The sequence below is a fragment of the Zunongwangia endophytica genome, from assembly GCF_030409505.1.
Taxonomy (GTDB): domain Bacteria; phylum Bacteroidota; class Bacteroidia; order Flavobacteriales; family Flavobacteriaceae; genus Zunongwangia; species Zunongwangia endophytica.
This window is the reverse complement of sequence record NZ_JAUFPZ010000002.1, coordinates 634,386-692,056: the sequence shown is the minus strand read 5'-3', so window position 1 is coordinate 692,056 and position 57,671 is coordinate 634,386. Positions and strand designations below refer to the sequence as shown.

At 34.8% G+C, this 57,671-nt stretch carries 54 protein-coding genes and 1 riboswitch (2 of these 55 cut by a window edge); of the genes, 37 read left to right on the top strand and 17 right to left on the bottom strand.

The window, feature by feature from the left end; genetic code table 11:
* From QWY91_RS03175 to QWY91_RS03165, 3 genes are all read left to right on the top strand, one after another.
* Positions 1–578 carry the final stretch of a Xaa-Pro dipeptidyl-peptidase gene (locus tag QWY91_RS03175; RefSeq protein WP_290231631.1) on the top strand. It extends 1,252 nt beyond the left edge of the window, so 578 of the gene's 1,830 nt are visible here — the last part of the coding sequence; its start codon lies beyond the left edge, outside the window; its stop codon occupies positions 576–578.
* 216 nt (positions 579–794) lie between these two features.
* Positions 795–2,666 (top strand): mucoidy inhibitor MuiA family protein, encoded by a 1,872-nt coding sequence (locus QWY91_RS03170; RefSeq protein WP_290231629.1) that lies wholly within the window; start codon positions 795–797, stop codon positions 2,664–2,666.
* 232 nt (positions 2,667–2,898) lie between these two features.
* Positions 2,899–3,546, top strand: coding sequence for a helix-turn-helix domain-containing protein (locus tag QWY91_RS03165; protein WP_290231627.1), 648 nt, complete (start codon positions 2,899–2,901; stop codon positions 3,544–3,546).
* Between the two features lie 63 nt (positions 3,547–3,609).
* On the opposite strand, the gene QWY91_RS03160 is transcribed toward QWY91_RS03165, so the two are convergent.
* The 4 genes from QWY91_RS03160 to QWY91_RS03145 are packed head-to-tail and all read right to left on the bottom strand — an operon-like array spanning position 3,610 to position 5,746.
* Positions 3,610–4,236, bottom strand: a complete 627-nt coding sequence (locus QWY91_RS03160) for a GFO_1091 family lipoprotein (RefSeq protein WP_290231625.1) — start codon at positions 4,234–4,236, stop codon at positions 3,610–3,612.
* Between the two features lie 11 nt (positions 4,237–4,247).
* Positions 4,248–4,778 carry a GFO_1090 family protein gene (locus tag QWY91_RS03155; RefSeq protein ID WP_386270410.1) on the bottom strand — a complete coding sequence of 177 codons (531 nt, stop codon included), beginning with the start codon at positions 4,776–4,778 and terminating at the stop codon, positions 4,248–4,250.
* Positions 4,779–4,788: 10 nt separating this feature from the next.
* Positions 4,789–5,250 carry a PG0215 family putative anti-sigma factor gene (locus QWY91_RS03150; protein WP_290231621.1) on the bottom strand — a complete coding sequence of 154 codons (462 nt, stop codon included), beginning with the start codon at positions 5,248–5,250 and terminating at the stop codon, positions 4,789–4,791.
* Entirely contained in the window at positions 5,237–5,746 is a 510-nt protein-coding gene (locus tag QWY91_RS03145) for a GFO_1088 family ECF-type sigma factor (RefSeq protein WP_290231620.1), read from the bottom strand. The genes QWY91_RS03150 and QWY91_RS03145 overlap by 14 nt, the downstream gene beginning before the upstream one ends.
* Positions 5,747–5,872: 126 nt before the next feature.
* Between QWY91_RS03145 and QWY91_RS03140 the strand changes: the two genes are divergently transcribed.
* Positions 5,873–7,333, top strand: a complete 1,461-nt coding sequence (locus QWY91_RS03140; protein ID WP_290231618.1) for a GFO_1087 family putative carboxy terminal peptidase — start codon at positions 5,873–5,875, stop codon at positions 7,331–7,333.
* 172 nt (positions 7,334–7,505) lie between these two features.
* On the opposite strand, the gene QWY91_RS03135 is transcribed toward QWY91_RS03140, so the two are convergent.
* On the bottom strand, positions 7,506–8,576 hold the full coding sequence (locus QWY91_RS03135; RefSeq protein WP_290231616.1) for a YncE family protein: 1,071 nt from the start codon (positions 8,574–8,576) through the stop codon (positions 7,506–7,508).
* A 16-nt stretch (positions 8,577–8,592) separates the two neighbouring features.
* A complete protein-coding gene (locus tag QWY91_RS03130; protein ID WP_290231614.1) occupies positions 8,593–10,428 on the bottom strand; it encodes a TonB-dependent receptor plug domain-containing protein in 1,836 nt (611 codons plus the stop codon).
* Positions 10,429–10,460: 32 nt separating this feature from the next.
* A riboswitch (cobalamin riboswitch) is annotated at positions 10,461–10,703 on the bottom strand.
* 69 nt (positions 10,704–10,772) lie between these two features.
* Between QWY91_RS03130 and QWY91_RS03125 the strand changes: the two genes are divergently transcribed.
* From QWY91_RS03125 to QWY91_RS03090, 8 genes are all read left to right on the top strand, one after another.
* The gene (locus QWY91_RS03125; protein WP_290231612.1) at positions 10,773–11,912 is read left to right on the top strand and encodes an ABC transporter substrate-binding protein; all 1,140 of its coding nucleotides are present in this window, start codon (positions 10,773–10,775) and stop codon (positions 11,910–11,912) included.
* Positions 11,912–12,943 carry an iron chelate uptake ABC transporter family permease subunit gene (locus QWY91_RS03120; protein WP_290231611.1) on the top strand — a complete coding sequence of 344 codons (1,032 nt, stop codon included), beginning with the start codon at positions 11,912–11,914 and terminating at the stop codon, positions 12,941–12,943. Before QWY91_RS03125 ends, QWY91_RS03120 begins: the two co-directional genes overlap by 1 nt.
* Complete coding sequence (locus QWY91_RS03115) at positions 12,944–13,744, top strand: ABC transporter ATP-binding protein (RefSeq protein ID WP_290231609.1); 801 nt, start codon at positions 12,944–12,946, stop codon at positions 13,742–13,744.
* 186 nt (positions 13,745–13,930) lie between these two features.
* Positions 13,931–15,370, top strand: coding sequence for a DNA recombination protein RmuC (locus QWY91_RS03110; protein ID WP_290231607.1), 1,440 nt, complete (start codon positions 13,931–13,933; stop codon positions 15,368–15,370).
* Between the two features lie 132 nt (positions 15,371–15,502).
* Positions 15,503–15,871 (top strand): DUF8785 domain-containing protein, encoded by a 369-nt coding sequence (locus QWY91_RS03105; RefSeq protein WP_290231605.1) that lies wholly within the window; start codon positions 15,503–15,505, stop codon positions 15,869–15,871.
* The gene (locus QWY91_RS03100) at positions 15,868–16,419 is read left to right on the top strand and encodes an acyl-CoA thioesterase (protein ID WP_290231604.1); all 552 of its coding nucleotides are present in this window, start codon (positions 15,868–15,870) and stop codon (positions 16,417–16,419) included. The genes QWY91_RS03105 and QWY91_RS03100 overlap by 4 nt, the downstream gene beginning before the upstream one ends.
* A gap of 2 nt (positions 16,420–16,421) precedes the next feature.
* Entirely contained in the window at positions 16,422–17,384 is a 963-nt protein-coding gene (locus QWY91_RS03095; protein ID WP_290231602.1) for a bile acid:sodium symporter family protein, read from the top strand.
* Between the two features lie 68 nt (positions 17,385–17,452).
* Entirely contained in the window at positions 17,453–17,902 is a 450-nt protein-coding gene (locus QWY91_RS03090) for a hypothetical protein (protein ID WP_290231599.1), read from the top strand.
* A 7-nt stretch (positions 17,903–17,909) separates the two neighbouring features.
* Here QWY91_RS03090 and QWY91_RS03085 read toward each other — a convergent pair whose 3' ends face one another.
* The 3 genes from QWY91_RS03085 to rpmH form a co-directional block, all read right to left on the bottom strand.
* Positions 17,910–18,314, bottom strand: coding sequence for a DUF423 domain-containing protein (locus tag QWY91_RS03085; protein ID WP_290237054.1), 405 nt, complete (start codon positions 18,312–18,314; stop codon positions 17,910–17,912).
* A 123-nt stretch (positions 18,315–18,437) separates the two neighbouring features.
* Positions 18,438–21,290: a carbamoyl-phosphate synthase large subunit gene (carB, locus tag QWY91_RS03080; protein ID WP_290231597.1), complete on the bottom strand. Its 2,853-nt coding sequence runs from the start codon at positions 21,288–21,290 to the stop codon at positions 18,438–18,440.
* 103 nt (positions 21,291–21,393) lie between these two features.
* Entirely contained in the window at positions 21,394–21,552 is a 159-nt protein-coding gene (gene rpmH, locus QWY91_RS03075; protein WP_290231595.1) for a 50S ribosomal protein L34, read from the bottom strand.
* A 151-nt stretch (positions 21,553–21,703) separates the two neighbouring features.
* On the opposite strand from rpmH, the gene QWY91_RS03070 reads away from it, so the two are divergent.
* Entirely contained in the window at positions 21,704–22,219 is a 516-nt protein-coding gene (locus tag QWY91_RS03070; RefSeq protein ID WP_290231594.1) for a DUF2892 domain-containing protein, read from the top strand.
* 129 nt (positions 22,220–22,348) lie between these two features.
* Positions 22,349–23,083, top strand: a complete 735-nt coding sequence (locus QWY91_RS03065) for a peroxiredoxin family protein (protein ID WP_290231592.1) — start codon at positions 22,349–22,351, stop codon at positions 23,081–23,083.
* A gap of 103 nt (positions 23,084–23,186) precedes the next feature.
* Here the strand turns inward: QWY91_RS03065 and QWY91_RS03060 are convergent, their stop codons facing one another.
* Positions 23,187–24,152 carry a lytic transglycosylase domain-containing protein gene (locus tag QWY91_RS03060; RefSeq protein WP_290231591.1) on the bottom strand — a complete coding sequence of 322 codons (966 nt, stop codon included), beginning with the start codon at positions 24,150–24,152 and terminating at the stop codon, positions 23,187–23,189.
* 1 nt (position 24,153) lies between these two features.
* On the bottom strand, positions 24,154–24,867 hold the full coding sequence (locus tag QWY91_RS03055; RefSeq protein ID WP_290231589.1) for an alpha/beta hydrolase: 714 nt from the start codon (positions 24,865–24,867) through the stop codon (positions 24,154–24,156).
* A 194-nt stretch (positions 24,868–25,061) separates the two neighbouring features.
* Between QWY91_RS03055 and QWY91_RS03050 the strand changes: the two genes are divergently transcribed.
* A complete protein-coding gene (locus QWY91_RS03050) occupies positions 25,062–25,778 on the top strand; it encodes a pirin family protein (protein WP_290231587.1) in 717 nt (238 codons plus the stop codon).
* Positions 25,779–25,929: 151 nt separating this feature from the next.
* The gene (locus tag QWY91_RS03045) at positions 25,930–26,235 is read left to right on the top strand and encodes an N-acetyltransferase (RefSeq protein ID WP_290231585.1); all 306 of its coding nucleotides are present in this window, start codon (positions 25,930–25,932) and stop codon (positions 26,233–26,235) included.
* On the opposite strand, the gene mtaB is transcribed toward QWY91_RS03045, so the two are convergent.
* Positions 26,232–27,563: a tRNA (N(6)-L-threonylcarbamoyladenosine(37)-C(2))-methylthiotransferase MtaB gene (mtaB, locus tag QWY91_RS03040; RefSeq protein WP_290237053.1), complete on the bottom strand. Its 1,332-nt coding sequence runs from the start codon at positions 27,561–27,563 to the stop codon at positions 26,232–26,234. The two genes, QWY91_RS03045 and mtaB, sit on opposite strands and share 4 nt — an antisense overlap.
* 270 nt (positions 27,564–27,833) lie before the next feature.
* Between mtaB and QWY91_RS03035 the strand changes: the two genes are divergently transcribed.
* Together QWY91_RS03035 and QWY91_RS03030 are read left to right on the top strand one after the other, a co-directional pair.
* Positions 27,834–28,631, top strand: a complete 798-nt coding sequence (locus tag QWY91_RS03035) for a HipA family kinase (RefSeq protein WP_290231583.1) — start codon at positions 27,834–27,836, stop codon at positions 28,629–28,631.
* On the top strand, positions 28,609–28,992 hold the full coding sequence (locus QWY91_RS03030; protein ID WP_290231581.1) for a DUF3037 domain-containing protein: 384 nt from the start codon (positions 28,609–28,611) through the stop codon (positions 28,990–28,992). The genes QWY91_RS03035 and QWY91_RS03030 overlap by 23 nt, the downstream gene beginning before the upstream one ends.
* A gap of 633 nt (positions 28,993–29,625) precedes the next feature.
* On the opposite strand, the gene QWY91_RS03025 is transcribed toward QWY91_RS03030, so the two are convergent.
* Positions 29,626–30,798 (bottom strand): GlmU family protein, encoded by a 1,173-nt coding sequence (locus QWY91_RS03025; RefSeq protein WP_290231579.1) that lies wholly within the window; start codon positions 30,796–30,798, stop codon positions 29,626–29,628.
* A 145-nt stretch (positions 30,799–30,943) separates the two neighbouring features.
* Positions 30,944–31,198, bottom strand: coding sequence for a type B 50S ribosomal protein L31 (locus tag QWY91_RS03020; RefSeq protein WP_290231577.1), 255 nt, complete (start codon positions 31,196–31,198; stop codon positions 30,944–30,946).
* A gap of 147 nt (positions 31,199–31,345) precedes the next feature.
* On the opposite strand from QWY91_RS03020, the gene QWY91_RS03015 reads away from it, so the two are divergent.
* From QWY91_RS03015 to QWY91_RS02985, 7 genes are all read left to right on the top strand, one after another.
* Positions 31,346–31,864, top strand: coding sequence for a DUF4199 domain-containing protein (locus tag QWY91_RS03015; protein WP_290231575.1), 519 nt, complete (start codon positions 31,346–31,348; stop codon positions 31,862–31,864).
* A 13-nt stretch (positions 31,865–31,877) separates the two neighbouring features.
* Positions 31,878–32,837 (top strand): glycosyltransferase family 2 protein, encoded by a 960-nt coding sequence (locus QWY91_RS03010; protein ID WP_290231574.1) that lies wholly within the window; start codon positions 31,878–31,880, stop codon positions 32,835–32,837.
* 68 nt (positions 32,838–32,905) lie between these two features.
* Positions 32,906–34,636, top strand: coding sequence for a phospho-sugar mutase (locus tag QWY91_RS03005; RefSeq protein WP_290231572.1), 1,731 nt, complete (start codon positions 32,906–32,908; stop codon positions 34,634–34,636).
* Between the two features lie 15 nt (positions 34,637–34,651).
* Positions 34,652–36,481 (top strand): ABC transporter ATP-binding protein, encoded by a 1,830-nt coding sequence (locus QWY91_RS03000; protein ID WP_290231571.1) that lies wholly within the window; start codon positions 34,652–34,654, stop codon positions 36,479–36,481.
* A gap of 182 nt (positions 36,482–36,663) precedes the next feature.
* A complete protein-coding gene (locus tag QWY91_RS02995; RefSeq protein WP_290231569.1) occupies positions 36,664–37,209 on the top strand; it encodes an RNA polymerase sigma factor in 546 nt (181 codons plus the stop codon).
* A 31-nt stretch (positions 37,210–37,240) separates the two neighbouring features.
* Positions 37,241–37,771 carry a hypothetical protein gene (locus QWY91_RS02990; protein WP_290231567.1) on the top strand — a complete coding sequence of 177 codons (531 nt, stop codon included), beginning with the start codon at positions 37,241–37,243 and terminating at the stop codon, positions 37,769–37,771.
* Positions 37,772–37,776: 5 nt separating this feature from the next.
* Positions 37,777–38,223 (top strand): hypothetical protein, encoded by a 447-nt coding sequence (locus QWY91_RS02985; protein WP_290231565.1) that lies wholly within the window; start codon positions 37,777–37,779, stop codon positions 38,221–38,223.
* A gap of 338 nt (positions 38,224–38,561) precedes the next feature.
* Here the strand turns inward: QWY91_RS02985 and QWY91_RS02980 are convergent, their stop codons facing one another.
* Positions 38,562–39,023, bottom strand: a complete 462-nt coding sequence (locus tag QWY91_RS02980; RefSeq protein ID WP_290231562.1) for a VOC family protein — start codon at positions 39,021–39,023, stop codon at positions 38,562–38,564.
* 122 nt (positions 39,024–39,145) lie between these two features.
* On the opposite strand from QWY91_RS02980, the gene QWY91_RS02975 reads away from it, so the two are divergent.
* Positions 39,146–39,559, top strand: a complete 414-nt coding sequence (locus QWY91_RS02975) for a winged helix-turn-helix transcriptional regulator (protein WP_290231560.1) — start codon at positions 39,146–39,148, stop codon at positions 39,557–39,559.
* Positions 39,560–39,772: 213 nt separating this feature from the next.
* Here QWY91_RS02975 and QWY91_RS02970 read toward each other — a convergent pair whose 3' ends face one another.
* Positions 39,773–40,849, bottom strand: coding sequence for a WD40/YVTN/BNR-like repeat-containing protein (locus QWY91_RS02970; protein ID WP_290231558.1), 1,077 nt, complete (start codon positions 40,847–40,849; stop codon positions 39,773–39,775).
* A gap of 83 nt (positions 40,850–40,932) precedes the next feature.
* Between QWY91_RS02970 and QWY91_RS02965 the strand changes: the two genes are divergently transcribed.
* From QWY91_RS02965 to purL, 3 genes are all read left to right on the top strand, one after another.
* Complete coding sequence (locus QWY91_RS02965) at positions 40,933–42,147, top strand: RsmB/NOP family class I SAM-dependent RNA methyltransferase (RefSeq protein ID WP_290231556.1); 1,215 nt, start codon at positions 40,933–40,935, stop codon at positions 42,145–42,147.
* 255 nt (positions 42,148–42,402) lie between these two features.
* Positions 42,403–43,821: an endonuclease gene (locus QWY91_RS02960; RefSeq protein WP_290231554.1), complete on the top strand. Its 1,419-nt coding sequence runs from the start codon at positions 42,403–42,405 to the stop codon at positions 43,819–43,821.
* A gap of 169 nt (positions 43,822–43,990) precedes the next feature.
* Positions 43,991–47,656: a phosphoribosylformylglycinamidine synthase gene (gene purL, locus QWY91_RS02955; RefSeq protein WP_290231552.1), complete on the top strand. Its 3,666-nt coding sequence runs from the start codon at positions 43,991–43,993 to the stop codon at positions 47,654–47,656.
* 56 nt (positions 47,657–47,712) lie between these two features.
* Here purL and QWY91_RS02950 read toward each other — a convergent pair whose 3' ends face one another.
* A complete protein-coding gene (locus tag QWY91_RS02950) occupies positions 47,713–48,318 on the bottom strand; it encodes a DUF4136 domain-containing protein (RefSeq protein WP_290231550.1) in 606 nt (201 codons plus the stop codon).
* Between the two features lie 344 nt (positions 48,319–48,662).
* On the opposite strand from QWY91_RS02950, the gene QWY91_RS02945 reads away from it, so the two are divergent.
* The 8 genes from QWY91_RS02945 to QWY91_RS02910 all read left to right on the top strand — a co-directional run.
* Entirely contained in the window at positions 48,663–50,441 is a 1,779-nt protein-coding gene (locus tag QWY91_RS02945; RefSeq protein ID WP_290231549.1) for an AMP-dependent synthetase/ligase, read from the top strand.
* A 163-nt stretch (positions 50,442–50,604) separates the two neighbouring features.
* Positions 50,605–51,063, top strand: coding sequence for a MarR family winged helix-turn-helix transcriptional regulator (locus QWY91_RS02940; RefSeq protein WP_290231547.1), 459 nt, complete (start codon positions 50,605–50,607; stop codon positions 51,061–51,063).
* Positions 51,064–51,115: 52 nt separating this feature from the next.
* The gene (locus QWY91_RS02935) at positions 51,116–53,521 is read left to right on the top strand and encodes a 3-hydroxyacyl-CoA dehydrogenase/enoyl-CoA hydratase family protein (protein ID WP_290231545.1); all 2,406 of its coding nucleotides are present in this window, start codon (positions 51,116–51,118) and stop codon (positions 53,519–53,521) included.
* Between the two features lie 36 nt (positions 53,522–53,557).
* Complete coding sequence (locus QWY91_RS02930) at positions 53,558–53,911, top strand: four helix bundle protein (protein ID WP_290231543.1); 354 nt, start codon at positions 53,558–53,560, stop codon at positions 53,909–53,911.
* A 40-nt stretch (positions 53,912–53,951) separates the two neighbouring features.
* A complete protein-coding gene (locus QWY91_RS02925; RefSeq protein ID WP_290231541.1) occupies positions 53,952–55,139 on the top strand; it encodes an acetyl-CoA C-acyltransferase in 1,188 nt (395 codons plus the stop codon).
* A gap of 64 nt (positions 55,140–55,203) precedes the next feature.
* The gene (locus QWY91_RS02920; RefSeq protein ID WP_290231539.1) at positions 55,204–55,557 is read left to right on the top strand and encodes a four helix bundle protein; all 354 of its coding nucleotides are present in this window, start codon (positions 55,204–55,206) and stop codon (positions 55,555–55,557) included.
* A 58-nt stretch (positions 55,558–55,615) separates the two neighbouring features.
* Complete coding sequence (locus QWY91_RS02915) at positions 55,616–57,424, top strand: acyl-CoA dehydrogenase FadE (RefSeq protein WP_290231538.1); 1,809 nt, start codon at positions 55,616–55,618, stop codon at positions 57,422–57,424.
* Between the two features lie 103 nt (positions 57,425–57,527).
* Positions 57,528–57,671, top strand: partial view of a mechanosensitive ion channel family protein gene (locus QWY91_RS02910; protein ID WP_290231536.1) — the 5' end (the start) only. 1,626 nt of this gene lie beyond the right edge of the window; 144 of the gene's 1,770 nt are visible here — the first part of the coding sequence; the start codon lies at positions 57,528–57,530; its stop codon lies off the right edge, out of view.

Below are 57,671 nucleotides of genomic sequence, written 5' to 3'. Positions count from 1 at the left end.
TAACTTTGTACCTAACTAAAGGTGCTCCTAAAACTGGTGGTTTATCAATAGAGAAACATAAAAAACAAGGCAAAGAAACCTTAGTTGATAACTATTCTTTTTCTGGGGAAGCATTAGCGCAAGCTGAATATACCGATCATCGATTGCTTTTTGTGACACCTACGTTAAAAGAAGATCTTCATCTTTCAGGAATTTCAACTTTAAAAATAAAATTAGCGAGTAGTAAACCTGCAGCCAATCTCTCGGTTTGGATGCTTTCTTTACCATGGACAGAAGGTCGAAATTCTAAAATAACCGATAATATTATTACACGCGGTTGGGCAGATCCACAAAATTATAAATCGATTAGCGAAAGTGAACCTTTAAAACCAGGTAAATTCTACGAACTGAATTTCGATTTAATTCCAGACGATCAAATCATTCCAAAAGGACAGCAAATAGGTTTAATGATTTTTTCTAGCGATAAGAACTTTACGTTACACCCAGAACCAGGCACCGAACTTACTGTAGATTTAGACGGAACTTCGATTAGTATCCCTGTTGTTGGCGGTGAAGATGCAATCAAAAAGGCTATTTAATAACTATCAATATTATATAAAATCGGCTGGTATTTTCTAGCCGATTTTTTTTATGCTTTAAAATGAATAATCCGACGTTAAAAAACAGCACTTCAGCAGCATCAACTCGTTTAAAATATTTTAAGAAATTCTATTTTATCTTCAAGAGTTAGTATGATGTTTTTTTCATTATCTTTCTTTCAAATCTAATTTTGGACGAATAATCGGCTCTTAACTATGAGAAAAATAATTCTACTTTTAGCAGTTTTAACCACATCAGTATTTTGTGCACAAACAATTAATGAAAAAGAAATAGCAACAGAGGTTAGCGAAGTCACTGTATTTCTAGATGGTGCCCAGATCACCAGAAAAAAGAATGTTTCTGTAAATAGTGGAATTACAGTTTTAAAATTTACCGATTTATCGCCGTTTATCGATGGAAAAAGTCTTCAGGTAAAAGCCGAAGGAAACATAACAGTTCTCGCTGTAAATCATCAACAAGATTATTTAAATGAATTGGAAAAATCTTCAGAATTAAAAACTCTAGAAGCTAAACTTGAAGCGATCGTCCAAAAAATAGAAGTTGAAAGAACATATTTAACCGTAATTCAGGAAGAAATTGCCTTTCTGAAAGAAAACAAAAATGTAGTTGGAAAAAACGAACAGGTAAATGTTGCCAACCTGCAACAGACTGCAGATTTCTACGGAAAAAAGCTCACCGAGCTGATGCTGAATGAGCTTAAAAGAAAAAGAACTATTGAAGAACTTACGGTTGAAAGAACAAAACTTGAAAGACAGATTACAAGCATTAATAGTAAAAAAGATTATCCTAATGGCGAAATATTGGTAAAAATAGATGCAAAACAAAGCACTTCTTTTCCTGTCGAATTAAACTATATTGTAGGGAATGCAGGATGGTTTCCTTCTTACGATATTAGAGCTATAAATATTAATGAGCCCATTACACTTGCCTATAAAGCAAACATAAAACAAGACACCAAAATCGATTGGGATAACGTAAAGTTAAAATTTTCTTCAGCTAATCCATCTAATTCGGGCATGGCTCCTAAGTTACAAACCTATTATTTAGATTACAATACATTGCCTCCCTCCTATAATCTTAACAATAATACTGTAGAAGGCAAAGTTATTGATCCACAAGGTGAAGCGTTACCAGGAGTAAACGTAATAGTTGCGGGAACTACGATTGGTACCGTTACAGATTTTGATGGTCACTATTCGATCACGATTCCAGACCAGGAAAGTAATTTGGAGTTCTCTTTTGTGGGCTTTAAAAACCAGGTTCGACGAGCAAATCGAAATAAAATTGATGTGGTTTTACAAGAAGACACTAATGCTTTAGAAGAAGTTGTTGTTGTGGGATATGGCGGAAAAAATAAGAGCACTGCAGAAGCGCTTGTTGGAAGAGCCAATGGTGTTTCTATAGAATCAAGAGATAAAAAGAAAAGTTTACCCATACCAAGCGTTCAGACAGAAAATCAAACCACTGTAGATTTTGAAATCGAAACACCATATACCATCAAGTCTGATAATAAGAACTATGTGGTAGAAATGACGGCTTACGAGTTACCGGCTAAATATCAATATTACGCAGTTCCGAAGATAAAAAAAGAAGCATTTCTAATAGCTAATATTACTGATTGGGAAAAATATAATCTTCTGGAGGGAGAAGCGAATATCTTTTTTGAAGGCACTTATATTGGGAAATCACTAATGGATGTACGATATATAACCGATACTCTGGAGGTTTCACTGGGAACAGACAAGAAAGTTTCAGTTAAAAGAGAAAAAATAAACGATTATACCGAAAAGCAGTTTATAGGAAGCAAGAGAGAAAAGATCAAAGAATGGGAAATTTCAGTAAAAAATAACAAGAACGAATCTATAAATATGATTGTTTTAGACCAAATTCCTGTTTCTACTACTGAAGATATTTCAGTTGAAACCGAGCAATTATCAAATGCAAAACTGAATGAAGAAAATGGTGAAATTAAATGGGAATTTAATCTCGATCCATCCCAGGAAATAAAATTCAATCTGGAATATTCTGTGAAGTACTCTAAAAACCGAAATTTGATTTTGGAATAAGATATCACAAATGGCTTTATTTTTATTCAACCATCAGTATTTAAACTAAAAAAAAACGACGCTAAAACAACAAATATAAACTGTAAACTAATTAAGCATAAACTATTTGTCATAATGATTACGTAAGGTTGACAGTAAGTTGTCGTGAAAATGACCAGCGGTTTCGTGATTTTGACTGGTAAATTTTTATTCATGATCGAGTTAATTTTTAATCAATCAAAATCGAGCAATTATGGAAAATCAAAATTTATCAAGCCGTATTAAAAATTTCAGAATCCAAAAAGGCTTTTCTCAGGAAGCACTCGCTGAACATTCAGGATTAAGTATTCGTACTATTCAGCGTATGGAAAATAATGATAGTATGTCAAATGCAGATTCTCTTAAAAAAGTGGCTGAAGCTTTAAAAATTCCTATTGAAAAACTTTCTAAAAACACGAAGTCCCTTAGCGATTTGCAATACCTTAAAGCTTTAAATCTTTCGGCGCTATCTTCGCTGATTTTTGTTTTTTGGTTTGGCACTACATTACCGGTCGTTTTAATTTTGAGTTGTTTTATACCTTCTATCATGTGGGTTTGGAAGAAAGATCAGATCGAAGGAATCGATGCGCTTTCTAAAACAATTATTAATATTCAGCTTACCTGGACTATTTTTGCATTTTTGGCTTACTTTTTTATTAATAATATACTATTCAAAATATTATTATCTCCTCTAATGCAACTCTTGGAGTTTGATTCTTACGATTCAAGCCTGGATATCAATACTAATTACATTTGGGGTGGAATCATTCTTTTAAATGTATTTCTAATATTAATCAATACATTTAAAATTCACTCCAAAGAAAAATTAAGATCTTTTATAAAAATCAACTTTATTAAATAGCTAAAATAGAAAGAGGGAATGCAAGTGCATTCCCTCTTTCTTCAACTAAATTTAAACAGTAAACTAATTTTCTGTAGCTAATGTATCTACTTCTACATCGATCGAAATACCGGATTCTACTTTTGTTGAATCTTTCGTAATTTTTACATTATCAGAATGTTTCCCCATCATACTAGCCAGACCTTTTAATCCTTCCATATTTACATCTTCGGCATCCAGAGAGTTTACAAGATCAATGATTTTTTGTGGGTTCATATCCTTTCCTAAGATTCTTGCAACTCCCATTCCGCGTTCATTATCGTAACCAAATGCTACGATTTCATCTATTGCATCTTCTTCTCCTGTAAAGTATAGTGCTCCTTTTCTTTCGTTACTTCCGTATTTCATAAGCAATTGATATTGATCATTGCTAAGAATCTCTTCTAGCTCAGTCTTTTCAGTATCAAAAGTATCATTCTCGTCATTTAAAGGATAAGCAAGTACGTTGATCTTACGAACACTTTCTAAAGTTGCTCGTTGATCCTGGTCCAAATTATCGGCTTTTGCAAAAAGACTGGTAGGAATATCAATAGCGATAAACTTACTATCTTCCTGATTTTCTACGTAGTATTTTTGTAATGTTTTCTCGTTGTTACACGCCAACATTAAAAGACTTATAGCGATAAAACTGATGGTTTTGATGATTTTCATAATTTTTTGTTTTAGTTTTTAGACTTTGCGTTTTTCAATTGATCGGCACCGGGAACATTAAGATCGGAAGTTAATTTTGATAACTGAGTAATATCGATTTTACCAGTAATTCTTAAAATTACTGAAATTGGCTCTCCGTCTTCATCTCCGTCCATAAACATCAAAAGTTCTTTTACGATATCATCGTTCTTCCCATCTGATTTTGAATAGAATTTGATGTTTTTTCCAGATTCTTTAATCCGCATTAATTCGTCCAATGAGCCTGTACTAAGGTAGCTGTCAAAATCTTTCGACATTTGGTTGCGAATAGAAGTTGAATTTGATTTGTACAATCTTATTTCGCTAAGATTTTCGATCATATCCATATACTTTTTAGCTTCGGGATCACCTTTGCTTAAATCTACCTTAGATAACATCTTAAACATCTTGCTGGTCATTACCATTGCATCGACGTCTTTCATGTTTTCATACTTGGCAAAGTCTTGTGATTGCGCCAAAAACGGAGCCACCATTATGGCTATTATCATTATTACTTTTTTCATTTTTCTGGAGTTATTTGTTGCTGATTATTTTTTGTGTTGGATTACTGAACTCTTTTAAATATTTTAAATCTTCTTTACCTTCATTCATTAATTTTGAAATCATTTGTAGGGTTTGTTTTGTTTTTTGATACGTCATTTCTTCTTCAGTTAACTGCCCTAGATTTTCTGAGTCTAAGTCAGAATTTTGATTCTGAAAGAAAAATATGCTGAAAATTAAAGCGATCATTGCTGCTGCATACATCCAAGATTGTGGTTTCAATTTAGATTTTGGCTTTTTGGCTTTTAAGTTGGGAGTAACTTCTGAAGTTTCCTTTCTGCTCAATGCTGAAAAACTAAACATGATTTGATAAGGCTTATGGCGCTCTGCCACCTCTGCACTATCAAAATAATCCTGAAGCACTTTTTCTTCAACTAAGGTCGTTTCTGCTGCATCATACTTTTTTAAGAGTACGTCTATTCTATCCAATTCCATAGCTATGTTTTTTTATAAGACTTTCTTTTATTTTTTTTCTTGCGCGAGAAAGAGCTACTCTTACCGCTGTATTTTTCATTTTCATAATTTTACAAATCTCTTCAAACTCATATTGCTCGACATCTCTAAGCTGGAAGATTACTTGTTGTTGCTCAGGTAAGGTTTTCAAAATTTCATCGATCCATTGCATTTCATCTTTAAGTTCAAGTTGTCTTTGCCCAGAGATTTCTTTATTATCATAATTGGTATGTACTATCCTAAGATTATTGTTTTGCTTAAGCTTTAATTGATCATAACAATAATTCTTGGTGACCGTCATAGCAAACGCTTCTACATTCGCATAATCATTAATTTTATCGTGTTGGTTCCATAATTTAATGATAACATCCTGAGTTGCATCCTGGGCTGCCTCCTTTGATGTAAGCAATCTTAGGGCCAAACGATAAATTTTATCCTTAAAAGGGTTTATGATATTTAAAAAGTTTCGTTCTTTCATTGGGTTGATGGTTGGTTTTAACTACCCCTTCATACTTACGACGGACAACTATTTATTTTGTTACAAAAAAAATTTATTTACATTAATTTAAAGTATTTTAGTACTTTACCTACTTAAAAAACATATATGAAAATAAGAAGCTTATTTCTATCATCATTACTTTGTAGTATTTTATTTACCTCCTGTTCTGATGATATGGACGATAGTATAGATGACGATGTAGTTACAAATCCTGAAAATGTCGAAATAAGAGACTTTATTTATCGCGGGATGAATGAAATTTACCTTTACAAATCTGGTATACCCGAATTAGCAGATAATTATTTCGACAACAATGATGACTACGAAGATTACTTAAGAAGCATCGCAAGTCCAGAAGCACTATTTGATAGTCTTACAATTCCATTAGATAGATTTAGTTTTCTTACTGATGATTATATTGAGTTAGAAAATAGTTTTAGTGGCATTTCGCAAACTACAGGAGTTGATTATATATTGTATCGCTTTTCAAACTCCAATAATCTCTTTGGTGTCGTAAGATACATCATTCCCGGAAGTAATGCAGAAGGTACTGCCATAGCAAGAGGTGATCTTTTTACTGAAGTTAATGGAGAATCCTTAAATGTGGATAATTATACTTCTTTACTATCAAGCCCTTCGGTGACATTTACCATAGCAGAAATAAATGATAATGAAGTATCAAACACCGGAGAAGAAGTGACCATTGCTACTACCGAAATTACAGAAAATCCTATACTGATTCAGGATGTTCTAGAAGTAGATGGTAAGAAAATTGGCTATCTAATGTACAATAGTTTTGTTGCCGATTTTGATGCTGAACTTAATGATGCTTTTGCTTATTTTAAATCGGAGAATATTGACGACCTAGTTTTAGATTTAAGATACAATGGCGGTGGTCGCGTTAGCTCGGCGACTCGTTTAGCAAGTATGATCACAGGTTCTAATACCGGTGAAATTTTTGCAAAGCAACAATGGAACGACAGTTATCAGAATTACTTTTTAGCTACCAATCCAGATCGCCTGTTTGATTATTTTACAGATAATATTGATGATAATGTGGCCATCAATAAATTGAATTTAGCTAATCTCTATGTTATAGGAACTTCTAGCACAGCTTCTGCGAGCGAATTAGTAATTAACGGATTAAAACCATACATAAATGTTGTAACTATAGGCGCTAGAACTACTGGAAAATCGCAAGCTTCGGTAACTTTGTATGATTCAGAAGATTTTTCAAGACAAAATGCAAGTCCTAATCATACATATGCGATACAACCTTTAGTTTACGAATCTGTAAATGCAAATGATATTGTGGTTCCATATACTGGTATAGATCCAGATGTACAAATCGCTGAAGAACTAGATAATTTTGGTATTCTAGGCGATCCATCTGAGCCGCTTTTAGCCGCAGCCATTGCCAAGATTACTGGAAATTCACAAGCGCAATCTTTTGCAGCTAAAAAAATGAAAATAAATTATCAGGAATTTAAAGAGCGCGGTGCTTCAAAACCTGATTACAAAAGAATGTATATCGATAAAGTTCCGGGTATCAGAATCAACAATTAATTAGCTGATAGCTTTCCCTTATAATAATAAAAGCCCCGTAATGCGGGGCTTTTTCATAGGTATTAGAATCTCTTTTAGCTTTCACTATTAAGATTCCATTTAAAAACGAAAACTTTTTATTATAATTCTATACAGATTATTAAAGTTTTCTAAATATTGGGTACAAAAAAGGTTAATCGTTAAAATAGAAGCTGTTTGGCAATAACCCAACTGTAAATTCATACTTCTTATCTCCAGATAAAGTATATAATCTCACAACACCTGCTGAAACGTAATCTATTGCATCTCCAGTCCAGATCATATCGTCTTCTACATCAAATCCGTATAGTGTTGTTACTCCATCTAAACTAAACAAACTAGTCTCAGGCAAATCCGTTGCATCCTTTGCCATCGAATAAACGGCCCCGACCGCTGTAAAATAAATCGTATCATCTTCAATCACTAGATTTTGAGCACTTGTAATTTCTTCTGGGAAATTTATAGTTCTGATTTCTTCATTAGTAACCAAATCAAATACCTGAAGTTCAGTTTTTGATAAAGCATAAAGACGATTATCTTCAATTTCAAAAGAATTTAAACCCCCATTCGTAGTAAATGTATTGCTTATAGAATTAGTGGCTGGATCAAAAACATGAATTGAATTTCCATTACCAAAAGAAGATCCCTGTAGATAAATAAGTCCATTTTCTTCCTCAACTTCATCAAGATAAGTTCCTGCTATAATTGTTTCTTCTACTTCTAATGTCTCCAGATCGATTACCGCAATAAAATCATCATCTCCGGTATCAAAACCTGCAAGGTTAGAAACATAAGCTTTTCCATTATAAGCAACTCCATAGTAAGGAATATTTAAACCACTATCAACAACTCCCTTATATTCAAAAGTCTTACGATCTACTACAGTAATTAGATTGCTGCCGTTAGAAATAATGTAGGCTAAATCCTCATAAAAAAAAATGGACTGTAAATAACCACCTAACTCCTTATCAGAATTTACTGTTTCAAAAACATTATTTTCTACGGTAGTTAAGTCTTCATGTAAAAAAGATACAGATCCTGCAGCCATATTTCCTTCGTTTAAAACTATTACACCATCTTCATAAGGGAGAATTTCTGGTTCTTCAGGTTCTTCCACAGGCTCTTCATTACCATTACCGCTGTCGATAATAAAATCATCATCGCTGCTACAAGAGCTAAAAAATAAAGAACCAGCAATGGCTCCAAGTGCTAAAAATTTGTTCATTTTCATTGGTTAACTATTAAAATTTAAAATTTAGATATATATTAAAATTGATTCCCGGCATCCACCGGCTCTCTACATTTTGATATTCGGTATTAAAAATGTTATTTATTTTCCCGCCTAACTGCCAATTCTGCCTTTTATCAATCGCGTAAGAAAGTCCGAGGTTGGTTAAAAAATACCCCTCGAGTTCATCACTATGGTCAGATCTTGTAAAAACCTTTCCGTTATATAAAAACTGAAGCGATGGCGTAAATCGATTAATTTGGTAGGTTATGTTTCCATTCAACTTGTGAAATGGCACATACATCAACTGTCGATTATTTTCAGAATTTTCTGATACGTTATACGCATAATTCAGATTAGCATGCAACACTTGGTTTTTAGAAAGCTTTTTGTGCCAATTTACATAAGATTCGATACCATAAAGACGTACTTCATCTTCGTTGATAGGTCGCCAAACTCCGCCTTCTCCCGGCAACCAGCGTATCATGTCTTCTACCTGATTGTAGAAAAATGTTAATCCAAATTCGATATTTTTAATACTGAAAATATTGCCGATTTCTGCCTGGTCTGAAGTTTCTGGATGTAGATCTGGATTTCCGGAAGACGCCCAGTAAAGATCATTGTAGGTCGGAATCCTAAAGTTTCGAGATCCATTAAATTTTAAGGTGTAGAAATCGCTAATCTTATAATCAGCTCCAAAAGAATACAAAAGCGGACTATCATAATTATTAGTAGATTCTTTTCTTATACCTATTTCATACTGAATTTTTTCAGTCAACGCGTGTTTCATTAAAAATGCTGCTGAAAAAATGTTTCGCTCATTTTTTTCGATGCTGCTGCCTTCCCCTTCCGTATAAGTATTCTGAATCACGGCATTCAGCAATAAATCGTTAGAAACTTCATAGCCTAAATCGTATTTAGCAATATAAGATTGGGCATTTCCGAAGGTGAAATTTTCGCTCTTTATATTTCCGAAATACTTATATTTTTCTTCAATAAACGCCAATCGAGTAACCTGCGTAAATTTCGAGAATTCGCTATTCCATTGCAGCAAATTGCGATAAGAACGATCTATATATTTCGTTCGATTTTCTGAAGGACGAATTATTGAAAAATGACGTTCGCCATCATAGACCTCACTTACAAGCTTTAAACTATTTTTAGAATCAAAGCGATAGCCCAGCGCTACATTTGCTGAAGTATTGTAGAATTCTCCATTTAAGTTTTTGCCTCGATCATCGGGATACTCATAATCGTTATCGCTGCTATTTCTGGAAATCGCTAAATTGAGACTCCATTTTTCGCTGGCAAGCTTTAAATTATAACGAGCATCCAGCGTATTGAAACTTCCGTATCGTAATAATAGATGATTTTGCTGTTGTTTTTTGAAAGATAAGCTATTATTTAGATGAACACTTCCTCCAATGGCACCAGTACCATAAACCACGCTACCACCGCCACCTCTCACTGAAATTTGATCGTAAACACCCGTATTTACAGTATTAAAATCCAGCTGCCCATTAAATTGGGAGTTGATATTAATCCCATTCCAGATTACTGCGGTCTGTGATGCAGAAGTTCCTCTAAACGATGGCGAGGACACCATCCCTAATCCATTTTCTTTAAAATAAATAGGCGTATTAAAACTTAAAACCTCGGTAAGTAATGGCTGATTTCTGGTGAGCAGAGAATCAGAAAGCTTTGCTACATGCTGTCCTGTAGAAAACTTTTCGAGTTTTTCATCTGTAAGTAGCACCGTATCTAAAACTGTAACAGCTTTAGATTGAGCGAAAATTTTAGACGAAAATAGCCCTATGGCTACGATTAAAAATAGTAGTTGTTTCTTCATGCGCCAGCGACTTTTATCCCGAAAGTCAATCCGTTTTTTATTACTATTTGGCAGGTCTCCTGGCTAGCGTCTTTTAAATTACCTTCCCATCCAAAATAGACAGTGGTATTTGAAGTCTTTTACAAGCATTTCTTAACGAAACGAAGCTTTACAGTTGCGGGAACAGCTCAGGTTTTAAAGATTATTCACATTAAATTTTAGAAAAACTAATGCTAACTTTATCCTGATTCCCTTTTAATCGACATTGCTGCCGAACCAAAATTTCGCTGCGAAAATAATCATTTCTTAAAGGAAAGCAGCTTAATTTCTAAATAATATTACTTTTGAAGTCAAACTACAACCTCGTGAAAAAAATTGGAATCCTATTTATTTTTCTTTTAAGCCTTTCTTGCAAGGAAACCGAAAAGTCAAAAAAACCATACAAAAACCAAGATGGACAGGAAATTAAGATAGATTATGCTAACGGATTTACGATTACGAATTATAATGATTATAAAATTATCGAAGTGAATTCGCCTTGGCCAGAAGCTGAAAAAACTTTCAAATATTTATTAGCTGAAAGCAATGCGCGCCTTCCTGAAGATTTAGCGTATGATCAAAAAGTAACTATTCCTGTTGAAAAAATTGTGGTAACCTCTACTACTCACATTCCGGGATTAGAGGCTTTGGATAAAATTGAAACTTTAAAAGGTTTCCCAGGTTTAGATTATATCTCTTCTAAAGAAACTAGAAAATTAATAAATTCAGGAGCTATTAAAGAGGTTGGAAAAAACGAAAGTTTGAATACTGAAGTTTTAATCGACCTTCAACCAGATGTTGTAATCGGGTTTGCTATTAACGCTGATAATAAAAGTTTTAGCACTATTCAAAAAACAGGAATCCCTGTGATTTATAATGGTGAATGGACAGAATCTTCTGCCCTTGGAAAAGCGGAATGGATTAAGTTCTTTGGAGCTCTTTATAACAAATCTAAAGCGGCAGATTCAATTTTCAATAAAATAGAAAGTGATTATAATTCAGCTAAAGAATTAGCCAAAACAGTAGAAACCCAGCCAACCGTACTTAGCGGCGCCATGTATAAAGATCAATGGTATGTTCCTTATGGCAATAGCTGGCAGGCGCAAATGATTAAGGATGCAAACGCAAAATACCTTTGGGCAGATACTAATGGGTCTGGCAGTTTATCACTTTCTTTCGAATCGGTCTTAGACAAAGCTCAAAATGCCGATTATTGGATAAGCGCTGGCCAGTTTACGTCTTATACTGGCATGCTGGAACAATCTGAACATTACTCGCAATTTAAAGCCGTTCAGGATAAAAAACTATATTCGGTGAGCATGAGTAAAGGAGAGACAGGCGGAGTTATTTTTTATGAACTTGGCCCCAACCGTCCAGACCTTATTTTAAAAGACCTTATTGCTATATTTCATCCTGAACTTTTAGAAAACTACGAACCTACATTTTTTAAAGCGCTAAACGATTAATGCAACAAACAGGAAAATATGCTTCAATATTAGCCATTTTGAGTCTGCTTTTAATCGGACTTTTACTGCTGAATATTAGTTTAGGATCTGTAAGCATTCCTTTAAAAGATATTTTCTCCTCCTTTTTTAATGCTGAAGTTTCCAAAGAAACGTATCGTTATATCATCTTAGATTATCGACTTCCCAAAGCATTTACCGCAATTATTGCAGGTTCTGGCTTAGCCATTAGCGGTTTATTAATGCAAACCATGTTTAGAAATCCACTTGCTGGCCCTTATGTTTTGGGTTTGAGTAGCGGTGCAAGTTTGGGTGTTGCGATTGTTATTATGGGAGCAAGCTTAATTGGTAGTAACTTTTTATTGCTAGCGCTCTCTAAATGGACATTGGTAATTGCATCGAGTTTAGGAAGTTTAATGGTGCTTTTTGCAGTGGTTTTAGCTTCTATGCGACTAAGAGATACCATGGCAATACTAATCGTTGGGCTTATGTTTGCAAGTATTACCGGAGCTGTGGTAAGCATTCTAAGTTACTTTAGTCCTGCTGCGCAATTGCAACAATACATTTTTTGGTCCTTCGGGAGTTTAGGCGATCTTTCTTGGGGAGAAGTTGGTATTCTAGGCATATTTTGGTTTGCAGGAATCAGTTTGGCGATTTTTTGTATTAAAAATTTAAATAGCTTGCTTTTAGGTGAAGAATATGCACGAAGTCTTGGTGTTAATATTAGTCAGAACCGAATGCTAATTATCATTTCTACGAGTTTACTAGCTGGAAGTATTACCGCGTTCTGTGGCCCTATTGCTTTTATAGGATTGGCAGTTCCGCACTTAATTCGCCAGATTTTACCGATAAATAATCATTTAATATTACTGCCGGCAGTGATTTTAGGCGGTGCTATTTTAATGCTTATTTGTGATATCGTAGCGCAGTTACCGGGAATGGAATTCACGCTTCCTATCAACGCAATTACTTCAATTATTGGAGCTCCGGTGGTGATTTGGTTACTTCTTAAAAAACAAAAATTTCTTTTTTAAATGAGCACGGTTTCACAAAATATCACCTTAAAAACCACCAATCTTGAGATTGGTTATGCTCACAAGAATCAAAGAAAAACTATAGCTAAGAATATTAATATTGAAGCGCAATCTTCAGAATTAATAGCTGTTATTGGCGTAAACGGAATTGGGAAATCGACTTTTTTACGTAGCATTTCCGGTATTCAGGAGCCGCTTTCTGGAGAAATAACTATTGGAGAGCACAAATTGAAAGAACTTAATAACCTAGAACGTGCTTCGCAAATCGGTTTGGTGCTTACCAATCAGCCCATTTCAAAAAACTTAAGTGTATTCGAATTAATTGCGTTGGGGCGCCAACCTTATACCAACTGGCTGGGTAAACTATCTGAAAATGATCGCGAGAAAATTGAAAATGTTATTAATTTAACGTCGATTAAGGACTTAAGAAATCGCAAATGTTACGAACTTAGTGATGGGCAGTTACAACGCGTTTTGATCGCCAGATCGATCGCGCAAAATACACCTATTATTATCTTGGATGAGCCCACCACACATTTGGACATGTATCATAAAGCTAATGTTTTTAAACTACTAAAAGAGCTAGTAAAACAGACTGAAAAAACGATTATTTTCGCTTCACATGAGATCAATTTAGCCATTCAGATTTGTGACAAAATCATTTTAATGCATCCCGATAAAACGCAAATTGACACTCCAAAAAATCTAATTTCAAAGGGGATGTTTCAGGATTTATTTCCGAAAGAATTAATTCATTTTGATGAAATTTCCAGCTCTTTTCGGATTAAAAATAAGGATTAAATTCGGCTAAAAAAGCCTTTAAAATTCTCTTAATTCTCCAACTAAAAAAAAGGGATTTTCAGTATAAATTTAAGTACATAATTGCTGAAAAAAATAAATAGATTTTTGTGAAATTTCACACCAATTTCTACCTCTACTATGCGTTAAAAAACTTATGACTATATTTGAAACAAACCAATCGATTTCATGGATCAAATATTGCCTTTTTTAATCATTTTTATTGTTGCATTAATCTTTGGATTCTATCTGGGAAATCTTATTTCAGGATTAAAATTTAAAAATAAACTTACAGTTCAAGAAGAAAAATATAATCAACTACTAGTTGAAATAGACAGACTTAATAATCTGGAAAATAAAAACTTAAACGATTATAAAAGTAGTATTGAAAATACTAAGAATGACTTGCTAATAAAATTAGCAGAGGTAAAAACTGAGCGAGAGGACATTAGGAAAGAGAAAAATTTTATTCAGAACGAACTTACCCGAAAAAATGCCGATTACGAACATCTTTTAGAACGACAAACAGAGCAGAAAAAAGAGCTTGAAAATCTTCAGGAGAAATTCAGTATTCAGTTTGAAAATTTAGCCAACAAAATCCTTGAAAATAAGTCTCAAAAATTCACCAATTTAAACAAAGAAAATATTCAAAACATCCTCTCTCCTCTTCAGGAAAAAATTCAACTTTTTGAAAAAAGAATTGAAGAAGGAAACAAAGAAAGTATCGACAGACATGCGATGCTTAGAGAACAAATTATTGGACTGAAAGATCTCAATTTACAAATGAGTAAAGAGGCGAATAATTTGACAAAAGCTTTGAAGGGCGATACAAAAATGCAAGGCAATTGGGGCGAGATGATTTTGGAACGTGTGTTGGAAAAAAGCGGACTGCAAAAAGGTCGAGAATATAGCGTCCAACAATCCTTTACTACCGAGGATGGCAAACGTGTTTTACCAGACGTTGTTATCCATCTACCCGGTGACAAAAAAATGATTGTAGATTCTAAAGTTTCTCTTAATGCTTACGAGCGATATGTAAATGAAACCGAAGAGGATGATAAGCCAGCGCATCTTAAAAATCATCTAATTGCGATTAAAAACCGAATAAACGAACTGAGTCGGAAAAACTACCATCAGCTATACGATGTGGAAAGTCCAGATTTTGTACTCCTATTTATTCCTATTGAAGCTGCCTTTGCCGTAGCCTCTAATGAATATCCAAATTTATACAGCGAAGCCTTTAATAAGAATATCATTTTGGTCACTCCTACAACACTTTTAGCAGTACTTAGAACTATCGATAGCATGTGGCAAAACGAGAAACAAAAAGAGAACGCTATTGAAATTGCCACCCAGGCGGGAAAATTATATGATCAATTTACTAATCTTACCGAGGAACTTTTAAAAGTTGGTAAACAATTAGGAACAGTCCAGAATAGTTATGACGGTGCAATGAAAAAGCTTACAGGGAAAGGAAATCTAATATCTCGGGTAGAAAAACTTAAAAAATTAGGCGCTAAAGCCAGCAAGCAAATCGATGATACGCTGGTAAAAAAATCTACGATACTTCCTGATCACCATTCTGAAAAAAATCTTGGTATATTTGATGAATCTGAAGAACATTCTTAATTACATACAATCAAAAAAATTACATTGCACACTAACATTGATTTAGTTAAGCCAATTTCAAACTTGATTATTTAAGATAAAAAGAATGATTTTCGAAATATGTAATCTCTGGTTCAGATTTAAAATTTAAATATGAAAAAAGTACTATTTTATATTCTTGGCGGTATTTTCCTGTTATTTTTGCTGTATTATGCATTCGCTTATTTTGCTGTATATAGTGAGGGAACTCGGACGGGAGAACTTATAAAATTCAGTAAAAAAGGCGTGGTATATAAAACCTGGGAAGGTGAAATTAGTCAGGGTATCAGTGGTGCTCAGATATTTCAATTTTCAGTTTTAAATAAAGATAAAGACGTTATAAAAGCGCTTCAGGAAAACGAAGGTAATTATGTAAAGCTCTATTATATTGAGCGCTATGCCTCATTTGTTTTCTGGGGTGACACGAAATATTTTGTTACCGAAATAGAAGAAGCTAAATCCCCACATTTTAGAGATAGATGACCAATTCAAAAGATTTTAAAAGAGTAGAAGATTCGCAGGTAACCATTTCAGAATTAATGTTACCAAACCGAGCTAATTTCAACGGAAAAATTCACGGAGGCTATGTTTTATCACTTTTAGATCAAATAGCATTTGCCTGTGCTTCTAAACATTCTGGTACGTACTGCGTAACTGCCAGTGTAGACACAGTAGATTTTCTTGCTCCTATAGAAGTTGGTGAACTCTTAACGATGCGTGCTTCTGTAAATTATGTTGGCCGGAGCTCTATGGTGATTGGTATTCGCGTTGAAACCGAAAATATCCAAACCGGAGAAATGAAGCATTGTAATTCTTCGTATTTCACTATGGTGGCAAAAGATAAAGATGGAAAATCGATAAGTGTTCCCGGCCTTATTTTGGACAACGATCATGATATTAGACGTTTTACTAAAAGCATCAAAAGAAATAAGATGAAGAAAAGGCGTGTGGACGAATTTCAGGAAACTGATTTTGTTTCTGAAAATTATTTACACCTGCTAGAAGATTATAAAGTAAAAATAGACCGATAATTTTGAAGTTTAACGGTTTTATTGTTTCGCTATTTGGTGTTATTTTATTGGCATATTTGCTTCCTCAGGGAAATGATTTACTGCCGTTAAAAACCATTACCGATATTGGAATTGGATTCATCTTCTTTTTCTACGGACTCAAACTTGCGCCTCAGGAAATAAAACAAGGGCTTCTAAATTACAAAGTGCATATTATTGTACAACTCACAACCTTTGTTGTTTTTCCGCTCTTAGCACTCTCCTATTTGCCTTTATTTGAAGAAGGAACAGATTCTGAATTATGGACAGCGATTTTCTTCTTAACCACCTTGCCTTCTACAGTAAGTTCGTCTATAGTAATGGTGGCATTAGCGAAAGGTAACTTGCCCACTGCTATATTTAATGCAAGTTTATCTGGACTAATTGGTATTTTTGCAACTCCAATTTGGTTGAGTGCCATATTGGGTAAAAATGCAGATTTTCAGTTTATCGATGTACTTATTAAGCTTGGCTGGCAAATTATGCTTCCTTTAATTCTAGGCTTGCTTTTACAACGCTACTTTGGAAAATGGGCTAGAAAACATAGCAAGCAATTAGGCTTATTTGATAAAGGAATCATACTTATTATCGTTTACAGTAGTTTTAGCCATTCGTTTACCTCTAATTTATTTAGCAGCATCGATGCCATTGGCTTTATAAAATTAATTTTAGGTGTTTTGGTACTGTTTTTTGTGGTTTATTTTGGCACTGCATGGATCTCAAATATGCTTAAATTACCAACAGAAGATAAAATCACGGCTCAGTTCTGCGGAACAAAAAAATCATTAGTGCACGGTTCTGTTATGGTGAATGTAATCTTCGGAAATGCTGCGAATACAGGTTTGCTTTTGCTTCCAATTATGCTTTTTCATTCGTCTCAGCTAGTCATAATCGCTTATTTTGCTGAAAAATATAGAAAACGAAATACTGAAATTGCTGAAGCATAAAGCAAATAAAAATTGCTAACCCATTTGAGTTTTTAAAAAGACAAACTACCTTTATAAAAAATAAGAAAATGAAGATTCGACCGATTATTTTAGGCTTATCAGCAATTATAATTTCTTCTTGTAAGAACGAAGAAACTAAAGATGCTAAACCTTCTGAAGTTACTGTCGAAGAGCAAGTTCAGGAAGAAGAAATTCCAGTTATGATGTGTTATATGTACACCTCAGAAACGGATACTATTAGTCTAAATATCGAAAAACTCGATAAATCGGTAACAGGTAGCTTAGTCTATATGCTTCAGGAAAAAGATGTAAATCGTGGGCGAATTGATGGCGAAATGAAAGGAGATACGCTCTTTGCTGAATATTCTTTTATGAGCGAAGGAAAAAATTCAGTTCGACCAATCGTATTTTTACAAAAAGGCAATCAATTAATTGAAGGCACTACTACAGAAGACAGCACGAATTATTCATTTAACGAAAGTTTTCCGCTAACCAGAACTAATTGTGGAGTAAATTAAAAAGTAATTATTGCGCCGGATTTAAATATGCTGCAATTTCAGCAATATTGATTGTAAACAAGATCCAACCAATAATTAAAATAAGTCCGCCAAGTGGTGTAACCGGCCCTAAAAATTTCATTTTCTTTCCGTTTGCATCACTAAGTACCAATCCATAAATACTGAAGGAAAAAAGTAGCACTCCTATCACAAAACACCAACCGGTAATTTGTTGGGAAACTTCTCTGAATGGAAATGCGATCGCTGTAACTATAAGTATTAGCGCATGATACATCTGGTATCGCACACCGGTTTCAAAACTTTTCTGTTGATCTTCAGACAATCTCTTTTTTAAAGCATGAGCTGCAAAAGCACCTAAAACTACTGCCAAGCCACCGTAAATTCCACCTATAATTAAAAATAGTTCTTTCATCATTTAAAATAATTTACTTTAAAATTGCCCAAATTCAGTATTAAACAAAATAAAAATCCTCTGAGGCATTTTGCTGAAAAGCTAAAATACAACAGAGGACTTATAATTTAAAAGCAACCTAATTTATTTGCTTAAATACATTTTTCTTCTTGTATAAAGATTATAGAAATCATCATCTTTAAGATCTTTTATAAAGAGAATGCTTTCCCCTGTACTCTTCATCTCTGGTCCTAATTGTTTATTTACTTTATGGAACTTTTCAAAAGAAAATACTGGTTGTTTAATCGCATATCCTTCTAATTGAGGATTGAAATTAAAATCTTTGATCTTCTTATCGCCTAACATCACTTTAGTAGCATAATTTACGTAAGGCTCTTTGTAAGCTTTCGCGATAAATGGCACCGTTCTGGAAGCTCTTGGATTCGCTTCGATAATAAATACTTTATCATCTTTGATCGCAAACTGAATATTGATTAAACCTACTGTATTAAGTGCTAATGCAATTTTACGCGTATGATCTTTTATTTGCTGAAGTACTAAATCTCCTAAAGTAAAAGGAGGCAGCAATGCATTAGAGTCACCTGAGTGTATTCCACAAGGCTCAATATGCTCCATAATACCGATGATATAAACATCTTCGCCATCACAAATAGCATCAGCTTCAGCTTCTATTGCTCCGTCTAAATAATGATCTAATAATAATTTGTTATTCGGAATTTTATGAAGAAGATCTACTACAGTTTCTTCTAATTCCTGCTTATTGATCACAATTTTCATTCCCTGCCCTCCAAGAACATAGGAAGGTCTTACCAATATTGGGAAATCTAATTCATCTGCTAATTTTAAAGCTTCTTCAGCATTTTCCGCAGTTCCGAATTCAGGATAAGGAATATCATTATTCTGAAGCAAAGTAGAGAAACTACCACGATCTTCTGCAAGATCTAAAGCTTCAAAACTAGTTCCCATAATTTTTATTCCGTAGCGCTCTAATTTTTCAGCTAATTTAAGCGCAGTTTGCCCACCAAGCTGAACGATAACACCTTCTGGCTTTTCATGCTGAATAATATCGTAGATATGCTCCCAGAATACAGGCTCAAAATATAGTTTATCAGCTACATCAAAATCGGTTGAAACCGTTTCAGGATTACAGTTGATCATGATGGTTTCGTAACCACATTCAGACGCTGCTAAAACTCCGTGTACACAACTATAATCAAATTCGATTCCCTGGCCAATTCTGTTAGGACCAGAACCAAGTACCACAATTTTCTTACGGTCGGTTACTACACTTTCGTTAGAAGTATATTTTTCTCCGTTAGGTTTTTCGATTTCAGCTTCAAAAGTAGAGTAATAATAAGGAGTCTCTGCTTTAAATTCAGCTGCGCAAGTATCAACCAGTTTGTAAACGCGGTTAATGTTTAATTCGCTTCGTTTTGTATGTACTTCACTTTCCAGACATTTTACCATATAGGCAATTTGGCGATCGGCAAAACCTTTTTGTTTTGCTTCTAGTATCAAATCTTTAGGAAGTGAATTTATATCGTATTTAGTGATTTCATTCTCCAATATGTAAAGCTCCTCGTATTGCTTAAGGAACCACATATCGATTTTTGTAATATCGTGGATGCGACTTAAAGGAATACCAGCCTGGATGGCATCGTAAATTACGAATACGCGATCCCAACTTGCATAGGTAAGCTTTTCGATAATCTCATCGTACTTTGTAGAACCTTTACCATCTGCACCAAGACCATTTCTCTTAATTTCCAGCGATTGAGTTGCTTTATGTAAAGCTTCCTGGAAAGATCGGCCAATACCCATAACTTCTCCAACAGCCTTCATTTGCAATCCTAAAGTTCTATCTGAACCTTCAAATTTATCGAAATTCCAACGAGGAATTTTTACGATAACATAATCTAAAGATGGCTCAAATAATGCTGAAGTAGATTGTGTAATTTGGTTATCTAACTCATCCAATGTATAACCCAAAGCTAACTTTGTAGCGATTTTGGCAATTGGATATCCTGTTGCTTTCGACGCTAATGCAGAAGATCTGGATACACGAGGATTAATTTCAATTGCATAAATCTCTTCTTTTTCGTCTGGACTTACCGCAAACTGTACATTACATCCTCCAGCGAAGTCTCCAATACTACGCATCATTTTTATAGCGAGATCTCGCATTCTTTGGAATGCTGTATCACTGAGCGTCATTGCAGGAGCTACAGTAATCGAATCTCCAGTATGGATTCCCATAGGATCCATATTTTCGATGGTACAGATAATTACTACGTTATCATTCTTGTCACGTAATAATTCTAACTCATATTCCTTCCAGCCAAGTAGGGCTTTATCAATTAAAACTTCATGGATCGGAGAAGCTTCAAGACCACGAGTAAGCATTTCGTCAAACTCTTCAGCTTTATGAACAAAACCGGCTCCACTACCACCTAGAGTAAAAGAAGCTCTAATTACTAATGGAAAACCAAATTCCTGAGCTACTTCTTTACCCTGTAAGTATGAAGTTACCGTTTTTGCAGGAGCTACCGGAATCCCGATACGTCCCATTAATTGTTTAAACTGCTCTCGGTCTTCAGTGATATTGATTGCATCAATATCAACACCAATAAGTTTTACGTTAAAATCATTCCAGATTCCTTTATCATCGGCCTCGATACATAAGTTTAATGCAGTTTGTCCTCCCATCGTAGGCAAAACAGCGTCGATATTTGGATGAGCTTCCAATATCTCGATAATAGACTTAGTAGTAAGTGGCTTTAGGTAAACATGATCTGCCATTGAAGGGTCTGTCATGATTGTAGCCGGATTAGAGTTGATAAGAATCGTCTCTATACCGTCTTCACGTAAAGATCTAAGTGACTGCGTTCCTGAATAATCGAATTCACAGGCCTGTCCGATCACAATCGGTCCAGAACCAATAATCAAAATACTTTTAAGATTGTTGTTTTTGGGCATTTTAAATTGTGTTGTGCTGGTATAAATGTAAGAAGCTATTAGGTATAAAAAAAGGCGTTACTTAAAAAGTAACACCTTTAATATTTTAAAATACTAATTTTCATTAGTGCTTATGTCTATTTTCAGAAGATACAGATAGTTGCTTTCTTCCCTTTGCTCTTCTTCTAGCAAGGACTTTTCTACCGTTCACACTAGCCATACGCTCTCTAAATCCGTGCTTGTTTTTTCTTTTTCTCTTAGATGGTTGAAACGTTCTTTTCATTTTACTGTATCTTTAAACTTCTGTGAAATCTTTTTATTGCTCTTTTTAAAACTGCGTGCAAATATACAAAGCTTTTTAACTCTTCCAAACAGAAAATTAAATTATTTTTAAATCTTTTTATTACCTTTGGCCGCTCAAAATTCTATGCAATATGTTCAATAAAAATATAAAATTAGTTTTAGCAGGATTACTTATAGCTGCAGCCGTTTGGCAATTTATCGAAGGATCTATTGGTAATGGTATTATGCTTATTTTACTAGCCGGTATCTTTATATTTTTATACTTTAAGAATGAAATTATTCTTTTAGCATTCTTAAGACTTAGAAAACAAGATTTCCCAGGAGCTAAAAAATGGCTTGATAAAATCAAAAATCCTGAAGCTGCTTTAACCAAGAAACAACAAGGTTACTATTGGTACTTGCATGGTTTAATGGTTTCTCAAACCAATATAACCCAGGCAGAAAAATTCTTTAAAAGAGCTATAAAATTAGGTTTAGCAATGGATCACGATTTAGCAATGGCTAAATTAAATCTTGCAGGAATTGCGATGACTAAAAGAAGAAAGCGCGAAGCCACTAATTTGCTTACCGAAGCCAAAAAATTGGATAAACACGGAATGCTGAACGATCAAATTAGAATGATGAAGCAGCAAATGAAGAAGATTTAAGCTTCATTCTCAAGCTTTTAAAGGGCAACCAGCCTTTTATCTAAAATATGCACTTTTAACCGATTATATTCAACTTGCTTGATTATTTTAACTAAATTTGGTATGCACTAACCATGTAAACCACGACCAATGCAGAGATCATTATTTTTAATATTGACCTTACTGCTTTTCTCCTTCTTTACTGGAATTTCTCAAGAGACCGATAAAGAAGAAAATCGATTATTATTTTCTGAAGCTTTAGCCCTACATCTTCCGAAATACAATGATAGAGCAGATAAGGCTTACCAACAAAGAAATTTTAAGGAGGGACAACGTTTATTCGATTCCTTAACAAATAATTGTTTATCGGGATCTTATATTGATGATTTCAAACTATTCAATCTTAAAGACAAAGAGGTAAGATTACACGATATACAAAAACCAGTTTATTTAATTACCTATGCTTCCTGGTGTATACCCGGTAAAGGAGCTATACCTGCTATTAACGACATTGCCAACAAGTACAAAAACAATATCCAGTTAGTTGTATTATTTTGGGATACCAAAGCGAAGGTCAAAAAGGTAAGTAATAAATTCAACCGAAATGTAGAAGTATTATACGTAGACGAAACTAAAAATCGATCTTCGTATGTTGTAAAACAACTAAAACACTCTTTGGGCTTACCTACATGCTTTTTAATAGATTCAGATAAACAAATAATGGACATTACTCGCTACACTGCAGTAGCTTACGGAACACCTATTGAAAATGCCCTTAAAAAGAATTTCAACCAAATTGAATCTGGAATTACAGCACATTTAATCAGCAATGAAAATAACACTTTGAACTCTGGTATTGCATCAAAGCATGAGGAGGAAGAATAACTCAGTTTCTAACTGAATTCATATTACATTACATTCAATTCTATATAAAAAAAGAGAAGCCGTTAAAGCTTCTCTTTTTTTTGTTTGAAATGTTGTTTTTAGCTTAATCAATCTTAGTATAACCCTGAGTATAGTAACCGTCTTCGGGAATATCAATATAATAGGTTTTTCCTGAAGAATTATTTAAATGAGCTTCCCGTAGCCACGGATTATGGATTTTTAAAATCTTATAAGTAACACCATGTTTTGCAGCGAAGTCTGGAAAATCTGTTACTGCGGTATCTACTTTTACTTTTTTAGTTGGAATATGTTGGTAAAGATCAGATTCCTGAAATTTGAATCCATACTCGAAAGGACTAGACATAATCTCTTTTAAAGCTAAAATTCTAAACATATACCGTCCAGTTTCTTCACCTAATAACAAATCATAATAATCGCTTACTTTTTGTCTTTCCTGTTGTCTGGCAATCCCTGCTCTACCCGCATTGTAAGCCGCAGCGGCTAAAGTCCAACTACCAAAATCCTTCTTAGATTCTTTTAAATACTGGCAAGCAGCTCTCGTTGCTTTTTCTATATGATAACGCTCATCGACGTTGCTATTAATTTCTAGACCTAATTCTCTACCAGTTCCTTTTAATAATTGCCAAAAACCAACCGCATTTGCAGGACTTACCGCTTGTGTTAATCCACTTTCGATAACTGCTAAATATTTAAAATCGTCTGGAACACCTTCTTCTTTCAAAATGGGTTCGATTACCGGGAAGAATTTATGCGCACGCTTCATTATTAGCAATGCATTAGACTGCCAATACGTATTTACCAGGAGTTCACGATCTAATCGCTCGTGGATATCAGGGTCGGTTAATGGTACCGATTCTCCAGCAAACTTAATATCTTTCGGAACACTTAAAGCTTTAATTGTGTAAACATTAGCTACATTTTTATCAAAAGTCTCCTGATATACTTCTTTATGTTCCTGCTTAATATCTGGATCTTGTACAGCTTCAGTAATGGCAAAAAAAACGGTAGCAGCTCCTACTACAATCAGCCCTGTTTTTAGAATTTTCATGTTATATTTTAATAATTTTCGGATTATTCTTTATTGCTTCTTTCCCTTTTAGAATTAGATCTGGCAGATAATTATTAAACCATCTAAACCGATTTATAATCATCACATGCGTCCCACCTTCTATCACAATTGCATCACTAATATATTTAATAGGAAAAACTACATCTTTATCACCATGAATATGGATAATCTCTGGATTTACAGTACTACAATCCCAGTTCACCATATTTTGTATTGCCCACGAAAGATAATATTTATCCCGAACCGACAAATATTGTTGGTATAATTTTGCACGTTTTTTAAGATAATCGTTAACCGCCACTTTTTCTAATTGATCTACATAATCTAATAGACCTACCGGTAACAATTTATAAACGCCCGTTTTACTGGCAAATTTCATTTTTTTAGGCAGTTCGTCTCTACATTTTATGCTAGAGATAATTATTAGCCGCCTTACCTTAATATATTTTGCTATCTCCTGCACAATAACTCCGCCAAAAGACACCCCGATTAAAACAATATTTTCGTGATGGATATTCTCTATAATTCTTTGCGAATAACCTTTAATACTTTCATCCCTAGTTGGTATTAGCCATTGCAACCAATGAATTTTAAATTGATCCTCGGGAAGTTTAACGAATTCGAAGATCGTCGGATTTGCTGCCATTCCCGGCATAAAATAAACGTGTATTAACTCTTTAGCGCTATCACTCATGTTAGTATAAGTCCTTTATCAGGCTTAAAATCGTAAATTTACTCGATAATCAAGATTAAATGTTGCGGTCCCAATAGCCATCGGAATGCCGCAGAATAAATAACTTTTAGGCAATTTTCAATTCTGATTGCCGAAAGTAAGTTTACTTTCAAAAATAAGACTAAATAATTGGCTTACATAAAAAGAAAAGAAAAATGAAAAAGACAGTTTACCCTGCCGATAAAAGAGGAAAAGCAGATTTTGGATGGCTTAATGCGAGATACTCCTTCAGTTTTGCAAATTATTTCAATCCTAATAATGTCCATTTTGGACTTTTACGAGTATTAAATGATGATTTAGTGAAGGGCGGAATGGGATTTGGTACGCATCCACATCAAAATATGGAAATTATCAGCATCCCCTTAGAAGGTGCTATTGCCCATAAAGATTCTATAGGAAATGCTTCGACTATTGAAACGGGAGAAGTACAGGTGATGAGTGCCGGCACCGGTGTTGAACACAGCGAATTCAATCCAAATTCTACAGAAACATTAAATCTTTTACAAATTTGGATATTTTCTGAAAAAGAGAACGTTAAACCGCGTTACGATCAAAGAAATTTTGCTGAATTGCTAACTCCAAACAAACTAGTAACGGTTGTTGGCCCTGAAGGAAATGATTTTGAAAATGCACTATGGATACATCAACAAGCCTATCTATCTCTTGGTAATTTTGATGAAGGCACAAATTTTGATTATACTCTAAAAGGCAAAAATAGTGGTGTTTACGTTTTTTTAATTGAAGGAGAAGCTAATATCGCTGATGAAGAGCTTAGTAAGAGAGATGCCATGGGAATTTCAGGAACAACATCTTTTGCAGTTTCCTTCAGTAAAAACAGTAAAATATTACTTATTGAAGTGCCTATGGAGTAAAATAAACTTCCTGAATTCAGCTTTAAATTTGGCGATTCTTAGCTTAATTATTTCCGTAGAATAATAATTCGAGAAATGTCTAAAAAGGCTTCGTATCTCGATAGTTAAGTTTAACTAAGATTAGAAGAATTCAGAAATAAATATGTATAAGATGAATGATGCAGACTTTAAGATTACAGACAATAAATTTTTAAGACAATTCGAAACGACTTTAAACGGCGAATTAGCCGTTATTGAGTACTCCGATCAAGATCGAAAAATCTTTCTTACCAAGCTTAGGATGCCCAAAGATTTCGAGAACGAAGAAACGACCAATAAATTTATTGAAGCAGTTCTGGCTGAAATTAAAGAAAACAGAAACGCCAGAGTTATGCCTACCCAACCTGATATCGCAAAGTTTATGCGGCGCAATCGCAGAAAATACAAAGATCTGCTTCCGGTAGGAATTAATATTTAGGCACTAACTGCCTCTTTTACAAATTCAAACCGTACCATTCCATCTTCATCAATTTCAGTTAACTGAATATCATGAAGTGTATTAACAAGCTCCGGATTCCACGGAGCTTTTACTTTTACATAATTCTCTGTAAATCCATGAATATAGCCTTCTTTATTCTCTCCTTCGAAAAGCACGGTATGTGTGGTTCCTAACTGACTTTCGTAAAAAGCTCTACGTTTTTTAGCAGAAAGGCCACGTAACATTTTGCTTCGTTTCTTTCGAACTTTGGTAGAAACTATACCATCCATTTCAGCGGCTGGAGTATTATCACGTTCAGAATACGTAAATACGTGTAAATAAGAAATATCAAGTTCGGTTAAAAACGTATACGTTTCTAAGAAATGTTCATCTGTTTCGCCAGGGAATCCAACAATCACATCTACACCGATACACGCATCTGGCATAACCCTTTTAATTTGTGCTACACGATCTACATATAATTCACGCAAATAACGACGACGCATTAACTTCAGCATATCATTACTCCCACTCTGCAATGGAATGTGAAAGTGAGGTACAAAAGTATCGCTATCTGCGACAAAATCTATCGTATCATTTTTCAGCAAATTGGGTTCTATAGAAGAAATTCTTAAGCGTTCAATTCCATCGACTTCATCTAAAGCTTTTACAAGATCTAGAAATGTGTGCTCGTGTTTTTTATTCCCAAATTCGCCTTTACCATAATCACCAATATTTACTCCGGTAAGTACAATTTCCTTGATATTCTGTTCAGAAATTTCCGCAGCATTCTGTAAAACATTTTCAAGCTTATCACTTCGTGAAATTCCACGAGCTAAAGGAATCGTACAATACGTACACTTATAATCACAGCCATCCTGAACTTTTAGAAAAGCACGCGTACGATCACCAATAGAATACGAACCTACGTAAAAATCGGCTTCCTGAATTTCACAACTGTGCACCTCTCCAAAATCATTTTTAGAAAGATCGTTTAAATAATCGGTAATCTTAAATTTTTCAGTAGCACCCAAAACAAGGTCTACACCATCAACTGCAGCAAGTTCTTCAGGCTTCAATTGCGCGTAACAACCTACGCCCACAATAAAAGCATCTTCATTAACCTTTTGAGCCTGTTTTACAATGGTTTTAAAGCGCTTATCCGCATTCTCGGTTACCGAGCAGGTATTTATTACATAAATATCTGCAAATTCGTTAAACTCTACTTTTTCAAAGCCTTCTTCCTGGAAAGATCTGGCAATTGTCGAAGTCTCAGAGAAATTCAATTTGCATCCTAGCGTATAAAAAGCAACTTTTTTATCCATCATTTTTCTGCTCTTTTTGGCAAAATCAAGCTTCGCCATATTTTGGGGTGCAAATATACTATCTAAAATCGGTTTAGTAAAATCGCAACCTCTGTTTTGAGCTTTGTTTATCAGCTATTTAATAAAAAGTAATATTTAGAAGAATTCAATTTTAAATCATGGCTTAAACTGAAACTCCTAAAAAAGAAAATTAAGTCTATTTATCGAATTTCAGCTTGAAACTCTTCGTTTATAAACTTTTTAAAAAATTATATTTGCTGAAAAATAGAAGCTATGAGCAGTAAAGCTATAGACTTAAGAACGGTGAATGTTACGCGCTATATCACACCATTGCGAGAAGGTGGTTCGCTACCTGCGTTGGCCGATGCCGATGATGATTTTAAATATGTTATTAAATTTAGAGGCGCAGGTCATGGTAGCAAAGCTTTGATTGCAGATTTAATTGGTGGCGAAATTGCTCGGTTTTTAGGTTTTAAGGTTCCTGAAATTGTTTTTGCAAACCTGGATGAAGCTTTCGGCAGAACAGAAGGCGACGAAGAAATTCAAGATTTATTAAAAGGTAGTCAGGGTTTAAATCTAGGACTCCATTTTTTATCTGGTGCGATTAATTACGATCCTGTAGTAACCGAAATTGATCCTGAAACTGCTTCTAAAATTGTATGGTTGGATGCTTATTTAACCAATATCGATCGCACATTTAGAAACACCAATATGCTTAGTTGGCATAAAGAATTATGGCTTATCGATCATGGTGCATCGCTTTACTTTCATCATTCTTGGATCAACTGGGAGAAAACAGCAAAAACACCTTTCACTTTTATTAAAGATCATGTACTATTACCACAGGCTAGTAAATTGAAAGAGGCTGATGCCGATTTTAAGAAAAAACTTTCTGCGGAAGTGTTACAAAATATCGTAAATCTTATTCCTGAAGACTGGATTCTTTGGGAAGGAAGCGAGGAATCTCCTGCTGAAATTAGAGAAGTTTACCTAAATTTCTTGAAAATAAGATTAAATCATTCTGAAATTTTCACAAAACAAGCGCAAGATGCAAGACAGTCACTTATATGAATATGCCGTGATTAGGCTTGTCCCAAAAGTAGAGCGGGAAGAGTTTATAAATGTTGGTGTCGGTATTTTTTCTAAAAAAACCGGCTTTATAAACATGCGTTATCTGCTGAATAAAGAGAAGCTTAGCGTTATTTGTCCAGATTGTGATTTGGAAGAAATCGAAAGAAATTTAGATTCTTTTAGACGTATTTGCATAGGACAAAAAAATGCCGGACCTATTGCTCAAATGGATGCAGCCTCAAGGTTTCGATGGTTAACAGCTACCAGAAGTTCTGTAATACAAACATCACTAACACATCCAGGATTTAGCAAAGATCTAGAACAGACATTGAACTGTTTGTTTGAAGAAATGGTTTTGTGAGATAAGAGAAAAGAGACTTAAGATGTCTGATAATTTTTAACGATCAAAAATTCTGAGTCTAATTTCTAAGATCTATATTCTTTTTTCTAAATTTAGAATATGAGTTTTGGAAGTTCCATAGGTGCTATTATTAGCCAACGTAATAACAAGAGAGAACTTCTCAACTGAAAAGATATGCTGAAAAAACAGGCTCTAAATTAGGTAAACTTAGTAATTATGATAAGTTTTCTAAAGAAGAACTAAACCAACTAGGACGTAAAATTAAAGCTGAAAATAATAAAAAGCGGCAAAGAATTATTGTCTTTACCGCCTTTGTCATGATTCTTATAATTTCTATTTTTTGGTATTTTATGTTTTAGCTTCCAAGCATTTTTGATATTTAAAAATCCAAACTTCTAATTTCTAAAAGCGAAGTCTTAAATCCTGAGAAATTAAAGATTAAGCCAGCAGAACCGAAAGACAGGTCCGGATGAAATAACCCCAACAGTTTTAGTCCATTTTTATCCTCTTTAATCTTATTTCTCAAAAAGCTAATAGCCGATTGGATTGCTGGAAGCTATTTCAACAAATAGAAAGAATTGCGATAAGTATTTAACTTGGACTCCCTAAAGACCTTAAACTGTGAACCAACAACTAATATCTACGATACTTTGAAGTTTCCTCAAAAACATGCTCTAAAATTGCCTGATCTTGCTCGGTAAATTCCATTTTTCGTCGTTCCAAAACTCTTTCAGCAACTTCAAAAACCTTTTTTGTTTGGTAAGTTGTCATTCCAGAGCTCCCTCCCCAACTAAAACTCGGGATAAAATTTCGTGGATAACCAGTTCCGAAGATATTACAACTTACACCTACTACGGTACCGGTATTAAACATCGAATTGATTCCGCATTTACTGTGATCACCCATCATTAGACCACAAAACTGAAGTCCGGTTTTCGCAAAGCCTTCCGTTTCATAATCCCAAAGGCGAACTTCCGCATAATTATTTTTAAGATTCGAATTATTAGTATCGGCCCCCAAATTACACCATTCGCCCAAAACAGAGTTCCCAAGATATCCTTCGTGACCTTTATTTGAATTTTGAAATAACACCGAATTATTGATCTCTCCTCCTGCTCTACTACCGGGTCCAATAGTTGTTGCTCCGTAAATTTTGGCACCCATTTTCACAATAGCTTCTTCGCCAATGGAAATTGGACCACGAAGAAAACAGCCTTCCATCACTAGCGCATCTTTACCAATGTAAATAGGCCCAGCGCTGGCATTTAAAGAACAATTCTCTACCACAGCACCTTCTTCAATAAAAATATTGTCGGGATTCTTCACATAATTTGAAGAATCTATAGGTTGTGATTCTCGATCCTCAGTAAGTAATTTAAAATCGAATTTTATGGCTGTTGCATTTTTAGAAAATATATCCCAGGTATGCGCCAATTTCAATACATTACCATCGATCTCTATCTGCTTATATGCTGAAAAATCTACCTCCTGATCCTCTTCGGTATAAAAAGAAACGATTTCTTCACCATCAAAAATCGCCTCTTTATTATTCAAATTTTTTATTTGCTGAATAAATTCTGAAGAAGGAAAATATGCTGCATTGATCATTATATTTTCCTCAAATTCTACCAACGGCCATTTTTCACTCAAATAATCTTCAGTAATAGTTGAAGTTGTATAACCTAGAATATATTCCCAACGCTCGCGCATGGTTAAAATTCCAAATCGAATATCGGCTACGGGTCTTGTAAAAGTAAATGGAAGCAATTGGTTTCTAACCGAACCATCAAAAAGTATATAATTCATTTCCGCACATTAATTTTTATAAAGTTAAAGCGAATTAGGAAAGTTTAAAGAAAATCACGTTAAATTCAGTCTAAAACTAAAAAAAGAGACAACAAAAAAAGGCTGCAAAATTGCAGCCTTAGTATATTTTTCGAATTCGCGAAGATTATTTCTTCTTGAATTTTGCGTATTTGTTCTTGAATTTATCAATTCTACCAGCACTATCTACAAGTTTAGTTTGACCAGTATAATAAGGATGAGAAGTTCTTGAAATCTCCAATTTGATTAATGGATATTCAGCACCTTCTACCTCGATAGTTTCTCTTGTTTTTGCAGTAGATTTTGTAATGAATACATCGTCGTTAGACATATCTTTAAATGCTACTAATCTATAATTTTCCGGATGGATTCCTTGTTTCATCGCTTTGATCTTTTAATTTTCAGGGTGCAAATTTAACCAATTTGTTTATAAATCCAATTATAATTTAAATTATTTTTTATTTAACAGCTTTGTAACGTTTTACTATCTTTGCTTACTAACCGATAAACGACAAATTTAATTAAAAAAATGGAAAACTCTACTTCAGTAAAATCGGTTGCTTATCCTTTTGGAATTGCACTTGCGCTATACTCAATAATTTATCTAGTTCTTGTTTATGTCTTTAATGTATCTCAAGAGGATTGGGTAGTTGGCTTAATTAGCAAATTCATTGAAATCGCCATTTTTGTATTTGCTCTTATAACCTTCAAGAAAAAGAATGAAAATGTAATAAGCTTAAAGCAGTCTCTTAAAGTGGGATTGGGCGCCGCTGTAATTGGAGGAATAATTGCTGCTATTTATACTTATATTCATTATAAATTTATTTACCCAGAGTTTTTGCAAAGTATGTATGATACACAAGTTTTGGCGATGTCTGAGCAAAATTTAACAGCTGAACAAATGGAAGGCGCTTTAACTTGGGTAGAATATACTAGTAGTCCATGGGTTTATAGTGCAATGCAAATAATAGGATATCTTATACTTGGTTTTATAATTTCCTTACTTACTGGGCTTATTATTAGAAATAATCAAGCTCAAGATTATTAGAAAATAACAATTAATGCAGATTTCCGTAGTCATACCTCTTTTAAACGAGGAACAATCTTTAGCAGAATTATATAATTGGATCGCAAAAGTAATGCGATCCAATTCCTTTTCTTATGAGATCATTTTTATCGATGATGGTAGTACCGATGCTTCCTGGAAAACCATCCAAACCATTGCAGAAAACGATAAGGCGGTCAAAGGCATAAAATTTAATCGCAATTATGGCAAATCTCAGGCTTTACATGCAGGTTTTTTAAAAGCGGAAGGCGATGTAATTATTACCATGGATGCCGATCTCCAAGACAATCCAGATGAAATTCCAGAATTATACTCAAAAATAACCAAAGATGGTTACGAGCTTGTTTCAGGATGGAAAAAGAAACGCTACGACTCTGTTTTAGCCAAAAATTTACCTTCGAAGTTATTCAACGCAGCAGCGCGTAAAACTTCAGGATTAAAATTGCACGATTTCAATTGCGGATTAAAAGCTTACAAAAAAGACGTGGTAAAAAATATCGATGTCTACGGAGAAATGCATCGCTATATTCCGGTTTTAGCTAAAAATGCGGGCTTTTATAAAATAACCGAAAAAGAAGTAAAACATCAGGCTAGAAAATACGGAAGAACTAAATTTGGGCCAGAGCGATTTATTTTTGGATTTCTGGATCTATTAACGATTTGGTTTTTATCCAAATTTGGTCGTAGACCAATGCATTTATTCGGATCTTTAGGGGTTCTAATGTTTATTATAGGGTTCTTTACTGCTGGATTTGTAGGATTTTCTAAACTATATAAAATGTATCATGGTGTGCCTAACACACTCGTTGCTTTAAACCCTTGGTTCTATATCGCACTAACCGTGATGATTATAGGTTCACAATTATTCCTTGCCGGCTTTGTAGGAGAGCTTATCTTAAGAAGCAAGCGAGATAAAGAACGTTATCTTATTACTAAAACTACCGAGAATTACTAAGTTTCAATACAGAAAATATTATTTTTGAAATCTATTTTGTTTGAACTACTAAAACTAAAACCAAAATTATGTCACAAGTAAAACCTGAAATTTTAGCGAAAGCCCAAACTTGGCTTACCGATGTATTTGATGAAGATACCAAAAAAGAAATCAACGAACTTATAGATAACAACCCTTCTGAATTGGAAGATAGTTTCTATAAAAATGCTGCTTTTGGTACAGGTGGAATGCGTGGAATTATGGGTGTTGGTACTAACCGTATTAATAAATACACCTTAGGGAAAAACACTCAGGGACTTTCAAATTATCTAAAAAGAGAATTTTCAGGGGAAGCGCTAAAAGTTGCAATTGCTTACGATTGTAGAAATAATAGTAAAGAATTAGCGCAAGTTGTGGCAGATGTTTTTTCAGCAAATGATATCGAGGTGTTCTTATTTTCAGATCTAAGACCTACGCCAGAATTATCTTTCGCAGTTAAAAAATTAAATTGCCACTGCGGAATTGTTTTAACTGCCAGCCATAATCCACCAGAATACAATGGTTATAAGGTGTATTGGCAGGATGGTGGCCAGTTGGTTCCGCCTCAAGATAAAGATCTAGTTGAAGAAATTAACGGATTGGAATACGAAGCGATTAGCTTTGATGCTAAGAACGATTTGATTCATAAAATTGATAAAGATGTAGATGAAGCGTTTATTGAAGCTTCAGTAGCTAATGGAAGTTTTGATACTTCAGCAGAAGCAAAAGCAGATCTTGGTGTTGTTTTCACTTCTTTGCACGGTACTTCTATTACCATGGTTCCGCCAGTATTAGAAAAAGCTGGTTTTGCCAATGTTACTATAGTTGAAGAGCAAAGAGAACCAGATGGGAATTTCCCAACGGTTAAATCACCGAATCCAGAAGAGCCGGAAGCTTTAAAAATGGCCTTGGACATTGCTGAAGAAAAAGGAGCTGATATCGTGATAGGAACAGATCCAGATTGCGACAGACTGGGAATTGCAGTTAGAAATAACGAAAATAAACTAGAGCTTTTAAACGGAAACCAAACAATGTTAGTAATGACTTGGTTTCTATTAGAGCAATGGAAAAAGGCTGATAAAATGGATGGTAACGAATTTATCGCTTCTACCATCGTTTCGACACCAATGCTAAAGAATTTATCTGAAGCTTACGGCGTAGAATATAAAGAGGTTTTAACCGGCTTTAAATGGATCGCAAAACTTATTAAAGATCATCCAGAGTTAGATTTTATTGGTGGTGGAGAAGAAAGTTTTGGTTATATGGTTGGCGATTTTGTACGCGATAAAGATGCGGTAACCTCTACCCTATTAGCTTGCGAAATTTCAGCATTTCTAAAAGCACAGGGAAGCTCGTTCTACGAAAAACTATTAGAACTTTATACTACTTATGGTTTATATAAAGAGGAATTAATTTCTTTAGTTAAAAAGGGAATCGAAGGTGAGCAGGAAATCAAACAAATGCTTATTGATCTTAGAGAAAAACCTTGGGAAACTATCGACGGAGAGAAAGTAGTTTTAGTAGAAGATTATCAATCTTCTGTAGCCAAACATCTTCATGATCATACCGAAGAAGAAATCACCATACCAAAGTCTAATGTGCTTATTTATTATACTGAAGACGGAACTAAAATCGCAGCGCGACCAAGTGGAACCGAGCCTAAAATTAAATTCTACTTTAGTGTAAATACTTCTTTGGATAGCGTAAGTGATTTTGAAGAAAAGAATAAAGAATTAAAAGAAAAAGTCAGCCGAATTAAAGCTGAATTACAACTAGGGTAAGACCTTTGAAATTATATGAGTTATTTAAAAAAAGTTCTTCAGTTTGCGAAACCTTATAAACGTTACGCAATTCTGAATATTATTAGTAATGTTTTTTATGCATTGTTTAGCACCTTATCATTTTTGGCATTTATACCGATGCTGCAAGTGCTTTTTCAGGTAAACGATCCAATAACGATCAAACCTGTCTGGGATGGTCACTGGACAACCATAAAAGATTTTGCTGAAGATTACGCGAACTTTTTTTTAAATCAACGAATAGAAGAATATGGGCAGATTTCTGCCCTTATTACTATCTGTGTTTTGATAATTATTCTATTCTTTATCAAAAACCTATTTAATTATATGGCGATGTACTTTATCGCCTCTTTGAGAAACGGAATGTTACGGGATATTCGTAATCGCATCTACGAGAAGATTACAGAACTTCCCGTTTCTTTCTTTTCTGAGAAACGTAAAGGAGACACCATCTCACGAATTACAAGTGATGTACAGGAAATTCAGTCTTCTTTTCTTAGTATGTTAGAGATGTTTGTAAAAGAGCCCTTAACACTACTCTTCACATTAATCGGTATGCTAATAATTAGTTGGAAGCTCACCCTTTTTGTGTTGATCTTCTTACCCATTTCGGGACTAATTATTTCTTCTATCGGGAAAAAACTAAAAGCGAAATCAACCAGTGCTCAACAAGAAAATGCTCACTTTTTATCGATTGTTGAAGAAACACTTTCGAGCTTAAAAATTATTAAAGGTTTTAATGCTGAAAGTAAATTTATAGGGAAATTTCATGAGAGCACAAATAGACTAAATGAAATCCTCAACGCACTACTTCACCGCCAAAACCTGGCTTCACCGATGAGTGAATTTTTAGGTGTTTTGGTAATAACTGTGGTACTTTGGTTTGGCGGAAGAATGGTTCTTATAGATGGCACCATGCAGGCTTCAACTTTTATAGGATTTTTAGTACTAACCTACAATATTCTTACGCCTGCAAAAGCAATCTCTAAAGCCACTTATAGTGTTCAAAAAGGGAATGCCAGTGCCGAGCGTATCTTAGAAATTATTGAAACCGAGACAAACCTGAAGGACGCACCGAATGCTATTAAAAAAGAAAGTTTCGATACGAAAATAGAAGTCAATAGCATTAATTTCAAATACGAAAAAGAGCTTGTTTTAAAGAATTTCAGCATGAGTGTTCCTAAAGGACAAACTATTGCTCTAGTTGGTCAATCTGGTAGTGGAAAATCAACAATCGCTAATTTAATCACTCGTTTTTACGACGTAAATGACGGAAGTATTAAAATCGATGGTACCGATATTCGTGAAATTTCGAAGCATTCTTTAAGAAATTTAATGGGACTTGTTACTCAGGATTCTATTTTATTTAATGATACTATTCGTAATAATGTGGCTTTAGGAAAAGATAATGCTACAGAAGGCGAAATTATCAATGCGCTTAAAATAGCAAATGCTTGGGAGTTTATTTCAACAATGCCACAAGGCTTAGATACCAATATTGGAGATTCTGGAAACAAATTAAGTGGCGGACAAAAACAACGACTTTCAATTGCCAGAGCGGTACTTAAAAATCCGCCGATAATGATCTTAGACGAAGCTACTTCGGCTTTAGATACCCAAAGTGAAAAATTAGTTCAGCAAGCATTAGAAAATATGATGCGTAACAGAACTTCTGTAGTTATTGCTCACCGTTTAAGCACTATTCAAAATGCAGATAAAATTATAGTGATGCAACGTGGTGAAATTGTAGAGCAAGGAAAACACGAAGACTTATTGGCTAAAAAAGGAACCTATCAAAAGTTGGTAGAAATGCAGTCTTTTGCATAATTTTCTTCAAATTTTGGATTCTTTTTCGGTGTTTACTAGGTAATTCTTTATTATTTTATTCAGAATTATACATTTTGACCGCTATATCTTAATAAAAATATAACGCGAGGGTTAGTCAGCTTTAAAGTTTTCTATATTTTAGCCAAACCATTTTAAAGGGATTGTAAACTAAATTTTTTCCCTTGGAAAAAGCCGAAAATTTACTTGTACAACAACTAAAAGATAAGAAAACTTCTCAGGAAGCTTTTAAAAAACTTGTATCTGAATATAAGGAACGCTTGTATTGGCATATAAGAAATATGGTTAAAGATCATGACGATTCTCATGATGTGCTTCAGAATACCTTCATCAAAGTTTTCAGAAATATCGATCAGTTTAAAGGAGATAGCAAGCTATTTTCTTGGATGTATCGTATTGCTACAAATGAGTCTATAACTTTTCTAAACAAAAAAGCGAAGCGTCAACAAATTTCTTCAGACGAACTTCAGGATGCAATAATTAATAATCTTGAAAGCGATGTTTATTTTGAGGGATCTGAAATTCAACTTAAACTTCAAAAAGCTATCGCAAGCTTACCGCAAAAACAACAACAAGTTTTTACGATGAAGTATTTTGAAGAATTAAAATATCGAGAGATGGCTGAGATTTTAGAAACCAGTGAAGGGGCTCTTAAAGCTTCTTATCATATTGCTGCTAAAAAAATTGAAGAATTTTTAAAAACAAATTAAACCATTTCAATTTCTACAAGTCAAATAAAAGATGAAGAAAGAGAAAATACCATATCACGGCGCCTCTGGCTTTAAAGTGCCTTCTGGATATTTTGAAAATCTAGAAGATCAGTTATGTGATAAGGTCTTAAGTGAAGAAGAGCAGGTACGTGAAATAGAGCTACCCGCAGAGGCAGGATTTAAAGTTCCTGAAGCTTACTTTGACGGTCTTGAAGATCGTTTGGTTGAAAAAATAGAAATAAAACAGCCAAAATTAATTAAAGTAGACTTTAGAAAAACGCTTTATTATGCCGCTGGGATCGCTGCTATTTTTATTTGTTTATACTCAACGTTTTTTACGTTAGGAAACGAACAATCTGCAAGTTGGGATGATGTAGAACTTTCTGCAATGGAAGATTATATCGATGATGGATACATTGATTTTTCTTCTACAGAATTTTCTAATATGATCATCGAGGATGGTTACATTGTAGAAGAATCAGATTTCGCTGCAATGAATAGTGATGCCGTATTTGATTATATTGATGAGAATGTTGAAGATCCCAGTTATATTTTAGAATAATTGCTATGAAAAAGATTGCATTAATAGTCTTGTTGATTTTTGGCTTTTTAACAGCACAAGCTCAGGATGACAACGAGAAGGAGCGAATTAAGTCTTTAAAAACTGCTTTTATTACTCAGGAATTAAATTTTAGTAATAAAACAGCGCAAAAATTTTGGCCTATCTACGACAAGTATGAAGATAAACGTAGAGCATTATATCGAAAAGAACATCGAGATATAGAAAATGTAGATTGCATGGCTGAAGATAAAGCTCAGGATCTTCTAAACGACTTAATTGAAATTGAAAAGGAAGATTACGAGCTTAAGAAAAAATATTTTCAGGATTTAAAAACGATTCTATCTGCACAGGAAATTGTAAAACTTCATCAGCTTGAAGAAGATTTCCATAGAAAGTTGATAAAGGAATATCGCGCTCGCAAAGAAAAAGAGCGAAAGAATGAAGAAGAGTAAGAAATTTCTATTTACAATTTAGTTTTTTGGTTAGTTAGTAGTAAGAATTCCGGTTAACATTTATTTGTTCTCCGGAATTCTTTTTTTGCACAAACTATCCTCTTATTTATTGCTGATAATTCTAATATTGATTTCTGAGTTTATATATAGCCAGAAATGTGAAATTATGGGATATTTTTTAGCAATGACACAAACCAAAACATTTGGCTAATTACCAAAGACACCTAACCTCTCAGTTTAGATAAAACTAGCTGTTTATTATATCCGCTATTGTCTTTGCCGTCTTTTTAATGTATCAATCACGGATAGTTTTATTGATATTTAAATTCCGGTATAATTTATATAATAGTGTTTCTTTGAAATATATTAACGCGATTATCATCATTATCTAAAATCATAGTACAATAAAGGCTATCCTTAGCTAAATACCGCTTCTTCCATAAAAAATGAACCGCTTTATTTTCAAGTTCCTTGGTTGTTACTTCTAGATCTTCTACATAAAATACTAATGCTTTCGAGCCAACTACTGTAGGTACGGCATCAGTTTTTGCATCTTTTCTAATTGACTCAATCGATTGGTTATTTGAGTTCTCAATCATTTCAATTTTCATACCTGCGCCTTCCATAAAAGCCATTTCCACATGTCCTTCTGGAACTGGAATAGACTGTTTTGCTAATAATTTAAAGCCTAAACTATCAGTATACCACTTTATTGAATCTTCAATGTTGGAAACTACAAAGGCAATATTATAAAATGCTAAAGTGCCTAACCCATCATTTGACTTTCTACTATTTTCCATCTTTTTTATTTAAATTTTTATTCAGTACAAAATTACTTTTTAACTTTGGAAAAACAAGTTAAATCAATATTAACTTTTAAATTCAAAGTTAAAAACTAAGTAGGTTTTAATATATTTGAAGAATGAAAATGAAATCACACTGTCCAATAAACTATTCTCTGGAACACTTTGGAGATAGATGGTCTTTATTAATTATAAGAGATTTAATGTTTAATGGGAAAAGACACTATAATGAATTTTTAGAGTCAGCAGAAAAAATTTCTACAAGTGTTTTGGGAGATAGATTAAAACAACTGGAGGAAGCCGATATCATTAATAAAGGAAAAGATGAAGTAAAAAAATCAAGAATCAAATATAGCCTTACCAGAAAGGGAATAAATATGCTCCCCATAATGCTAGAACTTGTTTGTTGGAGCGGGAAATACGATAGTGAAAGTGATATTAATGATGATTTTTTAACTCAAGCAAATAATGAAAGAGAGAAACTAATACAATCAACAACAGAAAAATTAGAAAATGAGCATTTAATGAATTAATCGTTTGATGAAAAAACCGATTTTTGAAAATAACAATTTTATCCAAATGTTTTAAAACAATAGATATCAATTATTGTAAGTTGTCGTCACAATGAAGTTGACTAAGACTTTAAAAGCTTTTCGTTTTTCAATACTATATCCAATTACGTTAATTGCCATAAAATAAATTCTACCATCACAAGAAATCAAGATTCGTTATATTAAAGCGCTATTTTATTTGAAATAGATTTTCGCAATTCGTTTAGATCCTGCCGCAAAGGCAGTTGAATCATTTAAAAACCGAATGGTATAAAAACCTTCATCACTTAATTTTCTCCAGGTTTCTCCCGCATCTTTAGAATAAGAAATTCCTGTAAAACCGGTTGCTATAATTTCTTTTCCGTTGCTATTTGGTACATAGCGAACGCTGCTTTTATAATTTGGTTCTTCACCGTCAGCAATTAGATTCCAGGTTTTACCGCCGTCTTTTGTGATGGCTTTATTTCCGGTATTTCCATTTGGATCTTCGTAATTTCCGCCTATGATAATTCCGTTTTCAGCATCATAAAAATCCATGCTATAACCGCCCAAAGTTGGTTTTCCTTGTTTAAGCGGAGTCTCTGCAACTTCCCATGTTTTTCCCTTATCGGCAGAGTGGAAAACTCGTGATTTCATTCCGCCACTCAAGATCCAAACATGATCGCCTTCTATTGCAATATTTGAGTTACTAGCTGCAAATGCCGCTTCGCTTTCAGCTGCTTTTGGGAGTTTCTCACAGTCAATTTTTTTCCAGGAATTACCACCATCTCTTGTTACAATAACAGATAAACAGTCGTCTGTGGGATCACCCATAGCGATTCCTTCCTGATCGTTCCAAAAAGCAATTGCATCATAAAACACTTTTTCGTCCTCCTCTTTGTAAACCAGTTTCATCTTTCCATCATCGCCTGTTTTATAAAGCAGGGCCGGATTTTCAACACTCAGCATAAAAAAGTCACTTGCTGTACTCGCTACTGCTCTAAACTCCGGAGTAACCGAATCGTATTTTTGCTGAGATAATTTCCAGCTTCCAGTAGCCGAATTGTACAGTCCATAAGTACCATTATTCGCAGCGAAGGCCAGATTGTTCCCAATCACTTCAATCGCACGTATGCTTAAAGAATCATTTTCTAGAATAGGTTCGATTTTCAAGCTTTCAAAAGTATGTTGAACACCTACTTCTTTTTCTTCCGTAGTATTCGTTTTAGTTGTTTTTGTATCATTTTTGCAGGCTACAACAGCCATCAAAGCCATAATCCAGACTTTCTTCATTTCGTTGGTTTTTGGTGGATTTCCTTCAAATATAAATGTTTCAGCGATAAAAAAGATTACCTTTGCACCCTTAAATTTTAGCAATGCGTTTACATAGAAATTTAGTTTTTGCAACTATAGATGGCCTCAAAGAAATTTTCAACGAAGGCCAATATGCCGATAAAGTGATTGAAAAGACCTTAAAACGTGACAAGCGTTGGGGAGCGAGAGATCGTAGTTTTATTGCTGAAACAACTTACGACATCGTAAGATGGAAACGCCTTTATGCTGAAATTGCTGAAGTTAAAGAACCTTTTTCTCGTGAAAATTTGTTTCGACTATTTGCAGTTTGGGCAACTTTAAAAGGAATTAAGTTACCAGAATGGAAACAAATTGAAGACACCCCTACCCGCCGTATTAAAGGTAGATTCGATGCGCTTAGCAAAATTAGAAAGTTTAGAGAATCTATTCCAGATTGGTTAGATGAGTTGGGTGTTGCTGAACTTGGTGAAGAAGTTTGGGAGAAAGAAATTGGAGCGCTTAATATACAGGCTCCAGTAATTATTCGAGCCAACAAACTAAAAACTGATGCTGCTACACTAAAAAATAAACTTAGTGAAGAAGGTTTTGAAACCATAAACCTTAAAGATTATCCAGATGCACTTCAATTAGTAGAACGTGCTAACATTTTTAGAACAGAATGTTTCAAAAAAGGAATGTTTGAAGTTCAGGATGCATCTTCGCAATTGGTAGCCGATTTTCTAGATGTTCAGCCTGGTAATCGTGTAGTCGATACCTGCGCCGGTGCTGGTGGTAAAGCTTTACATTTAGCCGCGCTAATGGAAAATAAAGGTCAGGTGATCGCTTTAGATATCTACGGAAATAAATTAAAAGAACTTAAGCGACGTGCAAAACGTGCTGGTGCTCATAATATTGAAACTCGTGCTATTGATACCACAAAGGTGATCAAAAAGCTATATGGGCAGGCCGATAGAGTTTTAATTGATGCGCCTTGTAGCGGTCTTGGCGTTTTAAGCCGTAATCCGGATGCTAAATGGAAATTGGAACCTGAGTTTTTAGATCGTATTCGTAAAACGCAACAGGAAATTATTCGCCAGTATTCCAGAATTGTAAAGGATGGTGGTAAAATGGTTTACGCCACATGCTCGGTTTTACCTTCAGAAAATCAAATGCAGGTAAAAGATTTTTTAGCTTCAGAAGAAGGAAAAGATTTCAAATTAGTAGAAGACCGTAAAATTCTTTCTTCAGAAACAGGTTTTGATGGATTCTATATGGCGCTGCTTGAAAAAAGTGAGTAAATAAAATTGATTTCCAAAATATTTCAAAATCGCCTGAAACTGCTATTAGCATCTTTCAGGCTTTTTTTATTTCTCTGATTTTAAAATTTCCTCTAAATGAAAATGGCTAACGAACCGGTTTTCAGTTTCTAATTTTTATTAATAAAGACTGGTAACAATTTCTTAAAATTGGAATCAAAACTTCTTCAGTACTTTCGCGCCTCCATCCATCTGGGAGATTGAAACGATTATAAACCGAAACTCAAATCAAAAAGAATGATTTCAAAATTTAATTACTTTTTACTGTGCTTATTTTTAGTGTCTTTTACTGCCTGCAGTGAAGACGATGATGTTATTACGCAAGAACCAGATCAAGAAACAGAATTACCTTCTAATCCTGATGAAGGATCTAATGAAGATGAAATTTTAAATCTTGATTTTACAGTTTCTGAGGACTTAGCTGATTATTACAGTGAAGTTTCTTTTGACGTAACTGTAGAAGAATTAAAGGAAGAATTAGTAAATCTTACTTCAGACAAGCATACCAATTTTTTAGAGTACTGGCAACGTCATGACTATTTATACGATGCTACAGAAGACCCAAACAACTCTGATAATGTTATTCTAGTATACTCTGGTGAAAGCAGACCTAAAAATCAATATCAATCGGGTAACAATGATAATTCGACGCAAACTTTCAATACCGAGCATATCTATCCTAGATCTAAAATAACCGTAGAAACCGGCGAATCTGATCTTCACAACTTCTACCCTGCGGATATTGGCATTAATTCTAGTAGAGGAAACTATCCTTTTGCTGAAGGTGATGGATCTTACTCTTCAATGGGTACTAGCTGGTATCCTGGAGACGATTGGAGAGGTGATATCGCAAGAATAGTAATGTATATGAATATTCGTTACGCTCAAACTTTCGAAAAAGTTGGAAATATAGATCTATTTTTAGAATGGAATGCTGCCGATCCTGTTTCAGAATTAGAAGTACAAAAAAATAATGCAATTGAAGAAGCACAAGGAAACCGTAATCCATTTATAGACAATCCATATTTAGCAACAGTTATTTGGGGAGGTGATGAAGCTGTAAATACATGGACAACCGACTATAGCGGACCTATCTCTGAAGAATATACCGATAATTCTGACGATTCTGAAGACAGTGAAAACGATGATGAAGAGGAAGATGACAACACAGGTGGAGATAACGAAGGAAGCGAAAATGCGATCTTGATGTTTTCTGAATATGTTGAAGGCGGCGGAAATAATAAAGCCATCGAAATCTTAAATATGTCTGAGGAAACTGCCGATCTTACTGCTTTCAGTATTAAAAAGCAAGTAAACGGAAACGGGGAATGGAGTAACGAACTGCAACTATCAGGTTCTCTTGCGCCAGGCGAAGTATTTGTCATAATTAATGCCCAATCTGATCTACAACAATTATTAGATGAAGCTGACATTACCCAAAATGGTGCTCCAATGGATTTTAATGGAGATGATCCTGTTGGCTTATTTAATAACGGAACATTAATCGATATGATTGGTGTATCAGGTGATATTGATTTTGGTAAAGATGTTACTTTAAGAAGAAAGTCTACAGTAGATGGACCCGCTACAACTTATGATGAAGACGAATGGGAAACATTCGACAAAAACAATGTAGAAAATATCGGAACTTACTAAAATGTTCTTAGAATCTTTAAAAAGCTCCTTATGGGAGCTTTTTTTAGTTTAAAGAATAAATATTCTGAAATTAAAGAAAATCAATTTTAGCTTTCTGATAATAAGTTTCAATATTCATTTTAAAAAAATTAAATTTGCGCTTTCAACAACAACACAAAACTTCTTTAGGATGATCCTATTCTTCGGAACTCAAACCAATAAGGTTTTTGCCGTTCAAACGAACACTCAGCTAACGGCTGAAAATATTTCTAAATTAAACTGGCTTTTTGGGGGTGCACAACAATATATCGAATCTGCTTTGGCAGATTTTTTTGTTGGTCCACGTGCTGCAATGATTACTCCATGGAGTACCAATGCGGTAGAAATAACCCAAAATATGGGGATCGAAGGCATTATTAGGATTGAGGAATTTTATAAAATCGATGAGCATTTTACTGATTTTGATCCTATGCTATCTCAGAAATATGCTGAATTAAATCAGAATATCTTTAAAATTGATATTGAACCAGAAGCCATTGAAGAAATCGAAGATATTGAAGCTTATAACCAACAGGAAGGTTTGGCTTTAAATACCGAAGAAGTAGCTTATTTACAAGGCTTAGCTACTAAATTAGGTCGAAAATTAACCGATTCTGAAGTTTTTGGTTTCTCTCAGGTAAACTCTGAACATTGTCGGCATAAAATCTTTAATGGAACTTTTGTGATCGATGGTGAAGAAAAACCTTCTTCTCTATTTAAACTGATTCGAAAAACTTCCGAAGAAAATCCAAACGAAATTGTTTCAGCTTATAAAGATAACGTTGCCTTTGTAAAAGGACCAAACGTGGAACAATTTGCTCCAAAATCTGCCGATAAACCAGATTTCTATCAAAATACAAATTACGATTCTGTAATCTCATTAAAAGCGGAAACCCACAATTTCCCAACTACGGTTGAACCTTTTAATGGTGCTGCAACAGGAAGTGGTGGTGAAATTCGAGATCGTCTTGCTGGTGGTAAAGGTTCGCTTCCTTTAGCAGGAACTTCAGTTTATATGACGTCGTATTCGAGATTGGAAGAAAATCGACCTTGGGAAAAAGCAATGGACGAGCGTAAATGGTTATACCAAACTCCGATGGATATCTTAATTAAAGCTTCTAACGGAGCTTCAGATTTTGGTAATAAATTTGGACAACCATTAATTGTTGGTTCTGTTTTAACTTTCGAGCATGAAGAACACGGCCGTAAATTAGGGTACGATAAAGTTATTATGCAAGCCGGTGGTGTGGGTTACGGTAAAGCAACCCAGGCGCAAAAAGATATTCCACAAAAAGGTGATAAAATAGTTATTCTTGGTGGTGAAAACTATAGAATTGGAATGGGTGGTGCTGCGGTTTCCTCTGCCGATACCGGAGAGTTTAGTAGCGGTATCGAATTGAATGCCATCCAACGTTCTAATCCAGAAATGCAAAAACGTGCCGCCAATGCAGTGCGTGGAATGGTAGAAGCTGAAGAAAATCCAATTGTTTCTATACACGATCACGGTGCAGGTGGTCACTTAAACTGTTTAAGTGAATTAGTTGAAGATACTGGTGGAGATATCGATTTGGATAAACTTCCAGTAGGAGATCCTACGCTTTCTTCAAAAGAAATTATTGGTAACGAGTCTCAGGAACGTATGGGATTAATTATCGGAGAAAAAGATATTGAAGCTTTACAACGTGTAGCCGATAGAGAACGCTCTCCTATGTATAGCGTTGGTGATGTTACCGGTTCGCATCGTTTTACTTTCGAAGGAAAGCAAAGTGGTAATAAACCTATGGATTTGGATCTTTCAGATATGTTTGGAAGCTCTCCAAAAACCATTATGAATGATAAAACAGTCTCCAGACAATACGAAACTCTGGTATATTCCTCAGATAATATTCAAGAGTATTTAAAGCAGGTTTTACAGTTAGAAGCTGTTGCTTGTAAGGATTGGTTAACCAATAAAGTTGACCGCTGTGTTTCGGGACGTGTGGCAAAACAACAAACAGCTGGACCGTTACAATTACCGCTTAACAATGTTGGGGTGATGGCCTTAGATTATAAAGGGAAAGATGGCGTTGCTACTTCTATTGGCCACTCTCCTATCTCGGCTTTAGTAGATCCTGTTGCAGGTTCTAAAAATTCTATTGCTGAAGCGCTTACTAACATCGTTTGGGCTCCCTTAGAAAAAGGTTTAAAATCAGTTTCTCTATCAGCAAATTGGATGTGGCCTTGTAATAATGAAGGCGAAGATGCTCGTTTGTACGAAGCGGTACAAGGAGTGTCTGACTTTGCTATAAGTTTGGGAATTAATATTCCTACAGGTAAAGATTCGCTTTCGATGAAACAAAAATACAAAGATGGCGATGTACTGTCCCCAGGAACTGTTATTATTTCTGCGGCCGGATATTGCGACGATCTTACTAAAATTGTAGAACCGGTTTTCCAGAAAAATGCAGGTGCTATTTATTATATCAATTTATCTCAAGATTCGTTAAAATTAGGTGGTTCTTCTTTTGCTCAGATTTTAAACAAAGTTGGAGACGAAGTGCCAACCATTAAAGACGATAAGAATTTTGCTGAAGTCTTCTATAACCTTCAGGGCTTAATTAAAAAGGGAATGATTGCTGCCGGACACGATGTTGCTTCTGGGGGATTAATTACTACGCTTTTAGAAATGTGCTTTGCAGACAAAGGTCTTGGTGCAAACATCGATCTTTCGGCATTGGGAGAAAGCGATCTTGTAAAATTATTATTCAATGAAAACAGTTCGGTTGTTTTTCAGGCGACTGATGATGCTGCGGAAAAAGTTTTGGCCGATAACGGGATTGAATTCTTTAAAATTGGTGAAGTTTCTGAAAACAGTAAACTGACAATAAAAAATGCTTCGGAAACATTGAATTTCGATGTAGCTAAATTACGTGATGTTTGGTATAAAACTTCATTCTTATTAGACCAAAAACAAAGCGGAAAAGAAAAAGCGACAGAACGTTTCGAAAACTATAAAAATCAGGCGTTATCTTATAAATTCCCATCAAATTTCACAGGTATGCTACCTGAAATTGATGCTTCTAAACCGAAAATAAAAGCGGCTATTATTCGTGAAAAAGGATCGAATTCTGAACGTGAAATGGCTCGTGCAATGCATTTAGCTGGTTTCGATGTAAAAGATGTGCACATGACCGATTTAATTAGCGGCCGTGAGACTTTAGAAGATATTCAGTTTATTGCTGCAGTTGGAGGTTTCTCTAACTCTGATGTTTTAGGAAGTGCAAAAGGTTGGGCAGGCGCTTTTCTTTATAATGAAAAAGCAAAAACAGCTTTGGATAACTTCTTCAAAAGAGACGATACCTTATCACTTGGTGTTTGCAATGGTTGCCAGTTATTTATTGAATTAGGATTAATTAATCCTGATCATGAAGAGAAACCTAAAATGTTGCATAACGATTCGCATAAATTCGAATGTAATTTTACTTCCGTAGAAATTGCTGAAAACAATTCGGTGATGCTAGGAGGTCTCGCAGGTAGTAAATTAGGAATCTGGGCGGCTCACGGCGAAGGTAAATTTAGTTTCCCTTATGCTGAAGATAAGTACAATATTGTTGGAAAGTATGGATTTGAAGGCTATCCTGCGAACCCAAATGGATCTGACTTTAATACGGCAATGCTAACCGACGATTCAGGTCGTCATTTAGTAATGATGCCACACTTAGAGCGTTCGACATTCTCTTGGAACTGGGGATATTATCCAAAAGATCGCAAAGATGATCAAGTAACACCATGGCTTAGCGCTTTCGAAAACGCAAAAAATTGGTTAGAAAATAAATAATATCAATAAAAAAGCCGCTGAAAATTCAGCGGCTTTTTTTAATAAGTGACTTAATTTTATTCTGAATCTTTCTGAAAAGCCGGGAATTCACTAAATACAAGATTTACCATTTCTTCCTGAGCTTCTAAATCGGCTTGGTCTACAAGATTTTTTGAGGTTTTACCTTTCCAAACGGTTTCTTTAGTTTTACGATCTACTAAATCGATAATTACGGCACCAGCTTCATATTCGTAAGAATCGGTATCGTATCCGGTAATTCTTCCGAAGTTTCCAAAACCACCGTAATAGTAATTTCCGTAAGCAGGGCTTACTGTACCTACTCCATCAGTATAAGGATATGCTGCATAATCTTGCTGAAGTGAAGGATTTTGCTGAGCTGTAGGCTCTACCGGATTTTTAGAACTTATAAGGACTAAAAGATCTGGATTTTCTGAATCTAAAGTATATCCGGCTCTCTCCATATTCGCATTGACGGTTTCAACAACTACCTTACTTACATCTTGCTGTTCCGAACTCGCATTTAAATTCGCATTAGGTAAAAATGCATAACTTTTATAATTATCAAGATTCTTTTCATCTGGATTAACAGTTTTTACCTGTGATCCACAAGCATAACAAAGCAATGCAATAAGAATCGGAAGAACTAAGTTTTTATTTTTCATAAAGTTTTTTTGTGTGAAACTATAAATCCAATATCGTAAAAAGAAATATTAGTGTGATTTTAAAAGCAATTTAACGCATTGCCCTAAAATTGAGATAAAACACGTGAAAATTCTAAAATCATTTAAAGTTTACTTCTTGAAAGTAAATGCTTATTTATAGAAGTGATTTGTATTAACAATAATTCTATTTCAACTACATCGTTTTCCGTTAATCAGTAAGAAGAGAAACTTCTAGACATAAAAACTTTATAAAATTCTAATAATTTTTCTATTCTTTTTGTTATATTCAGTCCAAAAACTGCTGTATTTTGCTATTTTGCAATATACTGATAATGAAAAAGTAGATGAATACTATAAAACGTCTTTTTGATTTCCCTTATTTTCAGCAAAAAAATTATCCGCTGCAAACTGCTTTGGCGACAAAGTACAATGGTGAATGGAAGAAAATTTCTACTAACGATTATATAGATGAAGCTAATAAAGTAAGCCGCGCTTTACTAAGATTAGGAATTCAGCCGAACGATAAAATTGCGGTCATTTCTTCTTCTAATCGCAATGAATGGAATATAACCGATATTGGAATCTTACAAACAGGTGCCCAGAATGTTCCGATTTATCCCACAATTTCTCAGCAGGAATACGAATATGTTCTAAATCATAGCGAATCAATATATTGTTTCGTCTCTGACAAAGAAGTCTTAAACAAAATAAACGCGATAAAGGCTAATACTCACCTTAAAGAAGTTTACAGCTTCGACGAAATTGAAGGTTGTAAAAATTGGGATGAAATTTTAAAATTAGGAGAAGACGTAAGCAACCAGGCTGAAGTACAAAAGCGAATGGATGCTATAAAAACAACAGATCTTGCTACGCTTATCTACACTTCTGGAACTACCGGAAAGCCAAAAGGTGTCATGCTTTCTCACGAAAATATAGTAAGTAATGTTTTGGGAAGCGCGCCTAGAGTACCTTTCGATTTTGGAACTTATACGGCATTAAGCTTTTTACCGGTATGCCATGTCTTTGAAAGAATGATCCTTTATTTATACCAATATTATGCGGTCTCAATATATTTTGCTGAATCCATAGAATTACTCAGTGAAAATCTTAAGGAAGTAAAACCAAACGTAATTACTGCTGTACCAAGACTGTTAGAAAAGGTATACGATAAAATCGTTGCAAAAGGATCTTCGGCTGGTGGTATTAAAACAAAATTATTCAATTGGGCTTTAGCGCTTGGACATAAGTACGAGCCTTACGGTGCAAATGGCGGTTGGTATGAATTTCAACTTAGCCTGGCGAGAAAAATTATCTTTTCAAAATGGAAAGAAGGACTTGGTGGTAATATCGAACTAATTGTTTCCGGTAGTGCTGCATTACAGCCACGACTTGCGAGAGTTTTCGCAGCTGCAGGAATACCTGTCATGGAAGGTTACGGACTCACAGAAACTTCTCCCGTTATTGCCGTAAACGATCAAAGAGATTATAATTTCAGAATAGGAACGGTTGGAAAACCTATTAAAAATGCTGAAGTAAGAATCGCCGAAGACGGTGAAATACTTACCAAAGGACCCAGCGTAATGATGGGCTATTATAAAGATGAAGAAAAAACGAATCAGGCATTAACTTCAGATCGCTTTTTTCATACCGGCGACATTGGAGAAATTGATAAAAATGGTTTCTTAAAAATAACTGATCGTAAAAAAGAGATGTTTAAAACATCAGGAGGAAAATATGTTGCGCCTCAGCTATTAGAAAATGCAATGAAGCAGTCTCAGTTTATCGATCAAATAATGGTCTTAGGAGAAGGCGAAAAAATGCCGGCTGCCTTAATTCAACCTAATTTTGATTTTGTAAAGGAATGGGCTTCTAGAAAAAACATTGATTTGGGTACTGGTTCTGAAGACGACATTGCAGAAAATAAAATAGTAAATGATCGCATTCAGGAAGAAATTGATTTTTATAATAAAAGTTTCGGCAATTGGGAACAGGTAAAAACGTTTAGGTTAACCCCAGAGATTTGGAGCGTTGAAGAAGGACTTTTAACTCCTACGATGAAGGTGAAACGAAAAAATGTCGTAGAGAAGTACAGTCATCTTTACAATCAAATTTACGATAGATAAAATTTTTGATTATTTGATTATCACATAAAACTCTCCATCTACGGAGAGTTTTTTATTTATTCTATATTTTAGAAAAGATATAATGAAGAATTAACAAATTTCACATTTACTTATTATGCATGCATAGTATATTTTATTATCTTTGGTTGGCTTAGAACAATTTATGAAAGAAAAGACAATAGATTATGTATTACGAGCAACCTGGATGGCTGTTTCTAAAATGTATAATGAAGAAGCAGGAAAAGCAGGTAGCACAATGGCTACAGGTTTTGCGCTTCTTAGCATAGATCCCGAGAAAGGAACACCATCTACATCCTTGGGACCCAAGATGGGAATGGAAGCTACAAGTTTAAGCCGAATGCTTAAAACTATGGAAGCTAAAGGATTAATTGAGCGCAAAAAAAATCCCAATGACGGTAGAAGCGTATTGATTTATCTAACCAAATTTGGATTAGAAATGAGAGATTTCTCTAAAGGAGTAGTTCTAAGATTTGATGAAGCTGTAAAAGAAAACGTTAGCGAACAGGATCTCAAAACCTTTACAGAAGTTGCAAACACCATTACTGATCTTATAGCGAACAAGAAAATATATAATCAGGAGATTGCATTAAAGAATAAATAACCAGACTTCAATATTCTAAATATTGAAGTTTTCTAAAACCAGAACTTATACTATGAACAGAAAAATCAATAAAGTTGCTGTCATTGGTTCAGGAATTATGGGTAGCGGTATTGCCTGCCATTTCGCCAATATTGGCGTCGAGGTGTTACTGCTCGATATTGTTCCGCGAGAACTCAATGAAAAGGAACAGAAAAAAGGACTTACGCTAGAAGATAAAGAAGTACGCAATCGTATTGTTAATGATTCGCTACAGAGCTCTTTAAAATCGAAGCCCTCTCCTATTTACCATAAAGATTTTGCCAATCGCATTGCAACAGGGAATTTAGAAGACGATATTGCTAAAGTTTCTGAAGTAGATTGGATTATTGAAGTGGTGGTAGAACGATTAGATATTAAACAACAAGTTTTTGAAAAGCTTGAAAAACATAGAAAACCGGGAACTTTAATTACTTCCAATACTTCCGGAATTCCCATTAAATTTATGAATAAAGGAAGAAGTGAAGATTTCCAAAAGCATTTCTGCGGAACGCACTTTTTTAATCCTCCACGTTATTTACGTTTATTCGAAATTATCCCGGGACCCGATACTTCCAAAGAGGTTTTAGATTTCTTGAATCACTACGGAAAAAAATTCCTAGGGAAAAAATCGGTAATCGCGAAAGACACTCCGGCTTTTATAGGAAATCGTGTCGGAATTTTCAGCATTATGAGTTTATTTCATATGGTAAAAGATATGGATATGACCATTGAGGAAGTCGATAAACTTACCGGACCGGTAATTGGCCGACAAAAATCGGCTACTTTTCGTACCGTAGATGTGGTTGGTTTAGATACCTTGGTTCACGTTGCTAACGGATTGTACGAAAACGTTCCCGAAGATGAAGCGCACGATCTTTTTGCCCTACCAAAATTCATCCAAACAATGATGGATAACAAATGGTTAGGAAGCAAAACCGGACAAGGTTTTTATAAAAAAGAGAAAAAAGAAGATGGTTCTAGCGAAATCAAATCGCTTGATCTAGATAAAATGGAATTTCGTGATCGAAAAAGTGCGAAATTCAGTGTATTAGAGCAAACCAAAACTATCGATAAACTTAGCGATCGCTATAAAGTTTTAATTAAAGATGAAGGAAAAGCAGGTAAGTTTTACCGCAAAAACTTCTCCGCATTATTTGCTTACGCTTCCAACAGAATTCCGGAAATTACTGATGAACTCTACAAAATTGATGATGCAATGCAAGCCGGTTTTGGATGGGAACACGGTCCGTTTCAAGTTTGGGATGCACTTGGTGTAGAAAAAGGAATCGAAATGATGAAGGCTGAAGGTTACGAGCCCGCAGCTTGGGTGACCGAAATGGTAGATGCCGGCATTACTTCATTTTATTCCGTAAAAGAAGGAAATACATATTATTATGAAATTCCGAAGAAAGAACACGTAAAAGTTCCAGGTCAAGATTCCTACATCATTCTAGATAATATTCGTGAATCTAAAGCTGTATTTAAAAACAGCGGTGTAGTTGTTGAAGATTTAGGCGATGGCATTTTAAACTTAGAATTCCGCAGTAAAATGAATTCGATTGGTGGTGATGTCTTAGACGGAATCAACAAAGCAATTGATTTAGCTGAAAAAGAATACCGCGGACTCGTAGTATCGAACGATGGAAAAAACTTCTCTGTGGGTGCCAATATCGGGATGATTTTTATGATGGCTGTAGAACAGGAATACGATGAGCTGAATATGGCTATTAAATATTTTCAGGATACGATGATGCGTATGCGCTACTCCTCTATCCCAACCGTATCTGCTCCACATAATATGGCGCTAGGTGGTGGTTGCGAACTTTCGCTACACGCCGATAAAGTTGTGGCTCACGCAGAAACCTATATTGGTTTAGTTGAATTTGGCGTTGGGGTAATTCCCGGCGGTGGCGGTTCTAAAGAAATGACCTTGAGAGCGGCAGACACCTATCAAAAAGATGATGTTGAGCTGAACAGGTTACGAGAGAATTTCTTAACCATTGGGATGGCAAAAGTATCTACTTCAGCCTATGAAGCTTACGATACCAATATCCTTCAGAAAGGAAAAGATATTGTAGTGGTGAATCGTGATAATCAATTAACCATTGCTAAGAAACACGCCTTATTAATGGCAGAAAATGGCTACACGCAACCTATCAAACGTAACGATATTAAAGTTTTAGGTAAACAAGCATTAGGAGCGTTCTACGTAGGAACCGATCAGATGAACGCCGGAAAATACATTAGCGACCACGATAAGAAAATCGCTAATAAACTGGCATACGTAATGGCTGGTGGAGATTTATCGGAAGCTTCTTACGTAAGCGAACAATACTTATTAGACCTAGAACGTGAAGCTTTCTTAAGCCTTTGCGGAGAACGAAAAACTTTAGAACGCCTTCAGCATATGTTACAGAAGGGAAAACCGTTACGTAACTAGATGTAAGATTTGAGATATTAGATGTAAGAATTAGCTATGCATAATTTTCAAAATTTAAAAATCTGGCAAAAAGCAATGAATATTGCTAAAGAAGTTTATTTAGTTTCTTCTGAATTTCCTTCCGAAGAAAAATATGGACTTACTAGTCAGATTAGAAGAAGTGCTATTTCCATTGCATCTAACATTGCAGAAGGTGCAGGCAGAAACACAAACGGAGAATTTAAAAATTTTCTTGGAATAGCAAATGGCTCCTCTAACGAACTTTGCACTCAACTAATTCTTGCTTATCGACTCAATTTAATAACAGAAGATAAAATTAAACCTATAATTGATGACTTGATTGAAATACAAAAGATGAATTATACACTAATTCAGAAGTTTTCATCTTAATTATCTCACGTCTCAAATCTATCTTCTAAAATCTAATAAAATGAAAACAGCATATATAGTAAAAGCATACAGAACCGCCGTGGGAAAAGCACCCCGAGGTGTGTTCAGATTTAAAAGACCAGATGAACTGGCAGCGGAAACCATCGAATATATGATGGATAAACTTCCGGAATTTGATATCAATCGTATCGACGATGTGATCGTAGGGAATGCAATGCCCGAAGCCGAGCAAGGCTTAAACGTAGGTCGTTTAATCTCGCTAATGGGATTAAAAACCGAAGACGTAGCCGGTATGACGGTGAATCGCTATTGCGCTTCCGGACTAGAAACCATCGCCATTGCTTCCGCAAAAATTCAGAGTGGAATGGCAGATTGCATTATTGCTGGTGGCGCCGAAAGTATGAGCTACATCCCAATGGGTGGATACAAACCGGTTCCCGATTATAAATTGGCAAAAGAAGGTCACGAGGATTATTATTGGGGAATGGGATTAACAGCTGAAGCAGTTGCCAATCAGTATAAAGTTTCTCGAGATGACCAAGATGAATTTGCCTACAATTCTCATCAAAAAGCGATAAAAGCACAAGCTGAAGATCGTTTTCAGGATCAGATTGTCCCAATTACCGTAGATCAAACCTATGTGGATGGTGACGGAAAAAAGAAAACTAAAAGCTACACCGTTAATAAAGATGAAGGACCGCGTAAAGATACCTCTGAAGCGGTTTTGAATAAACTTCGTCCTGTTTTCGCAGAAGGCGGAAGCGTTACTGCGGGAAATTCGTCGCAAATGAGTGATGGTGCTGCTTTTGTGATGGTAATGAGCGAAGAAATGGTGAAAGAACTCAACCTTGAACCTATCGCTAGAATGGTAAGTTATACCGCTGTAGGTGTAGAACCCAGAATTATGGGTGTTGGACCGGTAAAAGCGATTCCGAAAGCCATCAAGCAAGCCGGATTAAAACAAAATGATATTTCCTTAATCGAGTTGAATGAAGCCTTTGCTTCTCAGTCTTTAGCTGTAATTCGGGAATTAGGATTGAATCAAGATATCGTAAATGTAAATGGTGGCGCGATTTCTATGGGACACCCATTAGGTTGTACCGGAGCTAAACTATCAGTTCAAATCTTTGATGAAATGCACAAACGAAACCTCAACAATAAATATGCAATGGTTACAATGTGCGTAGGAACCGGACAAGGTGCTGCGGGAGTTTATGAGGTTTTCTAATTATGAATTTTTGAACTAGAGAATAAAATATAGAAAATAGACTAGAGAATATAGATTAAAACTAATGGCGAAAAGGCATAATTATAAGAATTTAAAGATTTGGAAATTAGGTTTAGAAATAGCCAATAACATTTCAGATATATTATGTGACTTTCCTAAACACGAAAGATATGATTTGAGTTCACAAATGAGCCGAGCTTCTGTTTCTATTCCAAGTAATGTCGCTGAAGGCTCTTCACGGACGGATAAATCATTTAGCCATTTCATAAATATCTCTCTTGGTTCATCTTTTGAATTGGGAACACAATTATTAGTGGCAAAACATAGAAATTATATAGATCAAGAAACTTTAAATAAAATAGAACATAAAATTGAAGAATTTCAGAAAATGGCAATGAGTTTTCAAAACAAATTATAGGTCTATTTTCTATTATCTCTTCTTTCTATTCTTTTAATAACTAAAACTTAAAGAAAAAATGAGTGATACAACTGAACAAAAAGATATACTCCGAGGTGGTCAATTCTTAGTAAAAGAAACCAAATGTGAAGACGTTTTTACTCCTGAAGATTTTAATGAGGAGCAAAAGATGATGCGTGATTCTGTAAAAGAATTTGTTGAACGTGAAATTATTCCGCATAGAGAACGTTTCGAAAAGAAAGATTATAAACTCACCGAAGAGGTAATGCAAAAAGCCGGAGAACTTGGTTTTCTAGGTGTTTCCGTTCCGGAAGAGTACGACGGACTCGGGATGGGATTCGTTTCTACAATGTTGGTTTGTGATTATATTTCTGGAGCTACCGGATCGATCGCCACTGCTTTTGGAGCCCATACTGGGATTGGTACAATGCCAATCACCCTTTACGGAACTGAAGAACAAAAGAAAAAATATGTGCCTAAATTAGCGACCGGAGAATGGTTTGGGGCCTATTGTTTAACAGAACCCGGAGCTGGTAGCGATGCCAATTCAGGAAAAACCAAAGCCGTACTTTCTGAAGATGGAAAACATTACAGCATTAGCGGACAAAAAATGTGGATTTCTAACGCCGGTTTTGCGAATGTTTTTATTGTTTTTACACGAATTGAAGATGATAAAAACATCACCGGATTTATTGTAGAAAATGATACTGACAACGGAATCTCCTTTGGAGAAGAAGAAAAGAAATTAGGAATTCACTCCTCTTCTACCCGTCAGGTTTTCTTTAACGAAACCAAAGTTCCGGTAGAAAATATGCTAGCAGGCCGTGGCGAAGGTTTCAAGATCGCAATGAATGCCTTAAATGTAGGTCGTGTTAAATTGGCTGCAGCGTGTTTAGATGCGCAACGTCGCGTAACGAACAACGCGGTAAAATATGCTAATGATAGAGTTCAGTTTAAAACGCCCATTGCACAATTTGGAGCGATTAAACAAAAACTAGCCGAAATGGCAACTTCTGCTTACGTGGGCGAATCGGCTTCATATAGAGCAGCTAAAAATATTGAAGATCGAATTAACCTTCGTTTAGAAAGTGGCAATTCTCATTCTGAAGCTGAATTAAAAGGAGTGGAAGAATATGCTATAGAATGTTCTATTTTAAAAGTAGCGTGTTCAGAAGATATTCAGAATTGTTCAGATGAAGGAATTCAGGTTTTTGGAGGAATGGGATTCTCTGCCGATACGCCAATGGAAGCTGCTTGGAGAGATGCTCGTATTTCTAGAATCTATGAAGGAACCAATGAAATTAACCGAATGCTTTCTGTAGGTATGCTCGTAAAAAAAGCGATGAAAGGTCACGTAGATCTTTTAGGACCAGCACAAGCAGTTGGAGAAGAATTAATGGGAATTCCGTCTTTCGATAAACCAGATTATTCTGAATTATTTGCGGAAGAAAAAGAAATGATCAAAAAGCTGAAAAAAGTGTTTTTAATGGTGGCCGGAAGTGCCGTTCAGAAATTCGGACCTCAACTGGAAGAACATCAGCAATTACTATTAGCAGCTTCAGATATTTTGATTGAAGTTTATATGGCAGAATCGGCTATCTTAAGAACCGAAAAGAACGCCAAGCGTTCTGGTGAAGAAAGTCAGAAAGAACAAATCGCAATGGCTCAGCTTTACCTTTATAATGCTGCTGAAAAAATCAACGCAAAAGCCAAAGAAGGAATTATTTCTTTTGCCGAAGGTGACGAATTACGAATGATGTTAATGGGATTAAAACGTTTCACGAAATACGACAACTTCCCGAATGTTGTGAAACTGAGAACTCAGATTGCCGATAAATTAATCGCAGAAAATAAGTATTGCTTTTAAACTACCTCTTGATCAAAATAAAAAGAGCAGCCAATTGGCTGCTCTTTTTATTTTAACAAAACGCTAATAAAATCTGTTATGAAATGAATGTAACTTGTCGTTTATGGCAAGAAAACTCTCTATTTCAAAGATTTTTATAGTATTATTTTTGTTGAATAGTAGCATAAGCAACGCTCAACAAGATTCTGCAAAAGATTCTGCAAAAATAAAGAAAGATCCTATTTCGTTACCCAGTAGTGAAAAAACG

Excerpts from the sequence above, each read along its gene's own strand:
- QWY91_RS03170 (WP_290231629.1), top strand. The coding sequence starts at position 795 with ATGAGAAAAATAATTCTACTTTTAGCAGTTTTAACCACATCAGTATTT.
- QWY91_RS03165 (WP_290231627.1), top strand. The coding sequence starts at position 2,899 with ATGGAAAATCAAAATTTATCAAGCCGTATTAAAAATTTCAGAATCCAA.
- QWY91_RS03160 (WP_290231625.1), bottom strand. The coding sequence starts at position 4,236 with ATGAAAATCATCAAAACCATCAGTTTTATCGCTATAAGTCTTTTAATG.
- QWY91_RS03155 (WP_386270410.1), bottom strand. The coding sequence starts at position 4,778 with ATGAAAAAAGTAATAATGATAATAGCCATAATGGTGGCTCCGTTTTTG.
- QWY91_RS03150 (WP_290231621.1), bottom strand. The coding sequence starts at position 5,250 with ATGGAATTGGATAGAATAGACGTACTCTTAAAAAAGTATGATGCAGCA.
- QWY91_RS03145 (WP_290231620.1), bottom strand. The coding sequence starts at position 5,746 with ATGAAAGAACGAAACTTTTTAAATATCATAAACCCTTTTAAGGATAAA.
- QWY91_RS03140 (WP_290231618.1), top strand. The coding sequence starts at position 5,873 with ATGAAAATAAGAAGCTTATTTCTATCATCATTACTTTGTAGTATTTTA.
- QWY91_RS03135 (WP_290231616.1), bottom strand. The coding sequence starts at position 8,576 with ATGAACAAATTTTTAGCACTTGGAGCCATTGCTGGTTCTTTATTTTTT.
- QWY91_RS03130 (WP_290231614.1), bottom strand. The coding sequence starts at position 10,428 with ATGAAGAAACAACTACTATTTTTAATCGTAGCCATAGGGCTATTTTCG.
- QWY91_RS03120 (WP_290231611.1), top strand. The coding sequence starts at position 11,912 with ATGCAACAAACAGGAAAATATGCTTCAATATTAGCCATTTTGAGTCTG.
- QWY91_RS03115 (WP_290231609.1), top strand. The coding sequence starts at position 12,944 with ATGAGCACGGTTTCACAAAATATCACCTTAAAAACCACCAATCTTGAG.
- QWY91_RS03110 (WP_290231607.1), top strand. The coding sequence starts at position 13,931 with ATGGATCAAATATTGCCTTTTTTAATCATTTTTATTGTTGCATTAATC.
- QWY91_RS03105 (WP_290231605.1), top strand. The coding sequence starts at position 15,503 with ATGAAAAAAGTACTATTTTATATTCTTGGCGGTATTTTCCTGTTATTT.
- QWY91_RS03100 (WP_290231604.1), top strand. The coding sequence starts at position 15,868 with ATGACCAATTCAAAAGATTTTAAAAGAGTAGAAGATTCGCAGGTAACC.
- QWY91_RS03090 (WP_290231599.1), top strand. The coding sequence starts at position 17,453 with ATGAAGATTCGACCGATTATTTTAGGCTTATCAGCAATTATAATTTCT.
- QWY91_RS03085 (WP_290237054.1), bottom strand. The coding sequence starts at position 18,314 with ATGAAAGAACTATTTTTAATTATAGGTGGAATTTACGGTGGCTTGGCA.
- carB (WP_290231597.1), bottom strand. The coding sequence starts at position 21,290 with ATGCCCAAAAACAACAATCTTAAAAGTATTTTGATTATTGGTTCTGGA.
- rpmH (WP_290231595.1), bottom strand. The coding sequence starts at position 21,552 with ATGAAAAGAACGTTTCAACCATCTAAGAGAAAAAGAAAAAACAAGCAC.
- QWY91_RS03070 (WP_290231594.1), top strand. The coding sequence starts at position 21,704 with ATGTTCAATAAAAATATAAAATTAGTTTTAGCAGGATTACTTATAGCT.
- QWY91_RS03065 (WP_290231592.1), top strand. The coding sequence starts at position 22,349 with ATGCAGAGATCATTATTTTTAATATTGACCTTACTGCTTTTCTCCTTC.
- QWY91_RS03060 (WP_290231591.1), bottom strand. The coding sequence starts at position 24,152 with ATGAAAATTCTAAAAACAGGGCTGATTGTAGTAGGAGCTGCTACCGTT.
- QWY91_RS03055 (WP_290231589.1), bottom strand. The coding sequence starts at position 24,867 with ATGAGTGATAGCGCTAAAGAGTTAATACACGTTTATTTTATGCCGGGA.
- QWY91_RS03050 (WP_290231587.1), top strand. The coding sequence starts at position 25,062 with ATGAAAAAGACAGTTTACCCTGCCGATAAAAGAGGAAAAGCAGATTTT.
- QWY91_RS03045 (WP_290231585.1), top strand. The coding sequence starts at position 25,930 with ATGAATGATGCAGACTTTAAGATTACAGACAATAAATTTTTAAGACAA.
- mtaB (WP_290237053.1), bottom strand. The coding sequence starts at position 27,563 with ATGATGGATAAAAAAGTTGCTTTTTATACGCTAGGATGCAAATTGAAT.
- QWY91_RS03035 (WP_290231583.1), top strand. The coding sequence starts at position 27,834 with ATGAGCAGTAAAGCTATAGACTTAAGAACGGTGAATGTTACGCGCTAT.
- QWY91_RS03030 (WP_290231581.1), top strand. The coding sequence starts at position 28,609 with ATGCAAGACAGTCACTTATATGAATATGCCGTGATTAGGCTTGTCCCA.
- QWY91_RS03025 (WP_290231579.1), bottom strand. The coding sequence starts at position 30,798 with ATGAATTATATACTTTTTGATGGTTCGGTTAGAAACCAATTGCTTCCA.
- QWY91_RS03020 (WP_290231577.1), bottom strand. The coding sequence starts at position 31,198 with ATGAAACAAGGAATCCATCCGGAAAATTATAGATTAGTAGCATTTAAA.
- QWY91_RS03015 (WP_290231575.1), top strand. The coding sequence starts at position 31,346 with ATGGAAAACTCTACTTCAGTAAAATCGGTTGCTTATCCTTTTGGAATT.
- QWY91_RS03010 (WP_290231574.1), top strand. The coding sequence starts at position 31,878 with ATGCAGATTTCCGTAGTCATACCTCTTTTAAACGAGGAACAATCTTTA.
- QWY91_RS03005 (WP_290231572.1), top strand. The coding sequence starts at position 32,906 with ATGTCACAAGTAAAACCTGAAATTTTAGCGAAAGCCCAAACTTGGCTT.
- QWY91_RS03000 (WP_290231571.1), top strand. The coding sequence starts at position 34,652 with ATGAGTTATTTAAAAAAAGTTCTTCAGTTTGCGAAACCTTATAAACGT.
- QWY91_RS02990 (WP_290231567.1), top strand. The coding sequence starts at position 37,241 with ATGAAGAAAGAGAAAATACCATATCACGGCGCCTCTGGCTTTAAAGTG.
- QWY91_RS02985 (WP_290231565.1), top strand. The coding sequence starts at position 37,777 with ATGAAAAAGATTGCATTAATAGTCTTGTTGATTTTTGGCTTTTTAACA.
- QWY91_RS02980 (WP_290231562.1), bottom strand. The coding sequence starts at position 39,023 with ATGGAAAATAGTAGAAAGTCAAATGATGGGTTAGGCACTTTAGCATTT.
- QWY91_RS02975 (WP_290231560.1), top strand. The coding sequence starts at position 39,146 with ATGAAAATGAAATCACACTGTCCAATAAACTATTCTCTGGAACACTTT.
- QWY91_RS02970 (WP_290231558.1), bottom strand. The coding sequence starts at position 40,849 with ATGAAGAAAGTCTGGATTATGGCTTTGATGGCTGTTGTAGCCTGCAAA.
- QWY91_RS02965 (WP_290231556.1), top strand. The coding sequence starts at position 40,933 with ATGCGTTTACATAGAAATTTAGTTTTTGCAACTATAGATGGCCTCAAA.
- QWY91_RS02960 (WP_290231554.1), top strand. The coding sequence starts at position 42,403 with ATGATTTCAAAATTTAATTACTTTTTACTGTGCTTATTTTTAGTGTCT.
- purL (WP_290231552.1), top strand. The coding sequence starts at position 43,991 with ATGATCCTATTCTTCGGAACTCAAACCAATAAGGTTTTTGCCGTTCAA.
- QWY91_RS02950 (WP_290231550.1), bottom strand. The coding sequence starts at position 48,318 with ATGAAAAATAAAAACTTAGTTCTTCCGATTCTTATTGCATTGCTTTGT.
- QWY91_RS02945 (WP_290231549.1), top strand. The coding sequence starts at position 48,663 with ATGAATACTATAAAACGTCTTTTTGATTTCCCTTATTTTCAGCAAAAA.
- QWY91_RS02940 (WP_290231547.1), top strand. The coding sequence starts at position 50,605 with ATGAAAGAAAAGACAATAGATTATGTATTACGAGCAACCTGGATGGCT.
- QWY91_RS02935 (WP_290231545.1), top strand. The coding sequence starts at position 51,116 with ATGAACAGAAAAATCAATAAAGTTGCTGTCATTGGTTCAGGAATTATG.
- QWY91_RS02930 (WP_290231543.1), top strand. The coding sequence starts at position 53,558 with ATGCATAATTTTCAAAATTTAAAAATCTGGCAAAAAGCAATGAATATT.
- QWY91_RS02925 (WP_290231541.1), top strand. The coding sequence starts at position 53,952 with ATGAAAACAGCATATATAGTAAAAGCATACAGAACCGCCGTGGGAAAA.
- QWY91_RS02920 (WP_290231539.1), top strand. The coding sequence starts at position 55,204 with ATGGCGAAAAGGCATAATTATAAGAATTTAAAGATTTGGAAATTAGGT.
- QWY91_RS02915 (WP_290231538.1), top strand. The coding sequence starts at position 55,616 with ATGAGTGATACAACTGAACAAAAAGATATACTCCGAGGTGGTCAATTC.